Consider the following 54695-nt stretch of genomic DNA (forward strand, 5'->3'; position numbering starts at 1 on the left):
ACGAAGAAGCCGCGCGCCGGGCGTCATGGCGGCCGGCCTTTCCAAGCCGGGCGTTTTCCTGTATCAGGCCTCGATCCCAAGGACAGCACGGCATGAGTGACCCAGCCAGCAAGCCCGCCCCGGCGGTGAAGAAGCTTTTCATCAAGACCTATGGCTGCCAGATGAACGTCTATGACAGCCAGCGCATGGCCGAGGCCATGGGTGCCGAGGGCTATGTCCTGACCGAGAACCAGTCGGACGCCGACATGGTGCTGCTGAACACCTGCCATATCCGGGAAAAGGCGGCCGAGAAGCTTTATTCCGACCTCGGCCGGCTGAAGCCCTTGAAGGCGGAGAAGCCCGACCTGAAGATCGGCGTCGCCGGCTGCGTCGCCCAGGCCGAGGGCGGCGAGATCCAGCGTCGCATGCCCATCGTCGACCTGGTGGTGGGGCCGCAAGCCTATCACCGGCTGCCGGCCATGGTGCGCGCGGGCGGCGGGGTCGATACCGAGTTCCCGGCCGAGGACAAGTTCGAGCATTTGCCGAAGCCCGCCGCCACCAGGCGCGCGCCGGCCGCCTTCCTGACCGTGCAGGAGGGTTGCGACAAGTTCTGCGCCTTTTGCGTGGTGCCCTATACCCGCGGGGCCGAGGTGTCGCGCCCGGTCTCGCGCATCCTGGCCGAGGCGCGCGACCTGGTCGGGCGCGGCGTGCGCGAGATCACGCTGCTGGGCCAGAACGTCAATGGCTGGCATGGCGAGGGGCCCGGCGGGGCGGAATGGGGATTCGGCCGGCTGATCCGGGCGATCGCGGAAATCGACGGGCTGGACCGCATCCGCTATACCACCAGCCATCCCAATGACATGGCCGACGACCTGATCGCCGCGCATCGCGACGAGCCGAAGCTGATGCCCTATCTGCACCTGCCGGTGCAGTCGGGTTCGGACCGCATCCTGAAAGCGATGAACCGTAAGCATACGGTGGACCAGTATCTGAGGCTGATCGAGCGCATCCGCGCGGCGCGGCCCGACATCATGCTGACCAGCGATTTCATCGTCGGCTTTCCCGGCGAGACCGACCGGGACCACCAGGACACGCTGGAGCTGGTGCGGGCGGTGAATTTCGGCACCGCCTTCAGCTTCAAGTATTCGCCGCGCCCCGGCACCCCGGCCTATGAGCGGCCGGAGGTCGAGGGCGCCGTGGCCGATGCGCGCCTGCAGGAATTGCAGGCTTTGCTGACCAGCCAGCAGAAGGCCGCGCAGGAGGGCATGGTCGGGCGCGAGCTGGGCGTGCTGTTCGAAAAGCCCGGCCGCAATCCCGGCCAGATGGTCGGCAAGTCGGACTATCTGCACGCGGTCTTTGTCGAGGCGCCCCAGGCCAAGGTCGGCGACCTGGTGCGGGTGCGCATCACCCATAGCGCGCCGAACTCGCTGGCCGGGGTGCTGGCGGCCTGAGCCGCCCGCGCCGGGTCAGACCGTGTCGAGGTAAAGCTCGACGGTTTCCTCGTCGGAAAGCTCGGCCATGTAATGCAGTTCCTGCCGCTTGGTCATGACGAAATTCTCGATCAGATGCGCGGGGAAGATGCGCCGGATCTCGGGCGAGGTTTCGAAGGCGTCGATGGCCGCGCCCCAGCTGCCGGGAAGTTGCTCCAACCCTTGCTCATAGGCATTGCCCTGGATCGGCGGCGGCGGCTCGGCCTTGTCCTCGATGCCGTTCAGCGCCGCGCCCAGCACCGCGGCGACGGTCAGGTAGGGGTTCACGTCGCCGCCCGCCACCCGATGCTCGATCCGCCGCGCCTTGGGCCCGGAGGAGGGAATGCGGATGGCCGAGGTGCGGTTTTCATAGGCCCAGCCGATGCCGGTGGGGGCATGGGCGTTCGGCACCAGCCGGTCGTAGCTGTTCTCATGCGGGGCAAAGAGCAGGGTCGAGCCGGGCATGGCGGCAAGGCAGCCGGCGACGGCATGGCGCAGCACGTCCGAACCCTCGTCGCCGCCATTGTCGAAGACGTTGCGGCCCTGCCGGTCCAGCACCGAGAAATGCATGTGCATGCCAGAGCCGTTCCATGCCTCGTAGGGCTTGGCCATGAACGAGCCGGCAAAGCCGTAGCGCCGCGCCAGCCCCTTGACCAGCAGCTTGAACAGCCAGGCGTCGTCCGCGGCCTTCAGCGGATCGGGTTGGTGCATCAGGTTGATTTCGAACTGGCCGGGCGCGGCTTCCGAGATCGCCGTGTCGGCGGGGATGTCCATCGCCTCGCAGGCGTCGTAGAGCGCGGTGAAGAAACGGTCGAAGGCGTCGAGCGCGCGCAGGGACAGGGTTTCCGCCCCGGTGCGGCGCTTGCCCGAACGCGGGCTGGGCGGCACGCGCAGCTGCCCGCCCGAATCGTCGATCAGGAAGAACTCCAGCTCGGTCGCCACCACCGGGGTCAGGCCCACGGCCTGGTAGCGTTCGACCACGCGGGCCAGCGCCTGACGCGGATCGCCCTCATAGGGGCGGCCGTCCAGGTGGAACATCCAGATCGGCAAGAGGCCGGTCGGCGCTTCCAGCCAGGGCATGGGCATGAAGCCGCGTTCGGTCGGCAGCAAGAGCCCGTCGGGGTCGCCGGCCTGGAAAACCAGCGGGCTGTCCTCGATATCCTCGCCCCAGATGTCCATGTTCAGGACCGAGAAGGGGAATTTCGTGCCCTCGGTCAGGATCTTGTCGGCAAAGCGTGCCGGAACCCGCTTGCCGCGCGCCACGCCGTTGAGGTCGGCGGCCGCGATGCGGATGGTCTTGACGTCGGGATGCTCGCGCAGCCAGTCCATGGATCACCTGATGAGATTGGGCCTGTAACGGATCTTCTTCGCCGCGCCGGGAAGGTGGCGGTTCAGCCGGCGGTTCACCATGCCGAACAGCGCGATCAGACCGATGGTCAGCAGCACGAAATAGCCCGCCACGATCGGATAGGCGATGAAGGGGTTGAAGGTCTTGTCGGCGAAATAATTGGCGTAGTAGAGCGCGTCGCCCCGCTGCTGGAAGGCCGGGAAGCCGGAAAAGAACACCAGCGTCGTGGCGTGGAACAGGAAGATCGCCTCGTTGGTATAGGCGGGCCAGGCAAGCCGCATCGCGGTGGGCCAGACCACCCGGCGCCAGCGGGTCCAGCCGGCCATGCCATAGGCATCGGCGGCCTCGAGCTCGCCCTTGGGCAGGTTGCGCAGCGCGCCGTAGAAGATCTCGGCCGAATAGGCGGCGGTGTTCAGCATCAGGACCAGCAGCGCCCCGGCCCAGGCGCGGGTCATCCAGCTGGTCTGCACGGTGATGCCCAGCACGTCGATGCCGGCGCGCGGCAGCTGCACCAGCATCTCGTAGGCCAGGAAGAACTGGATGAACAGCGGGCTGCCGCGGAACAGGAAGATGAACCACTCGGCGGGCTTCCTGGCCCAGGGGTTGCGGCTGGCCTTCGCCACGGCCAGCGCATTGGCCAGGAAAAAGCCGAAGAACAGCGCCAGCGCGGCGAAATAGATGTTCCAGATCAGGCCCGAGCCGATCAGCGTGACCTGCTCGCACAGCGTAAAGCCGCTGCGCGGCAGCAGCCTTTCGCCCAGGCCGAGCGCGCGCAGACCGTAATCCTGGATGGTTTGCAGGCATTGGTTCATGTCGCGGCCTTTCGCATCGCCTCGCCGGCGGCGGTGGCCTGGCCGCGCGACAGCCTGGTCCGGATGCGGTCGAAGATCCGTTCCGAGCCCCAGGTCATCAGCAGGTAGAAGGCCAGGATGGCCAGGAAATAGTAAAGCCGCCAGTCGGGATGCGGATAGGCATAGGCGCGGGTCTTGGCCCCGCCCAGCTCGCGCGCCCAATAGACGATGTCCTCGACCCCCAGCACGAACAGCAGCGGCGTGGCCTTGATGAGGATCATCCACAGGTTCGCCAGGCCGGGCAGGGCATAGGTCCACATCTGCGGGATCAGGATGCGCCGGTTCACCTGGCGCGGGCTCATGCCATAGGCCTCGGCGGTTTCCAGCTGCGCCTTCGGCACGGCGTTCATCGCGCCATGCAGCACATTGGCGGCGAAGGCGCCGAAGACCACGGCAAAGGCGATCACCGCCAGGAAGATGCCATAGGCCTGGTGTACCCATTCCGGCGAGGTCGAAAGCGGCAGCTTGGCGGCGGCGCAGACGATGAACTCATTGCCCTGCCGCACCGGCACCGAGGGGTCGCAATAGACGCGCGAGCGCAGCCATTCGAAACCCTGGTCCAGCGCGATGGGCACGAACAGGAAGAAGATGATGTCGGGCACGCCGCGCACCATCGAGGTATAGATGCGGCCGAACCAGCGCACCCCCGCGATGCGCGAGCGCGAGGCCATGGCCCCGCCGAAGCCGAAGATCAGCGCCGCCGGCGCGGTGATGGCCAGCAGCAGCAGCACCGTGCCGAAGCTGGCATAGAACAGCATGTGGTTGCCGGTCGTCAGATAGCATGACAACCAGGCAAGCCCGTCCAGGGCAGAGGGGTCGGTGCAATGGGAAAACATCATGCCGCCGGTTTGGCCGCCGCGGCCGGTGCCGCGGCGGCATCAGGTCATTCGTAGGTCTGCGCGTCCTCGCCGAAATGCGTCTTGATCAGCGCGTTCAGGCTGCCGTCCTGTTTCATCGCGGCGATCGCCCCGTTCAGCTTTTCGCGCAACTCGTTGTCGGACTGGCGCACGCCGATGCCGATGCCCTCGTCCAGGTGGACCTGCTCGCCGACGAAGATCAGGTCGTCGCTGTCCTCGACAAAGGGGCGCATGACTTCGTGATCGCCGAAGGCCGCATCGGCTTCGCCATTGCGGACGGCGGCGAAGACCTGGTCGATATTCGGGTATTCCAGCATCGTGGCCTGGGTGTCGGCGATATGGGAGGCCTGGACCGTGCCGGTCTGGACCGCGACGATGCCGGTCTCCAGGTTCGCACCCTCGTCCAGCGCGACATAGGAGGACGGCGCCGGCGGCAGGTAATCCTCGGTGAAGGCGATGACCTGCTTGCGTTCCTCGTTGATGCTCATCGCCGCCATGATCGCGTCATAGTTCGACGAGACCAGGTTCGGGATGATCGAATCCCAGTCGTTCTTGACCCAGGTGCATTGCAACTCGGCCCGCTGGCACAGTTCGTTGCCTAGATCGACCTCGAAGCCGGCGACCTGGCCCTGGTCGTTGATGAAATTGTAGGGAGGATAGGCGCCCTCGGTGGCGATGCGCACCGTTTGCGCCATGCCCATGCCCGCGGTCAGCGCCAAGGCTGCGGCTGCAAGCGTCAGTTTCTTCATGTCCTTGCTCTCCTGTCGGTTCTTTCATTCGGCCATGGTGGCGCTCAGGAACTGGCGCAGCCGCTCGGACCGCGGCGCGCCGAAAAGCTGCGCCGGCGGTCCCTCTTCCTCGATCCGGCCCTGATGCAGGAAGACGACGTGATCGCTGACATCGGCCGCCAGCCGCATGTCATGGGTGACCAGCAGCATGGTGCGATGCTCGGCCGCCAGATCCTTGATGACGCGCACCACCTCCTGCTGCAATTCGGGGTCGAGCGCGCTGGTCGGTTCGTCCAGCAGCAGCGCCCTGGGCTCCATGCACAGCGCGCGGGCGATGGCGGCGCGCTGCTGCTGGCCGCCCGACAGCTGCGCCGGCCAGGCATCGGCCTTGTCGCCGATGCCGACCTTGGCCAGCAATTCGCGGGCCCGCGCCTCGACCTGGGCCGGGTTGCGCTTCAGCACATGGACCGGCGCCTCCATGACGTTTTGCAGGATGGTCATGTGCGACCACAGGTTGAACTGCTGGAACACCATGGACAGGTTGGTGCGCAGCCGCGTCACCTGCGCCCGGTCGGCAGGCACGCGGGCCAGTCCGGTGCCGCGCCATTTCACCGCCTCGCCTTCGAACAGGATCTCGCCCTGCTGGCTGTCCTCGAGCAGGTTGCAGCAGCGCAAGAGCGTCGATTTGCCCGAACCGGACGAGCCGATCAGGCTGATGACATGGCCGCGCGGCGCCGTCAGGCTGACGCCCCGGATGACCTGGAGCGGGCCATAGGCCTTGTGCAGATCGCGGATTTCTATCACCGGCACGCGGGTCGGATCTGCGGTCGGATCTGCGGCAGGATCGGGGGCCGTGACGGGCGCGGCCATGGTCGGTTCTGTCTGGCTCATGGGAATATGAGGCGATATTTGCTGCGCGATTGCAATGTTTTCGTCACTGGCCTTCCAGGCAGGGCGCAGGCATGGATCGCCGGCGCGGGGGGCGGCACAGGCGGGCCGGGGCGGGGCTGCGCGTTCACTTGCCCGACAGCCCCAGATCGTCCAGCGCCCTTTGCCGCGCCAAGGCCGAATCGCGGTCGTTCACGCCCAGAAGCCCGGCCACCAGCCGCACCAGCGATTCCTCGTCGGCGCTGCGGGCCCCGTCGGCATAGGCGATCTCCCACAGGGCGGCGACGATCTCCTGGCGCTCCTGCAGTTCCACGCGCTCCTTGATGATGCGGGTGAAGCGGACGGTGTCGGGCGCCTCGGCCTCGATCATCTCGGCTGCGGCGCGCCGCTCGGCCGCCTCGGCGGCGCCCAGCCCCCGGCGCCGGGCCAGAACCTGGTCGATGCGCTGCCGTTCAGCCGTGCCGTAATGGTCGTCGGTGCGCGCCAGCCGCACCAGCAGCGAGGCGATGGCGACCTCGGCATCCTGGCCGCTCAGATGCGGGGAATCAGGGCGGACGGCGAAAAGACGGCTCAGAAGATTGCGAAACATGGCCGGATATTAGGGTATTTTCGCGGCGCAACAATATCCCGCGCCAAATTTGTCAGGCAGATTCCCAGCCCTCGACGATGGCCAGATCGGCGATCGAGCAGGGCCGCCGCAGCGCCAGGGCCGCCTGATATTCCGGGCTGTGGTAACAGGCACGGGCGGTTGCCAGATCGGGAAACTCGATCACCACCGCGCGGGGGCGCATCTGGCCCTCGACCACCTCGAGCGCCCCGCCGCGCACCAGGAAACGTGCGCCATACCTGGCGAAGGCGGCGGCATTGGCCTGGCGATAGGCTTCGTATGCGGCGGGGTCGTCGACCGTGACATGGCCGATCCAATAGGCTTTGGGCATGGCGTGTTCCTTGCGGCTGTTCCGTGCCGATCATGCCGCGCAAGGGCGCCGCCGCAAGCCCGATCCCGCCCTAGTAACGTTGCGGCACGTAAAGCTCGGGCGGCAGCACCTCGCGTTCGTAATCGGGGTTGAAGACCCGGTCGGGCAGGGTGATCTCGTCATGCGGCACCGGGCCATAGGGGATCATGGTCAGAAGATGGGCCATGCAGTTCAGCCGCGCCCGCTTCTTGTCGTTGCCGGGCACGATATACCAGGGGGCCTCGGGGATGTTGGTGCGCTCGAACATCTCTTCCTTGGCTTTGGTGTAATCCTCCCAGCGGATGCGCGATTGCAGGTCCATGGGCGACAGCTTCCACTGTTTCAGCGGGTCGTGGATGCGCATCAGGAAGCGCATCTGCTGTTCCTCGTCGGTGATCGAGAACCAGTATTTCACCAGCCGGATGCCGGAACGCACCAGCATGCGCTCGAACTCGGGCACGTCGTCGAAGAATTGCCGGACTTCGTCCTCGGTGGCGAAACCCATGACCCGCTCGACCCCGGCACGGTTGTACCAGCTGCGGTCGAACAGCACGATCTCGCCCCCGGCCGGCAGGTGCGGCACGTAGCGCTGGAAATACCATTGCGTCTTTTCGCGGTCCGAGGGCGCGGGCAGCGCCACGACGCGGGCGACGCGCGGGTTCAGCCGCTGGGTGATGCGCTTGATCGCGCCCCCCTTGCCGGCGCTGTCGCGGCCCTCGAAGATGACCACGACCTTTTCCTTGTGATGGGCCACCCAGTCCTGCAGCTTGATCAGTTCGGCCTGAAGCCGCAGCAGCTCGCGGAAATAATCGGCGCGCGGCATCTGGTCGGGATGGGTCTGGCGATAGATGCGGGCGATCTCCTGGGACAGGACCGCATCCTCCATCTCGATCTCGACATCCTCGTCGAGCGTGTCCTGAAGTTCGGCTTCAAGCCAGTCCTTGGGCGTCTGGTCCTGCATGGGGATCTCCTGCTGCGCTTGCCTGCGATCTAGCCTTGCAATGTGACAATCCGGTGTCGCTCCTCAGAACAGCGCCGCGCAGTCGCGGATGATGCCAAAGGCGAAGCCGCCGCCGCTGGCATCCGCCACCGTGCCGCACCAGCGCCCGTCGCTGGAAAACAGGCTCTTGCTGCCCCTGGGACGATAGGCGACGCGCTTGCCGGTCACGGTGAACAGGTTCAGCGTGCCCGAGCCGTTCGGGGCGTAATAGCCGACGACCGTGCCGTCCGCGGTGAAGATCACCCGCTTCTCATTGGCCGGATTGCGCGGCGAATTGGCATAGCGCGAGGCGCTGTTGGCCGGGCTTGCCGCCGAATTGGCGGCGGCATGCGGCGAGTTCGCCTGCCGCGAGGGCTGGTTCTGCGGCGCGCCCGGCCCAAGGTCGAAGGGCAGGCGCGTCTGGTCCAGCAGGAATAGCGGCGCATCCGCCAGCGCAGGCAGGGCGCAAAGCATCAGGGCGGCGAGCGGGGCAAGGCGCATGTCGGAACCGTTTCGTCTGGTTCCGACACTATGGCGCGGCGCGGCGGTTCAGACCAGCCGCTCGTTTTCCATCGCGGCGCGGACGAAGCCGGCGAACAGCGGCGCGGGCTGGAACGGCTTCGACTTCAGCTCGGGATGCGACTGCACGCCGATGAACCAGGGATGGTCGCGATATTCCACCACTTCCGGCAGCCGCCCGTCCGGCGACATGCCGGAAAAGCACAGCCCGGCCGCCTCCAGCTGGTCGCGGTATTTCGCATCCACCTCGTAGCGGTGGCGGTGGCGGTCCTCGATCTCCAGCGCGCCGTCATAGACTTCCGAGATCTTCGAGCCCGGCGTCAGCACCGCCGTATAGGCGCCCAGCCGCATGGTGCCGCCCTTGTCGTCGGTCAGCTTGCGCTGCACGGTGTAATTGCCCTGCACCCATTCCTTGAGGTGATAGACGACCGGGGTGAAGCGGGTCTTGCCGGCTTCGTGGTCGAACTCCTCGGAGCCGGCGTCGGGCATGCCGGCCAGGTTCCTGGCCGCCTCGATCACCGCCATCTGCATGCCCAGGCAGATGCCCAGATAGGGCACCTTCTTCTCGCGCGCGTATTTCGCCGCGGCCACCATGCCCTCGGTACCGCGCTCGCCGAAGCCGCCGGGCACGATGATGCCGTTATAGCCGTCCAAGAGATGCGCGCCTTCGCCCTCCAGCTTCTCGCTGTCCACCCAATCGGCACGCACGCGGACGCGATTGGCCATGCCGCCATGGGTCAGCGCCTCGGCGATGGATTTGTAGGCGTCTTCCAGCTGGGTATATTTGCCGACCACGGCGATGCGGACCTGGCCCTCGGCATTCTCCAGCCGGTCCATGACATCCTCCCAGCGCGTCAGGTCGGGACGCGGCGCGGGGCTGATCTGGAAGGCGTCCAGCACCGCCTGGTCCAGGCCGGCGCGGTGATAGGCCAGGGGCGCCTCGTAGATCGACTTCAGGTCATAGGCCGGGATCACCGCATCGGGGCGGACGTTGCAGAACAGCGCGATCTTGGCGCGTTCCTTTTCCGGGATCGGCTGCTCGCTGCGGCAGACCAGCACGTCCGGGGCGATGCCGATCGAGCGCAGTTCCTTGACCGAATGCTGGGTCGGCTTGGTCTTCAGTTCGCCGCTTGCGGCCAACCAGGGCAGCAGCGTCAGATGCACGAAGATGCATTGCCCGCGCGGGCGTTCCTGGGCGAATTGCCGGATCGCCTCGAAGAAGGGCAGCCCCTCGATATCGCCCACCGTGCCGCCGATCTCGCAAAGCATGAAATCGACCTCGGCCTCGCCCACGGCCAGGAAGTCCTTGATCTCGTTGGTGACGTGGGGAATGACCTGGATGGTCTTGCCCAGATAGGCGCCGCGGCGCTCCTTTTCCAGCACGTTGGAATAGATCCGCCCCGACGAAACCGAGTCGGTCTTGCGCGCCGAGACGCCGGTGAAACGCTCGTAATGGCCCAGGTCCAGGTCGGTCTCGGCACCGTCGTCGGTCACGAAGACCTCGCCATGCTCGAAGGGGCTCATGGTGCCCGGATCGACGTTCAGATAGGGGTCGAGCTTGCGCAGCCGGACGGTGAAGCCGCGCGCCTGCAACAGCGCCCCCAGCGCCGCCGAGGCCAGCCCCTTGCCGAGCGAAGAAACCACGCCGCCGGTGATGAAGATGTAACGCGCCATCGAGGGGCCCCCGTGAGTAATCCAATAAGAGATCGCGGCCCGAATCTGGGCGGTTTCACGGGACTCGAGTCATATCCGATTTGTCCCGTGGCCGCAACGGACCGCAAGTTGTTGTAAGGGGCGCCGGATGCGCCCCCAAGTTCTGGTGTCAGTTGTTGGCCGGTGCCGGGCTTTCCTGCGCGGGTTCCCCGGCAGCAGGCGGCGTCACCGGCGCGGTCGCGGGCGCGCTGCTGTCTTCGGCGGGTGCAGCGGGCGCCTGGGCCGGGGTTTCGGCCGCGGGAGCCGTTGCGGGGGCCGGCGGCGCCACCGGCTGGCCGGCGCCCGGAACCACGGGCTGGCCCGCGCCGGGCGGCGGGGTATAGTCGCCGATGCCGGGCAGGCTGGTCGCCGGGGCCTGCTGGGTGCCGCCCAGGTTCAGCTGGTCCACGATCGAGCCGCTGGAGGCGTTCTGCGCGGCGATCAGGGTCAGCGTCATCGAGGTGATGATGAAGCCGATGGCGAAGATCCAGGTCAGGCGCGACAGCGCATTGGCCGCCTGGCGGCCGGTCATGACGCCGCCTCCGCCGCCGCCCATGCCAAGGCCGCCGCCTTCGGACCGCTGCAACAGCACCACCCCGATCAGCAGCACGGCGAGGATCAGATGCACGGTAAGAACGACGTTTTCCACCACGGGGCCTTTCATTCAGCGACGCGCCTATCTAGTCACCAAGGCGCGGATTGGCAAGCGGGGGCGGGCATGGGCGCGTTGATGATCCAGGGGACCGGGTCGAATGTGGGAAAATCCCTGCTGGTGGCGGGGCTGTGCCGGGCGGCGCTGCGGCGCGGGATCAATGTCGCGCCCTTCAAGCCGCAGAACATGTCGAACAATGCCGCCGTGACCCCGGACGGGGGCGAGATCGGCCGGGCGCAGGCGCTGCAGGCGCGGGCGGCGGGGCTGGCGCCCTCGGTCCACATGAACCCGGTGCTGCTGAAACCCGAGACCGACCGCGCCGCGCAGGTGGTGGTGCAGGGCCGCGCCGCGGCGCGGGCCGCCGCGGCGGATTACGGGGCGCTCAAGGCGCGGCTGATGGGGGCGGTGCTGGACAGTTTCGCCCGGCTGCGCGCCGCGCATGAGCTGGTGCTGGTCGAGGGCGCGGGCAGCCCGGCCGAGGTCAACCTGCGCGCCCGCGACATCGCCAATATGGGATTCGCCCGCGCCGCCGATGTTCCGGTGGTGCTGGCCGGCGACATCGACCGCGGCGGGGTGATCGCGCAGATCGTCGGCACCCAGGCGGTGATCGACCCGGCGGATGCGGCGATGATCCGCGGCTTCGTCATCAACCGCTTTCGCGGCGATCCCTCGCTGTTCGATGCCGGCCGCGCCTTCATCGCCGAGTGCACCGGCTGGCCGGACCTGGGGCTGGTGCCGTGGTTCCCGGATGCCGCGCTTTTGCCGGCCGAGGATGCGGTGGACCTGCGCCGCGCCCTGGGCTCGGGCGGGCTGCATGTTGCCTGCCCCATGCTGTCGCGGATCGCGAATTTCGACGATCTCGACCCGCTGGCGGCCGAGCCGGGGGTGCGGCTCAGCATGGTGCCGCCCGGACGGGCGCTGCCGGGCGATGCCGACCTGGTGGTCCTGCCGGGCACGAAATCGACGCGGGGCGACCTGGCCTTCCTGCGCCAGCAGGGCTGGGACATCGACCTTTTCGCGCATCTGCGGCGCGGCGGGCGGGTGCTGGGCATCTGCGGCGGCTATCAGATGCTGGGCCGCTGGATCCACGACCCCGAGGGCCATGACGGCGACCCCGGCAGCACCCCCGGCCTGGGCCTGCTGGAGGTCGAGACCCGCATGGCGCCCGACAAGCGCCTGACGCGGGCCCAAGGCACCGCGCTCGGCCAGCCGGTCGAGGGCTACGAGATCCACATGGGCCGCACCGAGGGGCCCGACTGCGCCCGCCCCTTTGCCCATATCCCCGAGCCGGACGGCGCCACCAGCCCCGACGGGCGCGTCGCCGGCACCTATCTGCACGGGCTGTTCTCGGGCGATGCGTTCCGCGCCGCCTGGCTCGAGCAGTTCGGCGCGGCCTCGGCGCTGGATTACGGCGCGGGGGTCGAGGCGGTGCTGGACCGGCTGGCCGCGCATCTCGAGACGCATCTGGACATCGACCGGCTTTTCGCGCTGGCGCGCTAGGGACCGGATTTTCGCACTGGCGCACGAGGGGCCGGCCCCTTGCGCCGGCGCGGCTAGAGGGTTTGCGCCAGGATGCGCTCGGCCTCGGCCAGGCAGGGGGTCAGGCGGGCGCGGTCCTCGCCGGGAAAGAAGCGGGCGCGTACGGCGGTGGGCATCGGCGCCGGCTCGGCGATGACCACCTGGGGGCCCAGCGATACGTTCTCGGCCTGCCAGCTTTGCGCCAGGGCGATCTGCCCGGCCTTGGTGGCGCCATAGCTGCCGAAGAACTTCTGCCCGGCGCGCTTGTCGTCAAAGAACAGCGCCGTGCCCTTGCGGGCGCGCAGCAGCGGTTCGATCAGGTTGATCAGCCCGCGCGTGGCGACGATGTTCAGGTCGACCGATTTCTGGAAATCCTTGGCGTCGATATGGCCGGCCGGCGACAGCGGCGCGGCATGGATCGCCGTATGCGCCCAAAGATCCAGCCCGCCCCAGCGTTCCATCACCGCCCGGACCATCTGCACCATGGCCTGCGGTTCGCCCACATCCATCGGCGCCAGCGTGGCCGAACCGCCGGCCTTGCGGATGCGGTCGTCCAGTTCCTCAAGCGCGCCGGTGGTGCGGGCGACGGCCAGGATATGCCAGCCGCGCGCGGCAAGGGTTTCGGCCAAAGCGGCGCCAAGGCCGCGCGATGCGCCGGTGATCAGCGCGATTTTGTCATGCTCGGTCATGGTGCCGATTTCGCACCGGCCGCGGCGCCGCGCAAGCCCCTTGCGGCGGGGCTGCCGGCAACTGCGTCACATTGACCTTGTCGACCGTGCGGCCGCCTGCGGAGGCCTTCAGTCGGGCTGCTGCAGCTTGGCCAGGGCCGACTGGCATATGCCCAGGCCCAGCCAGCGGCAACCGTTGCAGATCCGCTCCAGATCCCTGGGCTGCAGCCGTGCCGCGGCGCGGGCCTGGGCCTCGGCCCAGGTCATGCGCTGGCCGGGGCGGATGTCCAGCGCCGCGGCATGGCGCCGGTCCAGCCGGCCGATCCGGTCGTCCGCGGCGCAGCCCATGCCGCGCCGCGACGGGCAGGGGGCGCAGATCGAATCGGCCATGACGGTAAAGACCACCGGCACCTGCGGATCGGCGCGCAGCCGGCCCAGGACGACGGCGTTCATGTTCCGGGTGAACTCGGGCGAATAGCCGCGTCCCTGCCAGCCGATCGAGCAAAGCACGTGATGGGGGCGCAGCAGAACGGCCCCGGCACTGGTCCGGGGCCGATCCTGATCCTGGTGGGGCGCGCTCAGCGGGCGTCCAGCGGCTTGTAGTCGCGCCGCGGAGAGCCGACATAAAGCTGGCGCGGGCGGCCGATCTTGTTCTGCGGATCGGCGATCATCTCCTTCCACTGCGAGATCCAGCCGACGGTGCGCGACAGCGCGAAGATCGGCGTGAACATCGAGGTCGGGAAGCCCATGGCTTCCAGAATGATGCCCGAGTAAAAATCGACGTTGGGATAGAGCTTCTTCGAGACGAAATACTCGTCCTCCAGCGCGATCTTCTCCAGCTCCTTGGCGACCTGCAGCGTCGGGTTGTTGTGGACGCCCAGCAGGTCCAGCACCTCGTCGGCCGATTCCTTCATCACCTTGGCGCGCGGGTCGAAGTTCTTGTAGACGCGGTGGCCAAAGCCCATCAGGCGGAACGGGTCGTTCTTGTCCTTGGCGCGGGCGATGAATTCCGGGATGCGCTCGACCGAGCCGATCTCGCGCAGCATCTCCAGGCAGGCCTGGTTGGCGCCGCCATGCGCCGGGCCCCAGAGGCAGGCGATGCCGGCGGCGATGCAGGCGAAGGGGTTCGCCCCCGAGGAGCCGGCCAGCCGCACGGTCGAGGTCGAGGCGTTCTGCTCGTGATCGGCGTGCAGCGTGAAGATGCGGTCCATGGCGCGGGCCAGGGCCGGATCGACGTGATAGGGCTCGGCCGGGACCGAGAAGCACATGTGCAGGAAGTTGCTGGCGTAATCCAGTTCGTTACGCGGATAGACGAAGGGCTGGCCCAGCGAATACTTGTAGGCCATGGCGGCGATGGTCGGCACCTTGGCGATCAGCCGGATCGAGGCGATCTCGCGCTGCACCGGGTCGTTGATGTCGATCGAATCGTGATAGAAGGCCGACATCGCCCCCACGACGCCCACCATGGTCGCCATCGGATGGCTGTCGCGGCGGAAGCCGCGGAAGAAATAGTGCATCTGTTCATGCACCATGGTGTGGCGGGTGATCCGGGTCTCGAAATCGACCAGCTGGTCCTTGTTGGGCAGTTCGCCGTAGAGCAGCAGGTAGCAGACCTCGAGGTAATGCGATTCCGAGGCCAGTTGCTCGATGGGATAGCCGCGATACCACAGCTCGCCCTTGTCCCCGTCGATATAGGTGATGGTCGAATCGCAGGACGCGGTCGAGGTAAAGCCGGGGTCATAGGTGAAAACGCCCGCCTCGCCGTAGAGCTTGCGGATGTCGACGACATCCGGGCCCGCGGTCGGGGACAGGACCGCGAGGTCGTAATCCTTGCCCGCCAGATGCAGTCTTGCGGCTTTCTGTTCTGCCATTCCCAGTTCCTTTCACCTGTCTCCGGCCCGCGGGCCGGGTGATGGGTGCGGGTCTCAGCCCGCTTGATCCTGCAGCCGGGCCACCGTTTCGCCGCGGCCAAGCGCCAACATCATGTCGAACACGCTGGGGGTGGAACTGCGCCCGGCCAGCGCCGCGCGAAGCGGCGCCGCGACCTTGCCCAGCCCCAGCCCGTGCGACTCGCCAATCCGCTTGACGGCCGCCTCGAGTTCGTTGCGATCCCAGCTAGCATTCTGCACCGCGGCAGTCAATTCAGTCAGTATACCACGGGATACAGTATCCAGCGCCGCCGCCGCCTTTTCCTCGACCGCGACCGGCCGGTCGATCAGCGCGAAATGCGCCTGGTCGAGCAGCGCGGGCAGGGTCTTGGCCTTGGCCTTCAGCGCCTCCAGTGCCGGAAGCAGCCGGGCGGTCTGGGTCTGGGACAGGGGCGGCGCACCGGTCGCGGTGCGGAAAGCCGCAATTTCCTCCAGCAATTCGGCATCGCCCATCCGGGCGATATGCCAACCGCTGACATGTTCCAGCTTCTTGAAATCCAGCCGGGCCGGGGCCTTGCCGATGCCGTCCAGGTCGAACCAGGCCATTGCCTGGGCGTCGTCGAACAACTCGTCGTCGCCATGGCTCCAGCCCAGCCGCGCTAGGTAGTTGCGCATCGCCGCCGCCGGATAGCCCATGGCGGCATATTCGTGCAGGCCGACCGCGCCATGGCGCTTGGACAGCTTTTTCCCGTCCGGCCCGTGGATCAGCGGGATATGGGCAAAGACCGGGATGTCCCAGCCCATCGCCTGATAGATCTGGATCTGCCGCGCGGCATTGGTCAGGTGGTCGTCGCCCCGGATCACATGTGTCACGCCCATGTCGTGATCGTCCACCACCACCGCCAGCATATAGGTCGGCGTCCCGTCCGAGCGCAGCAGAACCATGTCGTCCAGCTGCGCATTGCCGAAGGTCACCTCGCCCTGCACGGCATCGCGCACCACCGTCTCGCCGTCGCGCGGCGCTTTCAGCCGGATCGCATAGGGCCCTTCGGGCAGGCTGGCCGGATCGGCGTCGCGCCAAGGCGACAGGAACAGGGTCGAACGCCCCTCGGCCCTGGCCTGTTCGCGGAAGGCCTCGATCTCCTCGGCGGTCGAGAAGCATTTATAGGCGGTGCCGTTTTCCAGCATGGCGCGGGCGATTTCGGCATGGCGGGCGATTCCGGCGAACTGGCTGACCGGCTCGCCGTCCCAGTCCAGGCCCAGCCAGCGCAGGCCCTGCAGGATCGCCTCGGTCGCCTCGGGGGTCGAGCGGGCGCGGTCGGTGTCCTCGATCCGCAGCAGGAATTTTCCGTCCCGCCCGCGGGCATAGAGCCAGTTGAAGAGCGCGGTCCGCGCGCCCCCGATATGCAGGTAGCCGGTGGGCGAGGGCGCGAAGCGGGTCACGACGGGGCGGGAATCAGTCATCAGCGGTCCGGTCAGTTTCAGAAAACGGGGCCATCGGCCATGCCCGTTAATCCTTTCGAAAGGTCGGCATGCCAATCTTGGCGCCACAGATAAGCAAGTGGCACGGCAAGGACAAGTTTTGGTGACGGAATCGGTGAATGCTTTGCAAAGGCGGCTGCCGGCCCTTGCGCCGGCCGGCATGCGGCATGCGGCGGCCGGGCCGCGACCCCCGGTCGGCATTCGCGCGGGGCTGCTGCCCTGGATGCCTTTCTGGCTCTCGCTGGGCATCGGCGGCTGGTTCCTGTTGCCGCGCGAACCGGGACCGGGCTTCTATGCCGGGCTGGCCCTGGCGGGCCTGGCATGCCTGCTGCTGCCGGGCGGGGCGATGCGGCTGGCCGCGACCGGCGGGCTGGGCTGGGCCTGGGCGGACCGGCTGCGGCTGGCCGCTTTCGCATTGCTCCTGGTTCTTCTCGGGGCGGGACTGGCGGGCGGCAGGGCGCATCTGGTCGCCGCCCCGGTCCTGGATTTCCGCTATTACGGGCCGGTCGAGGGGCGGGTCGTGGGCATCGACCGCTCGTCGCGCGACCGGATGCGGCTGCTGCTCGATCAGGTCACCCTGCACGAGGTCGCGCCCGCCCGCACCCCGGCGCGGGTGCGGATCTCGCTGATGAGCCCGCAGGACCTGCCGGTGCCCGGCCAGCGCGTGATGCTGACGGCGCATCTGGGGCCGCCCGCCGGCCCTGCCGAGCCGGGCGGCTTCGACTTCCGCCGCCTCGCCTGGTTCGAGCGCCTGGGCGCGGTGGGCTATGCCCGCGCGCCGGTCATGACGGTCGAGCCGCCGGCCGATGGCGGGATGCTGGCGCTGCACCGCATCCGCATGTCCCTGTCCCAGGCCATGCAGGAGCGGATCGGCGGCCAGGCGGGCGCGGTCTCGGCCGCGCTGATGACCGGCGACCGTTCCGGCATCGCCGAGGCGACCAACCAGATCATGCGCGATTCGAATCTTTACCACATCGTGTCGATCTCGGGCCTGCACATGAGCATGCTGGCCGGCTTCGTCTATGCCGCGTTGCGGCTGGGCGGCGTGGCGGCGCAGGGGCTGGGCGGCATCCGGGCGGTGCCGGTCCACAAGCTGGCGGCGGTGGGGGCGCTTTGCGCCTCGGCGCTGTATCTGTGGCTTTCGGGCGGCGGCGTCGCGACCGAGCGCGCCTTCATCATGGTGGCGGTGATGCTGCTTGCGATCATCGCCGACCGGCGCGCCGTTTCGCTGCGCACCGTCGCTGTCGCCGCCGGCATCGTGCTGGTGCTGAACCCCGAGGCGCTGACCGAGGCCGGCTTCCAGATGAGCTTTGCCGCCACGGTCGCGCTGATCCTGATGCAGGATCCCTGGACGAGGCTGTCGCCGCGGCTGCCCTGGTGGGCCCGGCCGGCCTTGATGCTGTTTCTGTCCTCCTTCGTGGCCGGCATGGTGACGGCGCCCATCGCCGCGGCGCATTTCGGGCGGATGACGCAATATGGCCTGCTGGCCAACATGCTGGTCGTGCCCGTCGTCGGTACGCTGGTGATGCCGGGCGGCGTCTTCGCGGCGCTGCTGGCGCCGTTGGGCTTTGCGCAGCCGGCCCTTTGGCTGATGGGGCTGGGGACCGGCTGGATGCTGGCGGTCGCGCAATGGATCTCGGATCTGGAGGGCGCGGTCACGCTGCTACCCGTCGCGCCGCGCACCGTCCTGCCGCTGATGGCCGTGGGCGCCATGCTGCTTCTGCCCGGCGCGGGGGCCGCGGGGGCAGGAGGTCCGGCGCTGCTGGTTCTGCGCCGGGGCATGGGCATCGCCCTGCTGGCGGCGGCCGGCCTGCTCTGGCTGGGCGCGAAACGTCCCGATGTCCTGGTTTCGGGGCAAGGCGACGCGGTGGCGGTGCTGACCCCGGCGGGCAGGGTGCCCTCCAAGCCGGCCGGCGGCAGCTTCGCGGTGGAGAGCTGGCTCAAGGCCGATGGCGACGCCGCCGATCAGGCAGGCGCCGCCACGCGCCCGCTGTGGCAGGGGGCGCCTTCCAACCGCATGGTGGAGCTCGATCGGGCCGGCGCCCGGCTTCGCATCCGCCACCTGACCGGCAAGGCGGCGCGCCAGGATGCCCGAGGCTTTTGCCGCGAGGGCGGCATCCTGGTCGCGAATGTCGCCCTTGTCCCAGGCCGGGGTGCCCTGGGCCCATGCCTGGTCCTTGACCCGCCATATCTCGAGAAACACGGTGCAATAGCGGTATATCTGCAAGCCTCCGGCCCGAAATACGTTTCCGTCGACCGGCCCGGCTTCCGCCGGCTCTGGCACTGACGCAATCCGCACGGAGTCCAAGAAATGCATGCTTTGGTCAATCGCTGCATCGAGGCGTTCCTGCGCAACAGCTATGGCAGCACGACCTGGCAGCAGGTCGCGGCCGAGGTCGATGTCCACCCCGACGGTTTCCTGACCTGGGGCAGCAGTCCGGACAGCGTCACCCGCTCCATCGTGATCGCCTCGGCCCGACGGCTCGACAAATCGGTCGGCGAACTGCTCGAAGATGTCGGTTCCTGGCTGAGCCGGCAGGAGCAGATCCGCAGGCTGCTGCGCTTCGGCGGCTCGAACTTCCAGGAATTCGTCGAATCCCTGCGGGAATTACCGGGCCGCATCCAGCTGGTGATCCCGGACCTGGCGTTTCCCGGATTCGCGGTCCTGTCCGACGCGCCTGGACATTACCGAATCATCGCCCGGCCGCACCAGCCGGGCCTGATGCGTGTGCTGGCCGGCATGCTGCGGGTCATGGCGGATGATTATGGCGCGCTCGCCGTCATTTCGGTCGTCCGGAATCGCATCGACATAGATGTCGTCCTGCCCGACTATTCCAGCAAGCGGGGCTTCGAACTTTCTCCGAAACGCGTGCAGCCTTGAAGGACGCCGTGGTGGATATGCGCAACCTGTCGGAGCTGATGCCCATGCATCTCATGGTGGATCGCGCCGGCGTCATGGTGTCGCGGGGCAAGACGCTTGCCAAGGTATTGGGCCGGGCGTCACGCCTGGAGGACGCCCTCATCCCCGCCGACAATCTTGGCCACCGCATCCGCTTCGAGGAGCTGTTTTCCCAGCTCGGCGGCGGCAAGAGGGTATTCCTGCAACTGCGGCACCATCGCGATGTGTCCCTGCGCGGCCATGGCCTGCATGTGTCGCCGGACATCGCCATGCTCAATCTGGGCTTCGGGATTTATCTGTCTGCGGCGGTACAAAAATTCGGCCTGACCGATTCCGATTTCCCGCCCTCCGACCTGGCCATGGAATTCCTGTTCCTGCACGAGGCGAACCGTGCCGCGCTGCTGGAACTGTCGCGCATCAACACGAGCCTGGAAGGTGCCCGGCAAAGTGCGCAGATCCTGTCCATCACCGATCCCCTGACCGGGCTGCTGAACCGGCGCGGCTTCGATGTCGTGTTTTCAAGGGCATTCGACGCGCGGGCGCGAAATCCCTTTGCGCTGGTCCATCTGGACCTGGATCATTTCAAGCAGGTCAATGACCGGTTCGGCCATGCCGCCGGCGACCGTGTTCTGGTCGAGGTGGCGTCGGTACTGGCCTCTGGCGTGCGCTCTGGCGACAGGGTTTGCCGCATCGGCGGGGACGAGTTCCTGATCCTGATCTTTTCCGAAAGACCGAAGGAGGATTCGATGACGGTTTGCACCAGGATGATCCATCAGATCATGTCGGCGAAAACCTGTCCGTGCAGGATTACGGCCAGCATGGGCGTCGCGGTTTCCGACAGCAGGCGCGTTTCCCGGCAGCAGCATCTTTACGAAATGGCGGATGCGGCGCTTTACCAGGCCAAGCTGGCCGGCAAGGGCAGGGTGGTCCTGTGGGCCGATCCCGGTTCATGAGCTGCGCCGCGAAAGCGCATGCCGAAGAACCGGGAAAGAGGCGGTGCAGATGACCCCGTTGCAGCCATGCCGCATATTCAGGTCCGCGCGCGGCCCCGTCCCGTGATCCGGTCGGCCAGCGCGCCGTCGCCGCTGCTGCGCGATGCGGCGAAAATGTCCCCGGCATTCTGGCGGCGGCGCGGCGTGAACGCGGGGGCGCAGGGCGAGATCGCACGGCGATGCGCAACCATGAGGTTTTCCGCGCGCGCTTTGCTGGCTACTGTGCGCCGAAACGAGTCGGGGGTTGCGGGTATGCAGGTCGTCTTTCATTGCGGGGTCCACAGAACGGACCTCTATCGCATGGTCAAGACCTTGTTGCAGAATCGCGACTGGCTGCTGCGCAACGGAATCGAGCCCGTGACCCCGAACCGGCATGGCGAGATCTTCAACGAGGCGCTGAGCGCCTTGCGGGGCGGCCCCGCCACGCCGGCGATGGAACAGGTGATGCTGGATGCGATCCTGGATTCGGACGATCCGCGCCGCATCATCTGCAGCACCCCCAGCTTTCTCGGCCGGGCGGTGCGCGCCATCTCGCCCGAGGGGCTTTACGTCACCGCCGGCCAGAAGATGGCGGCGCTGGCCAACCTGTTTCCCAGCGCCGAGGTCGAGTTCTTCATGGCGCTGAAGAATCCGGCTACGCTGATTTCGTTCATCCTGTCGCAGGAGGGCGGCGGCAGCTATGCCGAGCTGATGGAAGGGGTCGATCCCGAGGCGCTGCGCTGGGCCCCGGCCTTGCGGCGCATCCAGGCCGCGCTGCCCGGCCGGCGCCTGGTGGTCTGGTGCCACGAGGACACCTCGCTGATCTGGCCCGAGGTGGTGCGCCGTATCGCGACCATGCCCGCCGACGTGCCGCTCAAGGCCGGGTTGCAGATCCTGGGCGACATCCTGCACCCTGACGGCATTCGCATGGTCCGCGACGCGCTGGCGCAGGAAGAGCGGCTGACCGTCGCAAGCCGCCGCCGCATCTTTGCCGCCGCCCTGGAGGCCCATGGCCAGTCCGAGCAGATCGAGGTGGAACTGAACCTGCCCGGCTGGACGCAACAACTGGTCGATCGCATCACCGCAGCCTATGACGCCGACATGGCCGAGATCGCCGCCTTGCCTGGAATCGAATTCCTTACGCCCTGAACCGCGCGTCGGGCGGCGGTCCGGAAGGGAGCGGCGGCGGGGCGGCACCCTCGGGCCCGCAGGATGTCGCGGCACGGCCTGCCGGAATCGGCTCGGCCGGCCGCAATGAAAAGCAAGGCTCTTCCTTCGCCCCTGCCGGGTACGGCGGGGGCGGTGCCATTGGCGCTTCCTGTGCAAACGGCCTGGAAACGGCGGGTTGCCCGCATGGCGCGGCGGGCCTTTGCCGGTGCGAAAGGGCGGCGCGTCTTGCCCGGCGGTGCAGGGCGTGCCTCCCCATGGGTTTTGCCGGCGCGATTTCTCATATAAAAGTGGAAAATCAATCATTCATTACAATCCCTGCGTGTTTCACCAATGCAAAGCCCGCATTGAAAACCGCGTCGGCGGAGCGGCGTTTCAACCGCTGAAGAAAGCTTTTCCATTGCTGGCAACGCGCTTCATGGCCAAAGTTAATCACCTTGACCTCACGTAAAGCGCGCGGTTTGCGCGTGATGCATTGATCCTTTGTGGTTCCTGGCAATAATGTTTCAAAGTCACCGGTTATGGTGCAATTTAATCTAAGATGTTTTTGGAAAGAGTTTGGTGTAAAATGGAAATGCTGAATGATATCGAGGTCATCCTGGCGGCACGTTCCGCGCAGGAGGTCTGGCAGCATTATGCTGCGCGCCTTGCCGACCTGGGTTTCCCCAACATTTCCTATCACGCGGTGCGGATTCTGGAGGCCTCTTGCGACCGGATGCTGGATGACGGGGTCTTGCTGTCCAGCTATCCGCCGCGCCTGATGCAGGAGCTTGCCGGGCTGGATCTGCTTGAAAGCATGCCGATGCGTCGCTGGCTGGCGCAGAACAGGGGCAGCGAAAGCTGGGACTGGATGCGGCGGCTTCGCCTGGCCGGGCGGCTGACGCCGCAGGAAGAGCATGCGATGGAGGTTTTCGCCCGCTACGGCCATGTCGCGGGCTATGCGGTCGGCATGGGCGACGATGTGGAACGGGTCCGCGCCGGGGTGATCCTCGGCGGCGTGATCGGCATGTGCCAGGACCGGCTGGACGCGCTTTGGGCGCAGCACGGCCGGCAGGTCGAGGCGCTGAGCCGGCTGACGCATCTGCGCATCTCGACCCTGCCCTGTGCCGAGCAGCAATGCGTGCTGACCCAGCGCCAGCGTGAGGTGCTGGAATGCATCTCGGTCGGCCGCACCACCCAGGAAATCGCCGATATCCTGGATGTGACGCCAGCCACGGTGGAAAAGCATCTGCGGCTGGCGCGCAAGGCGCTGGGGGCCAAGACCACGGCGCAGGCGATCCTGCTGGCCGCCAGGCGCAGGCAGATCTTCAACTCTGCTGCCGCACCGCATGGCCCCGGTCTGGGCGGGCATCCCCCGCCTTCCGAAGCCGGCGTGCCGAGGCAGTCGGCGGGCGCACAGATCTGCGCCGGCTGAGGCTTTGCGGCCGGATACCGGCGCGGAATGCGAAACGCCGGCCCAGGGGGCCGGCGCTCGCAATCCGGATCAGGCGAGGGTCAGGCGCCGGCGCGGGTCTTGGCGACCTCGGCGGCGAAATCCTCTTCCTTCTTCTCGATGCCTTCGCCGACCACGACGCGGGCATAGCCGGTCACTTCGACTCCGGCCTCTTGTGCGGCCTGGGCCACGGTCACGTCGGGGTTGATGACGAATTTCTGACCGAGCAAGGTCACCTCCTCGAAGAATTTCTTCATCCGGCCCTCGATCATCTTCTCGATCACCGCCTCGGGCTTGCCCGATTCGCGGGCCTGCTCGGTCAGCACCGACTTCTCGCGCTCGACCAGCGAGGGGTCCAGGTCGGCTTCCGACAGCGAGGCCGGGTTGGTCGCCGCGATATGCATGGCGATCTGCTTGCCGATCTCCTGCGCCTTGGCGGCATCGCCCTTCAGCGCGACCAGCACGCCGATCTTGCCCATGCCCTCGGCGGCGGCGTTATGCACGTAGGAGACGATGGTGTCGCCCTCCAGCGCGTGCATGCGGCGCAGGGTCATGTTCTCGCCGATGCGGGCGATGGCGTCGGTCAGCACCTCCTCGACCGGGCGGCCGTTCAGGTGGGTGGCCTTCAGCACCTCGACATCGGTGGCGGCGTCCAGCGCGACATTGGTGATCTCGCGGACGAGCTGCTGGAAATCGGCGTTCTTGGCGACGAAATCGGTTTCCGAGTTCAGTTCGACGGCGACCCCGCGGCCGGCGCGGACGGCGACGCCCACCAGGCCCTCGGCGGCGACGCGGCCCGATTTCTTGGCGGCCTTGGCCAGGCCCTTGGTGCGCAGCCAGTCGATAGCGGCTTCCATGTCGCCATTGGTTTCGGTCAGCGCCTTCTTGGCGTCCATCATGCCCGCGCCGGTGGTTTCGCGCAGGTCTTTCACCATAGCAGCGGTGATAGCCATCGAGAGTCTCCTTGCTTTTCAATGCGTCAGGCGGGGTTTATCCCCGCCTGATGAATGTTCCGTAAACCTGTCGCGGCCCGCACCGGACCCTGTCCGATCAGGCTTCGGCGGCTTCTTCAGCGGTCTCGCCGGCCAGCTCTTCCTCGACGCTGGCTTCCAGCGCGCCAAGGTCCACGCCGGCGGCGCCCATCTGGGCGGTCATGCCGTCCAGCGCGGCGCGGCTGACCAGGTCGCAGTAAAGCGCGATGGCACGGGCGGCGTCGTCGTTGCCGGGGATGACATAGTCCACGCCCTTGGGTGAGCAGTTGGTATCGACCACGGCCACGACCGGGATGCCCAGCTTCTTCGCCTCGGCGATGGCCAGGTCTTCCTTGTTCACGTCGATGACGAACAGCAGGTCGGGCAGGCCGCCCATCTCGCGGATACCGCCCAGCGAGGCTTGCAGCTTGGCCTGCTCGCGTTCCATCTGCAGCCGTTCCTTCTTGGTCAGGCCCTCGGCGCCCGAGCCCAGGGTCTCGTCCAGGGCCTTCAGGCGCTGGATCGACTGCGAGACGGTCTTCCAGTTGGTCAGCGTGCCGCCCAGCCAGCGGTGGTTCATGTAATACTGCGCCGATTTCTCGGCGGCTTCGGCGACGGCCTTCTGCGCCTGGCGCTTGGTGCCGACGAACAGCACGCGGCCGCCCTTGGCGACGGTGTCGCGCACGACCTGCAGCGCCGCGTCCAGCATCGGCACGGTCTGGGTCAGGTCGACGATGTGAATGCCGTTGCGTTCACCATAGATGAACTCGGCCATGCGGGGGTTCCAGCGCTGGGTCTGGTGGCCGTAATGAACGCCAGCTTCAAGCAGCTGACGCATGGAGAATTCGGGAAGCGCCATGTCCATGTCCTTTCCGGTTTGCGCCTTGGCGGGGTTTTCAGGGGCTTGCCCCAACCGGTGGACCGTCGAAGGATGTCTCCCTCCGGGGCCCGACCCCGCCTGTGAAGTGCGCGCGAAATAGTCCTTTTCCACCTGGAATGCAAGCCCCGGCGGCAGGAAATGGGCCGGTTTTGCCGCAATCGGGCCGGCCGGCTTTCCACCCCGCGTCAACCGCGGATTAATCTTTCTGCGCGATGCTGCGCAAAACCGGTTGAATCGGAGGGGCGGATGATCGTTGCGGACGCAAGGGGGCGGCAAGGCCCGGTGGCTTGGGGGCGGGAATGGCGCTGACGGTGCTGGTCCAGCATTCCCGCAGCGAATTGCGCGAAGCCGCGGCCGCCGCGCTGGAGGCGGCGGGAATGGCGGTTCGGCGATCCTGCGACGGGGCCGAGGGCCTGGCGCTGCTCCGGTCCGCTTCCGTCGATGTGATCCTGACCGGTATCAACATGCGGCGGGTCTGCGGTTTCGGCTTCATCGAGGCGGTGCGGCGCCAGGCCCGCCTGCGCGATATCCCGATCCTCGTCATGGCGGTCTCGGCCACGCCGCAGCTCAAGGCCCGCGCCCGCCATGCCGGGGCGGCGGGATGGCTGCCCCATCCGCCCGATCCGGCGCGGCTGGTCGAGACGGTGCGCACCGTCGCCGCCATCGGCGGCCGTCCCGTCGCATGATTGCGCCACAGGGGGGGCGGGAACACCGGGCCGGAAGGCGTGCCCCACCCGTTGTCCATGGGACGCATCCCCTGCCGGGCTCCATCTGGTTCGGGACGGGGCGATCCTGGGCCGGGGGGACGCCGCGGCCTCGGCAATCCTGCCCGACGCCAAGCGGCTGGCTGAATTGCCGGCCGGCTTCCGGCCATTCATGTCGCCATGGCGAAAGCCCCGCAAGATCAGGGGGCAAGGCATCGTGGCCGCCATCCTGCCGGGCGAATAGCGGGCGGCAAAGCCGATGCGCCCTGCCGGTCCGGGTTCGCCCCGCAGGCCGCGGGGGCATCGGCGTCTGGGCGGCTGTCGATCCGCGCCGCAACGGGCCCCGACCTCCGTGGCAAGCCCGCCCTGCCGCCGGGGCCGATCGCCTTCCCGCCATGGCGGACTCACTTGCCCGCGAGGCCCTCGTCGTTTAAACAGGCCAGGCGTCGCCCTCTTAGCTCAGCTGGCCAGAGCAACCGCCTTGTAAGCGGTAGGTCGTCCGTTCGAATCGGACAGGGGGCACGCGCGGCGGCTCCTGGCTCCTGGCTCCTGGCTCCTGGCTCCTGGCTCCTGGCTCCTGGCTCCTGGCTCCTGGCTTCAAGCCCGAAGCCTGGTTTCCACGCGCTCGGAACGGTTCGGCAGGGGCATTTCGACAGCCATCCCGAACGCTCCTGCGGTGGCCCTGTCCAGGGGGCAGGAATCGGGGGACAGAAACCCTGCTGCCGCCGGATGGATCGGCTTTACCCTTAAGGCAAGAAGGCCCGCCGGCCCGGCGCGCCCCCTTATTCTTTCTTGCCCAAATATCCTCGGGGGTCCGGGGGCAGACAGCCCCCCGGCCTCGGCGAAGATCATTCCATGAAGAAGGCAAAGCGGATCACAAACAGCGCCGCCACGATCCAGGTCGCTGCATGCACCTCACGCGCGCGGCCGGTCGCCAGCTTGATCGCGGCATAGCTCACGAAGCCGAAGGCCAGGCCATTGGCGATGGAATAGGTAAAGGGCATCATCAGCGCCGTCAGCACGGCAGGTGCGCTTTCGGTGACGTCGCTCCACTGGATCTCCTCGAACTCGCGCACCATCAGGCAGGCGACGTAAAGCAGCGCCGGCCCGGTGGCATAGGCAGGCACCGAGCCCGCCAGCGGCGCAAAGAACACCGCCAGCAGGAACAGCCCGGCCACGACCAGCGCGGTCAGCCCGGTGCGCCCGCCCGCCTGCACGCCCGAGGCGCTTTCGACATAGGCGGTGGTCGAGCTGGTGCCCAGCATCGAGCCGGCCAGGATCGCCGTCGAATCCGCCATCAGCGCCCGGCCCAGGTTTTTGTTGGTATGGGTCGGCCCCTCGGTCAGCAGCCCGGCGCGCTTGGCTACGCCGATCAGCGTGCCGGTGGCGTCGAAGACCTCGACCAGCACCATGACCAGAATCACGTGGAAGATGCCGACGGTCAGCGCACCTGCGACGTCGAGCTGCATGAAGGTCGGCATGATCGAGGGCGGCATCGAGATCACCCCGGCAAAGGGGCTGGCGCCGATGGCGATGGAGACGACGGTGATGACCAGGATGCCGATCAGGATCGAGCCGCGCACCTTCAGCGCGTCCAGCGCCGCGATGATGAAGAAGCCGGCGATGGCCAGCAGCGTGCCGGTCTGGGTCAGGTCGCCCAGGCCCACCAGCGTCGCCGGGTTGTCCACCACGATGCCCGAGTTCTTCAGCGCGATCAGTCCCAGGAACATGCCGATGCCGGCCGCGATGGCGCTGCGCATGGATGTCGGGATGCCGGCGATCAGCCAGCGCCGGATGCCCGTCACCGACAGGAACAGGAATATCAGGCCCGAGATGAACACCGCCCCCAGCGCCTGCTGCCAGGTGAACCCCAGCGCGCCGACCACGGTGAAGGCGAAGAAGGCGTTCAGCCCCATGCCCGGCGCCATGCCGATGGGCCAGTTCGCCCAAAGCGCCATGATCGCCGATCCCAGCGCCGCGGCCAGGCAGGTCGCGACGAAGACCGCGTTGCGGTCCATGCCGGTCGAGGACAGGATCTCGGGGTTCACGAAGATGATATAGGCCATGGTCAGGAAGGTGGTGATCCCCGCGATCACCTCCGTCCTGGCGCTGGTGCCATGGGCCGTCAGGCCGAACTGCTTGTCGAGCACGGTTCCTTTCCCTGGACTGATGCTGGCGCCGTTGGCCGTCAGGCCGGATTGCTTGTCTGGCATGATTCCTCCCATTGGCGGTTTGCCCGCCGTGCTGGCCAGATTATGCCCAGGCATCTTCAACGAGAATGCAAGGTATAGCGACAGAGTTTCAACGAGACGTTAACAAACCGCCATTTTCAAGGAAATCTTGGTTCTGTTTATAGAAATTCTCGGGTTGCCTGAAAGCCCGGCAGGGTGATGAGTGCTAGACAGCCAGAAAACAGGAAAGGAAGCAAGCGATGCGATACAGCCGCGACATGATCGGTTATGGCGAGCATGCGCCCGACCCCAAATGGCCGGGCAATGCCCGGATCGCGGTGCAGATCGTCATCAACTACGAGGAAGGCGGCGAGAACAGCATCGAGCATGGCGACGCCGCCTCGGAAGCCTTCCTGTCCGAGATCATCGGCTGCCAGCCCTGGCCCGGCCAGCGCCACTGGAACATGGAATCGATCTATGACTACGGCGCGCGGGCGGGTTTCTGGCGGCTGCATCGCCTGCTCAAGGACGTGCCCGTGACCGTCTATGGCGTCGCGACCGCGCTGGAGCGCGCGCCCGAACAGGTCGCCGCCATGCAGGACGCAGGCTGGGAAATCGCTACCCACGGCCTGAAATGGATCGACTACAAGGACATCCCGCGCGAGGTCGAGGCCGAGCATATCGCCCGCGCCGTCGAACTGCACACCCGCGTCACCGGCGAACGGCCGCGCGGCTTCTACCAGGGCCGCACCTCGATGAACACGGTGGCGCTGGGATGCGAGGAGGGCGGCTTCGAATATCTGGCCGACACCATCGCCGACGACCTGCCCTATTGGCATGTCCATAACGGCAAGCCGCAGCTGATGGTGCCCTATACCATGGACGCCAATGACATGCGGTTTTCCTCGGGCCAGGGCTTCGGCACCGGTGTCGAGTTCTTCGACTACCTGCGCGACAGCTTCGACGTGCTCTATGCCGAGGGCGAGGCCGGTGCGCCGAAGATGATGTCGATCGGGCTGCATTGCCGGCTTGCCGGCCGGCCGGGCCGGGCCATGGCGATCAGGCGCTTCCTGGACCATGCCCGCAGCCACGAGGGGGTCTGGTTCGCCACCCGGCTCGACATCGCCCGCCACTGGGCGCGGACGCATCCCTTCCAGCCCCGAGAGCGCCCCTCGCAGATGGAGCGCGCGGCGTTCGTCGAGAAGTTCGGCGGTATCTACGAGCATTCGCCCTGGATCGCCGAGCGGGTCTGGGAAGGCGAGATGGGCGCCATCCACGACACCCCGGCCGGGCTGGCGGCGCGCATGGCGCAGGTGTTCCGCAGCGCCTCGGACGAGGAGCGGCTGCGCGTGCTGCTGGCGCACCCGGACCTGGCCGGCAAGCTGGCCGCGGCCAAGCGTCTGACCGCCGACAGCACCGCCGAACAGGCCAGCGCCGGGCTCGACAGCCTGACCGATGCCGAGCGTGCCGAATTCGACCGGCTGAACACGGCCTATATGGAAAAGCACGGCTTTCCCTTCATCATCGCCGTGCGCGACCACGACAAGCCGGGGATCATGGCCGCCATGCGCCGGCGCATCGACAACGACACCCCGACCGAGCGGGCCGAGGCCGAACGCCAGGTCAGCCGCATCGGCGCGCTGCGCCTGCAGCAGATCCTGGGCAGCAACTGAGCCCCGCCCCGCCCGCCGCCATGGCGGGCCGGAATCGCCACAGACGGACCGGGGCAAAGCGATCCCGGCGCAACGGAGACCTGACATGACCGCCAAGACCCCGACCTATGCCGGGCCCTTCGCCGGCCTGCCGCCGCAGACCGACCTGTCCACCGATACCGCCGTCTTCACCGATGCCTATGCGGTCATCCCCGCCAGCACGATGCGCGACATCGTCACCAGCTTCCTGCCGGGCTGGACGGGCATGCGGATGTGGATGATCGCCCGCCCGCTCTCGGGCTTTGCCGAGACCTTCAGCCAGTATATCGTCGAATTGCAGCCGCAGGGTGGCTCGGACCGGCCCGAGGACGATGCGGGCGTGCAGGCGGCGATCTTCGTCACCGAGGGCGCGCTGACCCTGACCATCGACGGCCGGACGCATGAGCTGGAGCCCGGCGGCTTCGCCTATATCCCGGCCGGCATGGCCTGGTCGGTCCGGAACGGTGATGCGACCGCGCGCTTTCACTGGTGGCGCAAGCGCTGGCAGGCGGTGGAGGGGCTGGAAAAGCCCGAGGTGATCGTCGCCAACGAGCGCGACATTGCCCCGGTCCCGATGCCCGACACCAATGACAGCTGGGCCACCACCCGTTTCATGGATCCGGCGGACCTGCGCCACGACATGCATATCACCATCGTGACCTTCAAGCCGGGCGGCTCGATCCCCTTCGCCGAGACGCATGTCATGGAGCACGGGCTGTTCGTGATCGAGGGCAAGGCGGTCTATCGGCTGAACCGCGACTGGGTCGAGGTGGGACCGGGCGATTTCATGTGGCTGCGCGCCTTTTGCCCGCAATGCTGCTATGCCGGCGGGCCGGGGAATTTCCGCTACCTGCTCTACAAGGACGTGAACCGGCACGCGCCGATCTGGAAGTAGGGGGCTCTGCCCCCAGCCGCTGCGCGGCTTCCCCCGGGGTATTGGGAGAACAGAGAAAGCCGGTCAGCGGGCGCGGCGGAAGGTCAGGTTGATGCGGGTGGCGCCGGTCAGCGGATGCTCGCCCCGTTTCAGCGTCAGGATGCCGTGCCAGGCCAGCCGCGCCGGGCCGCCCCAGACGACCACGTCGCCATGTTCCAGCGCGTGTTTCTTTACCGGGTCGCCGCGCTGGGGGCCGCCGAACTGGAAGGTCGCGGGCAGGCCCAGCGAGACCGAGACGATGGGCGCGTCGAGATCCGCCTCGTCCCGGTCCTGGTGCAGGCCCATCTTGACGCCCGGCACGTAGCGGTTGACCAGGCAGGCATCGGGCCGGAAGCCGGGAAAGCCGGCATGTGCGGCCGCCTCCTGCGCCAGCCGCAGGAAACCTGCGGGCATTTCGGGCCAGGGCCGGCCGGTCAGCGGGTCGTCCGGCTCGTAGCGGTAGCCGTGCCGGTCGCTGACCCAGCCGAGCGCGCCGCAATTCGTCATCTCGACGCCGATCTGCCGGCCGCCCGGCGTCTGCATGTGCCGGAAGGGCGAGATGCCGGCGATATGCGCGACATCCGCGAGGATGGCGGGATCGAGCGCGAAGCCGCGCAGGATCATGGCGCCGGGGCCGATAGGGTCGTCGCGGCGGGTTCCGAACAGGTCTGTCTTCATGCGGCCCTCCCACGGGATTGTCATGTGCTGCGGCTTGACCTGGGGCCTGGACGATGGCTTTCAGGTGGGGTCACAGCAAAGGATTCCTGCCATGCGCCGTCCCCTTGCCGCAATCGCTCTGACGCTGCTTTGCGCCCTGCCCCTGGGGCCGGTTCAGGCGCAGGATCACGGCGGGCCTGAGGTCGCGGCGATCAAGGAAGCGGTGTTCAACGGCCCCGGCCTGCCGGTGATGGGCAACCCGCAAGGCGATACGGTGCTGGTCGAGTTCTCGGATTACAATTGCGGCTTTTGCCGCAAGAGCGCGCCGGAGGTGGCGGCGCTGCTGCAATCGGATTCCGGCGTGCGGCTGGTGGTGCATGAGATCCCGATCTTCGGCGCGGGCTCGCGCTATGCCGCCGAGGCGGCGCTGGCCGCGCAGGCGCAGGGCAAGTATCCCGAGTTTCACCGGGCACTGATGGCGATGCGCGGCAAGGCCGAGGAGGCCTCGGTGCTGCGCGTCGCCCGCGAGGTCGGGCTGGACGTGGCGCGGCTGCAGCGCGACATGCAGGCGCCCGAGATCACGCAGAGGATCGAGCGCTCGCTGGAACTGGCCGACGAGATCGGGCTGGTCGGCACGCCCAGCTTCATCGCCGGCGAGCGGGCGATCTTCGGCTATCTGGCCAAGGACGACCTGGCCGAACTGGTGGCCGAGGCGCGCGGCGCGCGATAGCGCGCGCCTTTCGCCCTCAGGTGCGGATGTCGACGCCCAGATGCTTGGCGACGGTGAAGATGTCCTTGTCGCCGCGGCCCGACAGGTTCACCACCATGATATGGTCGCGCGGCAGCTCGGGCGCGATCTTGACGACATGGGCGAGCGCATGGCTGGGCTCCAGCGCCGGGATGATGCCTTCGAGCCGGCACAGGGCCTGGAAGGCCGCCAGCGCCTCGTCATCGGTCACGCTGACATATTCGGCCCGGCCCTGTTCCTTGAGCCAGGCATGTTCCGGGCCGATGCCGGGATAGTCGAGCCCGGCGCTGATCGAGTGGCCTTCAAGGATCTGGCCCTCGTCGTCCTGCAAGAGATAGGTGCGGTTGCCGTGCAGCACGCCGGGGCGGCCGCCGGTCAGGCTGGCGCAATGCTGCATGCGCGCGTCGACGCCCTTGCCGCCGGCCTCGACGCCGATGATGCGCACCGAGGGATCGTCGAGGAAGGGGTGGAACAGGCCCATGGCGTTCGAGCCGCCGCCGATCGCCGCGACCACGCTGTCGGGCAGGCGGCCCTCGCCCTCCTGCTCGGCCAGCTGCCAGCGGGTCTCGCGGCCGATGATGCATTGGAAGTCGCGCACCATGGCCGGGTAGGGATGCGGGCCGGCCACCGTGCCGATGCAATAGAAGGTGTCGCGCACATTGGTCACCCAGTCGCGCAGCGCGTCGTTCATCGCGTCCTTGAGCGTGCCGCGGCCAGAAGTGACCGGCACCACCTCGGCGCCCAGGAGCCGCATGCGGAACACGTTCGGCGCCTGGCGTTCGACGTCATGGGCGCCCATGTAGACGATGCATTTCAGCCCGAACCGGGCGCAGACCGTCGCCGTCGCCACGCCGTGCTGCCCGGCGCCGGTCTCGGCGATGATCCGGGTCTTGCCCATGCGGCGCGCCAGCAGGATCTGGCCCAGCACGTTGTTGATCTTGTGGCTGCCGGTGTGGTTCAGCTCTTCGCGTTTCAGGTAGATCTTCGCGCCGCCCAGTTCCTCGGTCAGGCGGGGCGCGAAATAGAGCGGGCTGGGGCGGCCGACGTAATGCTTCCACAGATCGTCCATCTCGGCCCAGAAGCTCGGGTCGTCCTTGGCGCGGTCGTATTCCGCCTGGAGGTCGAGGATCAGTGGCATCAAGGTCTCGCTGACGAAGCGGCCGCCGAAGATGCCGAAGCGGCCCTGTTCGTCCGGGCCGGTCATGAAGCTGTTGATGAGGTCTTCGGCCATGGCTCTCCTCGCGGCGCGGTCGGAATGGGTATTTGGGAAACGGTGAAAGCCCGTCAGAGGGTTTTCTTATATCCGATATGGGAGGGGGTAAAGCCGAGCCTGTCGTAGAAGCGATGCGCGTCGCTGCGGCTGCGGTTGGTGGTGAATTGCAAGAGCCGGCAGCCGGCGGCGCGGGCGCGGGTCTCGGCATCGCCGATCAGCGCCGCGCCGACGCCCCGGCCGCGCAGGTCGGGGCGGACGCGCACGCCCTCGATCTGGGCGCGGCGGGCGGCCTGGAGCGACAGGCCGGAGATGAAGGTGATCTGGTAGCAGGCGACCACCTGCCCGTCGAGCACGCCGACGATCAGCCGGTTCGCGGCCTCGGCCTGCATGGCATCCCAGGCGGCGAGATAGGGGGCGAGGTCGTCGCCCTCGCGCGTCTGGCCCAGCATGTCGTCGCGCAGGAGCGCAAGGATGGCGGGAACCTCGTCGCGCCGCGCCTCGCGGAAGGCGACGGCGGCGGTCACAGGATCGGCGCCGTGGCGCGGGCGATGAAGCGGCGGATGCGCTCGGGATCCTTGAGGCCCGGCGCGCTTTCGACGCCGGAGGAGACATCGACGCCCGGCGCGCGGGTCAGGCGGATCGCCTCGGCCACGTTTTCGGGCGTCAGGCCGCCGGCCAGCAGCCAGGGCTTGAGGATCTGCCGCCCGGCCAGCAGCCGCCAGTCGAAGGCCAGGCCGTTGCCGCCAGGCAGGGGCGCGTCCTTGGGCGGCTTGGCGTCGATCAGCAGCATGTCGGCCACCAGGCCGTAGTCCCAGAGCTGATCGAGATCCTGCGGATCGGCCACGCCCACCGCCTTCATCACCGGCAGGCCGCTGCGTGCCTTGATCTCGGTCACGCGGGCCGGCGTCTCGGTGCCGTGCAACTGGATCAGGTCCAGGGGCACGCGGGCGAGCACCGCGTCCAGCGCCGCGTCGTCAGGGTCCACGAACAGCCCGACCTTGGCCACGCCCAGCGGCACTTGCGCGGCAAGCTCAGCCGCCGTTTCGGGGGCCAGATGGCGCGGGGACTTGGGGAAGAAGACGAAGCCGACATAGCGCGCCCCGGCCTCGACGGCCGCGGCAAGGCCGGCGGCCTCGGTCAGGCCGCAGATCTTGACGGAGACGGCCATGGTTCAGCGCGGTGCCGGCAGGGTCGAGCCGGAACCTGCCGGCGCGGCCGGCTTGCGGGCGGGATCGTCCAGGATCGCCAGCACCTCGTCGCGCGGCGCGGCATGGGTGCGGCGCAGGTCGCCGACCTCGCGCTGCAACTGCGCCAGGTCATGCGCGCGGCGGCTGGATTCGGCGCGCAGATGCGATTCGCGCAGCCATTCCCAGACCAGCCCGACCAGCACGCCGAAGACCATGGCCAGGAAGAGCGCCACGAAGGCCGGCATGGTCAGCGACCAGCGCCCGCCGGCGAATTGCGCCAAGGCCTCGGGCACCAGGCTGACGGTGACGGGCTGGCGATTCGCTGCCGCCAGCAGCATCAGCACGATGGCCAGAATGACAAGGAAGAAGACCCGGATCGTGCGCATCGCTGAACCCCGCAAAGATTGACGCCGGCAATCTGGCCTATTCGGCGAGGCCGTTCAACCGTTCGCGCAGCAGCTTGCCGGTCTTGAAGAAGGGCACATGCTTTTCGTCCACGCTGACGGTTTCGCCGGTGCGCGGGTTGCGGCCCTGGCGCGCGTCGCGTTTCTTCACCGAGAAGGCGCCGAAGCCGCGCAACTCGACCCGGTCGCCCCGTGCCATGGCGTCGATGATCTCCTCGAACACGGTGTTCACGATCCGCTCGACATCGCGCTGGAACAGATGCGGGTTTTCCTCGGAGATTTTCTGGATCAGTTCGGATCGGATCATTGCGGTTCCTGAATCTGGTGTTCCAACAATTCCTGTCGCCCGATCATAGGGCTGGCGGCGCGGCATTCAACGACAGAACGCATGGTGCGCGGTTTGGTTGCCGTGCTTTTCAAGACTTTATGGTTCAATCGGCGGCGATCCGCAATGAAAAGCGCCCCCGGACGGGCCGGGGGCGCAAAGTTCAGCCTATGGTTGGCTCAGCTGCGGCCCTTGAGCGCGGCGCCCAGGATGTCGCCCAGCGAGGCGCCCGAATCCGAGCTGCCATACTGTTCGACCGCTTCCTTCTCTTCGGCGATCTCGCGCGCCTTGATCGACAGGCCCAGGCGGCGGGTCTTGGTGTCGATGTTGGTGACGCGGACATCGACATGATCGCCGACCTGGAAGCGCTCGGGGCGCTGGTCCTGACGGTCGCGGGCCAGGTCCGAACGACGGATGAAGGACTTCATGCCGTTGTATTCGACCTCGATGCCGCCATCCTCGATCGCCGTCACGGTGACGGTGATGACCGAGCCGCGCTTGACGCCCTCGACGGCCTCGGCCATCGCGTCGTTTTCAAGCGCCTTGATCGAGAGCGAGATGCGCTCCTTCTCGATGTCGACTTCCTGGACCACGGCTTTCACCACGTCGCCCTTGCGGAAGTCCTGGATGGCTTCCTCGCCGCGGGTATCCCAGCTGATGTCCGACAGGTGGACCATGCCGTCGATATCGCCTTCCAGGCCGACGAACAGACCGAATTCGGTGATGTTCTTGACCTCGCCCTCGATGACGGTGCCGACGGGATGGGTCTCGGCAAAGACTTCCCACGGGTTGCGCATGGTCTGCTTGAGACCCAGCGAAACGCGGCGCTTGGCTTCGTCGATCTCCAGCACCATGACGTCGACTTCCTGCGAGGTCGAGACGATCTTGCCGGGATGGACGTTCTTCTTGGTCCAGCTCATTTCCGAGACGTGGACCAGGCCCTCGACGCCGGCTTCCAGCTCCACGAAGGCGCCGTAATCGGTGATGTTGGTCACGCGGCCGGTATGGACCGAGCCGATCGGGAACTTGTCGGCCACGGTATCCCACGGGTCGGCCTGAAGCTGCTTCATGCCCAGGCTGATGCGGTGGGTGTCCTTGTTGATCTTGACGACCTGGACCTTGACGGTCTCGCCGATCGACAGGATCTCGGACGGGTGGTTGACGCGGCGCCAGGCCATGTCGGTGACGTGCAGCAACCCGTCAACACCGCCCAGATCGACGAAGGCGCCGTATTCGGTGATGTTCTTGACCACGCCCTCGACGGTCTGGCCTTCCGACAGGTTGGCGATGACCTCGGCGCGCTGCTCGGCGCGGCTCTCTTCCAGGATGGCGCGGCGCGACACGACGATATTGCCGCGGCGGCGATCCATCTTCAGGATCTGGAAGGGCTGTTTCAGGCCCATCAGCGGGCCGGCGTCGCGCACCGGGCGCACATCGACCTGCGAACCGGGCAGGAAGGCCACGGCGCCGCCCAGGTCGACGGTGAAGCCGCCCTTGACGCGGCCGAAGATGGCGCCTTCGACGCGCTCTTCCGCGGCATAGGCTTTCTCCAGGCGGTCCCATGCCTCTTCGCGGCGGGCCTTCTCGCGCGAGATCGAGGCTTCGCCGCGGGCGTTCTCGACGCGGTCCAGATAGACCTCGACCTCATCGCCGACCGCGATGGCGGGGGCTTCGCCGGGATTGGCAAATTCTTTCAGATCGACGCGGCCTTCCATCTTGTAGCCGACGTCGATGATGGCCTGGCCCGCCTCGATGGCGATGACCTTGCCCTTGACGACCGAGCCCTCTTCGGGCGTGTCGATGGCGAGGCTTTCGTTCAGGAGGGCCTCGAATTCCTCCATGGTCGCTTTAGCGCACATATAGATCCAGTTTCCTTTTCGATCATTGCTGGCCATGCGGTTGGCTCCGCCGGTCTTTTTGTAGATGCCGGGATAAGCGCAAAGGGTCGCGGCATGCGCCCGACCCTGTTGAAGCGGCCTGTTCTGGCCCCATCGCTTACCTTGACGGGCGGGATATAACGCTCATCGGCCGTCCTGGCAAGCGCCGAGGCCCGGCAGATGCGCGCAAATCTCGCGCCCGAGCAGTTCCAGCAGATCCGCGGCGGGCATGGCGCGCGCGCGCGGCGCCTGGGTTCCCGCCCATTGCGCCGCGTAGTCCGAGCCGCCCGCCGCCGCATGCAGCCGCTTGGCCGCGTCATAGGTGATGGGGTAATCCGGCAGCGGCGGGGCCTCGGGTGCCGCGCCAAGCGCGGTCAGCCGGTTGGCAAGCCCGCGCGCCGGACGGCCCGAGATGGCGCGGGTCATCACCGTGTCGCCGGGCTGCGCGCCGGCCAGCCGGCTGCGATAGGCCTCGCTGGCGGCCGATTCCGGGCAGGCGACGAAGGCGGTGCCCATCTGCACCGCCGCCGCCCCGGCGACAAGGTGGCGCGCCGCATCGGCGCCGTCCATGATGCCCCCGGCCGCGATCACCGGCAGGCCCAGGTCCAGCAGTTCGGCCAGCAGCGCCGCGGTCGGCAGGCATTCGTCGGGGCCGTCGGGGTCGAAGATGCCGCGGTGGCCGCCGGCCTCGTGGCCCTGGGCCACGATCAGGTCGAGCCCCGCGTCGCGGATCGCCAGCGCCTCGGCCCGCGAGGTCGCGGTGGCGGCCAGGGTCGCGCCCATGTCGCGCAGGGCGGCGATGCGCTCGGCCGAAGGCAGGCCGAAATGAAAGCTGACCAGCGCCGGGCGCGCCGCAAGCACCGCGCGCAGCATCTCGTCATCGGCGACAAAGCTGCGATAGACCTCTGCGATGCCGGTCGGAGGCTCGGCCCCGGCGCGGCGGAACTCGGGCGCGAGATAGTCGAGCCAGGCCATTTCCCGCGCGGGATCGGCCTGGGCGGGGCGGTGGCAGAACAGGTTGACGCCATAGCGGTCCGAGCCCAGCCGCGCGCGCGTCTCGGCCATCATCGCGGCGGCCTGCGCGGCATCGGCGGCGCCCAGCCCCAGCGAGCCGAGGCCCCCCGCCAGGCTGACCTCGGCGGCAAGATGCGGCGTCGCGGTGCCGGCCATCGGCGCCTGGATCACCGGCACGCCCAGGTCGGTCAGCTGGAAACGCGGGCTCATGCGCCGGCCTCCCTGGCGCAGGCGATGGCGCGGGCCACGGCCTCGTCGATGGTCATTGCGCTGGTATCCAGCAGCAGCGCGTCATCGGCCGGGCGCATCGGCGCCACGGCGCGGGCGGCGTCGCGGGCGTCGCGCTCGCGCAATTCGGCCAGGATCCGCGCCTCGTCGGCGCCCAGTTCCAGCGCCCGGCGGCGGGCGCGGATCTCGTCGCTGGCGGTGACATAGAGCTTCAGTTCGGCCTCGGGGCAGATCACCGTGCCGATGTCGCGCCCGTCCAGCACCGCGCCTGGCTCGGTGCGGGCGAAGCGGCGCTGGAACTCGACCAGCGCGGCGCGCACCTCGGGGATGGCGGCGACGCGGCTGGCGGCCTGCCCGGCCTCGGCGCTGCGCAGGTCGGGGCGGGCCAGATCCGCGGGGGCAAGCGCGCGCGCCGCGGCGACGGGGTCGCCGCCCTTGGCGCCCACGGCGCGGTAAAGCAGCCCGGTGTCGAGATGGGCAAAGCCGAAATGCCCGGCAAGCGCGCGGGCGATGGTTCCCTTGCCCGATGCGGCGGGTCCGTCGATGGCGATGGTGAAGGGCATGGGGCCTCGGACTTTTTTGGGGGGAGGGCGGTCCCGGCATCGCCCGTGCCCGGCCAAATGCCGGCCGGCCCGGTTTCAGATCCGGGCCGCAACCTTGCAAGGGCCGCCAGGGACATCCGCCGGACGGCTGCCCGTCCGCGACTGGATCATGGTGCCGGTTGCACCCGGCCTTGCCATGCGTTGCCTGCTGCCTGCGCCTTTGTCAATATCCGGGGCCGGAAAGCGCCGGCGGCCGGCGCCGGCGGTCAAGGCCGCGCGGCAGGCAGGACCAGTTCGGCCCGCTCGCCCCCGCCTTCGCGGGCGGCGAGGCGCAGCTCTCCGCCCATCGCCTCGACGGCGGCCGCGACGATGGAAAGGCCCAGCCCGCTGCCGCTGCCCGAGGGGCTGGCCGAACCGCGATAGAACCGCTCGGTGACATGGGGGCGGTCGGCCTCACTGATGCCGGGACCGCGGTCCAGCACGCTGAAGCGGACTGTTTCCTGGTCGCGGGTCAGCCGGGCCTCGACGCCGGCGCCCGAAGGCGAGGCGAGGATCGCGTTTTCCAACAGGTTGCGCAGCGCCGGTGCCAGCAGGGCGGCCTGCGGGCTGCGCCATTCGGCCGCGCCCGTTTCCAGGTGCAGCGCGACGCCGCGCACCTGCGCCAGCCCGGCGAGTTCGTCGGCCACCTCGGCAAGGATGCGCGCACCGTCCTGCGCGGGGGTCTGCGCCGCGTCGATGGCGTTTTCGGCCGCAGTCATGTCCAGAAGCTGGCGCACCATGCGGTCGGTGCGGTCCACGCCCCGCGCGATCTGCGCCAGCGCCCGCTCGCGCGTCGCGGCATCGGGGGCCAGCGTCGCGACCTGCGCCTGGGTCTTCAGTCCGGCCAGCGGCGTCTTCAGCTCATGCGCGGCGAAGGCGGTAAAGCTGCGCTCGCGCTCACGCAAGCCTTCGACGCGGTGGAAGAGGCCGTTCAGCGCCTCGATCATGGGGCGCAGTTCCGAAGGCGCGCCGTTCTCTGGCAGGGGACCGAGATCGGTGGCCGGGCGGTGGGCCAGCGTCCGCGCCAGCCGGTCCAGCGGCGCCAGCCCGCCGCGCACCGAGAGCCAGATCAGCGCCGCCAGCAGCGGCAGGATCAGCATCGCCGGGGTCAGAAGCCCCATCACCACGCCATGCACCAGCCGGTCGCGCATGGAACGCGCATCGCCGACCATGACGCGGATGCCCAGCTCCGCATCGATATGGGTATAGACGCGCCAGACCTCGCCATCGACCTCGCGCTCGCTGAAGCCTTCCTGCTCGGCCAGCTGGACCGAGGGCGCGCCGTCGGATTCGCTTTTCAACTGGCCGTCGAAGCCCCAGACCTGGCAGATCAGCTGGCGGGCGTAGTCGTGCCGGCCCATGTCGGACAGGGCCGGCGCCTTGTCGACCAGCATCGCCGCATCCGGTCCGGGCATGCCGCCGTTGCGGCGGATCAGCGAGGCCACCATCTGCGCCGATTCCTGCAGCCGCCGGTCCAGCACATGGCCGACCTCGGTGCGGGTCGAGTGCTGGATCCAGGCCAAGGCGGACAGCCAGATGACGCCGGTCGCGGCCAGCAGGATGATGAACAGCCGCTTGCGGATCGAGGTCATCCCTTTCTCCCGTTCTCGGCGGGTTTCCCCAGCCGGTAGCCGGCGCCGCGCACCGTCTCGATGAAGGTCGCGCCAAGCTTCGCGCGGAGCTTGTGGATATGGACCTCGACCGTGTTGCTCTCGACCTCTCCCTGCCAGCCATAGAGCCGCTCTTCCAGGACGGGCTTGGCCAGGATGGCGCCGGGATGTTCGATCAAGGCCTGGAGGATGGCGAATTCCCGGCGCGAGAACGGAATATCGTCGCCGTTCCGCCTGCCGCGCATGGTCGCCGGGTCGAGTTCCAGGCCATTCCACGCGATCACGGCCGAGGCCCGGCCTTCCTGGCGGCGCAGCATGGCGCGCAGCCGGGCGGCAAGTTCCGCAAGGTCGAAGGGCTTGCCCAGGTAATCGTCGGCGCCGGCATCGAGACCGCACACCCTGTCGCGCACCTGATCGCGTGCGGTCAGCAGAAGGACCGGGATTCGCGATCCCCTGCTGCGCAGTTCCGCCAGCAGGTCCAGGCCCGAACCGTCGGGCAGCATGATGTCCAGGACCATGCCCACGAAGCCGCCGCCTTCCAGCGCGGCGCGGGCATCGGCCAGGGTGCCGACGCTATCGGCCGTGAACCCCGACAGGCCTAATCCGACGCCGAGGCCGTCGGACAGGACCGGATCGTCCTCGACAATCAGCAGGCGCATGCGCGTTTCCCCGTAGTTCCTGATGATCACGTTATCGTCGACGGACCTTAAGCTGGGCTTAAGGTGGCGTCTTTAGCCAGTCCCCATGATGACGAGATTGTTCCCTGCCCCTATCGCGGCGCTGCTGTCGCTGCTGATCGCGGCCCTTGTGGTGACCTGGGCCTCTGCCCAGACCCATGAGCCGCCCCTGCAACCGCAGGACGCTTTCGCCCTGACCGTCAGCCGGGACGAGGACGGCGCGCTGGTGCTGAACTGGCGCATCGCCGAAGGATATTATCTCTATCGCAGCACCTTCGCGGCGGAAGCCGACGGGCAGAGCCGGCCGTTGTCCCTGCCCGAGGGCGAGAGCTACGAGGATCCCTATTTCGGCGAAGGCCAGATCTATCGCGGCGAGGTCGCGGCACGGCTGGAGAACGCCGGTCGCCCCGTCACCCTGCACTGGCAGGGCTGCCAGCAGGACGGCATCTGCTATGCGCCGCAAAGCGTAAGGCTGGATGGCGATGGCACGTTGCTGGCGGATGCTCCCAAGCAGGAAGGCTCCGCCGGCGGCTCGGGCTGGAGCCCGCAGCCCGCAGATCCCGCGGCGGTTTCCGGTGCCGGACTGACCTTGGCCCAGGACCAGGGGCTGGTGCAGGGTCTGGCCGCGCGCGGGGGCGGGGCGCTGGTGATTGCCGGTTTCCTCGGCTTCGGGCTGCTGCTGGCCTTCACGCCCTGCGTGTTTCCGATGTTCCCCATCGTCGCGGGCATGCTGGCCGGGCAGGGCGAGAGGCTGACCGCGCGGCGCGGGCTTTTGCTGGCCAGCGCCTATGTGCTGGCGATGGCGTCGGCCTTCGGGCTGCTGGGCGTAGCGGCGGCATGGTCGGGGGCGAATCTGCAAATGGTGCTGCAATCGCCCGCCGCCATCGCGGTCGCCGCGGTGCTTTTCGTGGCGCTGGCGCTGTCGATGTTCGGCTTCTACGAACTGCAAATGCCGCAGGCGCTGCAAACCCGGCTTGGGCGTGTCGGCGGCCGGCGCGGTTCGGTCGGCGGCGCGCTGGTGCTCGGCGTCACCTCGGCGCTGATCGTCGGGCCTTGCGTGACCGCGCCGCTGGCCGGGGCGCTGCTCTACACCGCGCAGACCGGCGAGGTGATGCTGGGGGCCGCGGCGCTGTTTGCATTGGGGCTGGGGCAGGGGCTGCCGCTGCTGGCCATCGGGCTTTTCGGCCCGCGCATCCTGCCTCGCAGCGGCGGCTGGACGCAGGGTGCCAAGCGCGCCTTCGGGGTGATCTTCCTGGGCTTCGCGATCTGGCTGGCGGGGCGCGTGCTGCCGGGGCCGGTCACGCTGGCGCTCTGGGCGGCGCTGCTGGTCGGGACGGCGGTGTTCCTGGGCGCGCTGGACCGGCCGGAAGGTGACGCGACGCGAGGCCGCCGGCTTGGGGCGGCGCTTGGCATCCTGCTGCTGTTCGCAGGGCTGATGCAAGGATTCGGGGCGGCGCTGGGGGCGGATGATCCGCTGCGGCCGCTGGCGCCGCTTGCGGGTCGCGCGGTGCCGGCGCCGACCGAGACGCAATTTGCCGAGGTCGCCACGCGGGCCGAACTGGAACAGGCCCTGGCCTCGGCCGACGGCCGGCCGGCACTGGTCTATGTCACCGCCGACTGGTGCGTGACCTGCCGCGCCATCGAACGCGGGCCCCTGGCCGACCCTGCCGTCCACGCCGCGCTCGCGGGCCTGGCGGGGATCAAGGTCGATGTCAGCGCCTTCAACACCGAGGCGCAGGCGCTGATGCAGGATCTGGCCGCCGCCGGGCCGCCGACGATGGTCTTTCTGGATGCGGCCCGCGCCGAGGCGCCAGGCAGCCGGCTGGTCGGCGAGATGGACAGCGCCGCGCTGCTGGCCTCGATCGCGAAGGTGGTGCCGTGACGGCGATCTCGATCGGCCCGCTGGTCTTCGACGGCGCGCGTTTCGCGGCGGTCGTGGCGCTGCTGCTGTTCTTCCTGGTGGTCGAGATCGCGGCGCGGCTGCAAAAAGGCGACGCGGGCCGATGGGCCGGCATTGCCGTGCTGGCCTGGACCCTTGGCGCGCGCACGGGCTTCGTCATCGCCAACTGGTCTGCCTTCACCCCCCATCCGCTGGACGCGCTGAAGCTCTGGCAGGGCGGTTTCCTGCCCGCTGCCGGCTGGGCCGGGGGCATCGCCGTCCTGTTGCTGGCGCTGCTGCGCCGGGCGCGGGGGGCAGCCCTGCCGCTGGTCCTGGGCGGCGCGGTGGCGCTGGCCGGGCATCAGGCCGTCATCGCCGCGCTGCCGCCGCGCCCCTCGGTCATCCTGCCGGACCTGCAACTGATCGCGCTGGACGGACGCGGGGTGCAACTGGGCGGGCGCGGCTGGCCCGTGGTGCTGAACCTCTGGGCGACCTGGTGCCCGCCCTGCCGGCGCGAGATGCCGATGATGACCGACCTGGCCGCGAATACGCCCGGCGTCGAGTTCGTCTTTGCCAACCAGGGCGAGGAAGCGGCCCGGATCATGGCCTTCCTGCGAGACGAAAAGCTGCCCCGCGAAGGCATGATCCGCGATCCGCATGGCCGGCTGATGGGGGCGCTTGGTGCGATCGGCCTGCCCTCGACGCTGGTCTTCGACGCCAAGGGCCGGCTGGTCGCGGCGCAGACGGGCGAGATTTCGCGCGCCGCCCTGGCCCGGATGATCGCGCAAGCGACAGGAGAATGACCATGAGCCCGATACGAACCGCATTGGCGGGCGCAACGCTGCCGGCACCGGCGGCCTGCGCCTCGACCGGACCCGCGGCCCCCGCCGATCCGCCGCCGCCCGCCATCCGCCCCGAAGTGGCGGCCATGTATGGCGCTGTCGAGGATAATGGCCATCAAATCCCCGCCGTCTCGCCGCGACTGCTCACCGAGGACATGGCCCGGAAACTGGTGGATTACTGGAGCGACGAGAAGCCCGGCACGATCATCGTCGATCCCCATGCCCGCACCCTTTATCAGGTCCGGCCCGGCAGCAAGGCGATGCGCTATGCCGTCGCCGTGGATGCGGCCGGCCACGGCTTCACCGGCGAGGCGCTTATCCCCTATCAGCGCGACTGGCCAAGCTGGAAGCCCGCCGACAACATGATCGCGACCCAACCGGAGCTTTATGGTCCGGTGGAAAAGGGCCTGGAGGGCGGCATCGGCAACCCGATGGGCGCCCGCGCGCTTTATCTGCACAATGGCCGGGGCGACTCCTATTGCCGCATCCACGGCACCATGGACCCGGCCTCGATCGGGCAGGCGACCTCGGCGGGCTGCATCCGGCTGTTCGACCAGGACATCATCCGCCTGGCCGAACAGACCGGCAGCATGACGAAGGTGATCGTGCTGACCCGCGCCGAATCCGGCAAGGGCACCATGCCGTCCGGCCAGCCTTTGCCTGCGCCGCAGGATGCGCTGGCTGCCGGCCGCGAGCAGACAGGAGGAACGACATGAGCATCACCCGACGCGACATCCTTGCCGGCACCGCGGGGGCAGGGCTGGCAGGCATCCTGGGCGGAACGGTCCTGCTGGGCAGGGGCGGGAATACGGCAAGCGATACGGCCGGAGCCGGTATCGACGACGTGCTGCACGATCCCGACAATCCCGCCCTGGGCAATCCCGAGGGGGCGCTGACCATCGTCGAATATTTCGACTACCAATGCCCCTATTGCAAGATGGGCCATGCCATGCTGACCGATATGGTCGGAAAGGACGGCGATATCCGGCTGGTGATGAAGGACTGGCCGATCTTCGGCGCGCCCTCGGTCCTGGCCAGCCAGCTGGTTCTCGGGGCGGCGTCGATGGGCCGCTATGCGCAGGCCCATGCGGCGCTGATGGTGACCGAGGCCAGGCTTTCCGAGGACCAGATCCGGCAGGTGCTGGGGGATGGCGGCATCGACACCGGGGCGGCGCTGGCCGCCTATCGCGCCGAACGCGACAAGTGGGACGGGCTACTGTCGCGCAACGCGGCGCAGGCCGCGGAACTGGGCCTGCGCGGCACGCCGGCCTTCATCATCGGCGCCAGGATCTATCCCGGCGCGCTGGACGAGACCCGCCTGCGCAGCGCCATCGCCGCAGCGCGGCAGATGTCCTGAGCGAGATGGTCTAGAAAGGGCGGGAATCCCGCCGACATCGCCTTGCGGCGCCGCCGTCGGGCCTCGATACCTGAAGGAGAGATCATGCACCGTCGAAGCCTTGTCCTTGCGGGGGCCAGCCTGCTGTCGCTGCCGATCCTGGGCCAAACCGCCCAAGCGCAGGAACGCGACAACCCCATGCCCGACGACTTGCGCCAATCGCTGGAACGCGATCCCACGGCCCCGGTCCTGGGCAACCCGCGGGGCGACATCACCCTGACCGAGTTCTTCGACTATAACTGCCCGTTCTGCCGCAAGATGGTCGAGCCGATGCACCGGCTGATCACCTCGGACAAGAACCTGCGGGTGGTGTTCCGGGAATGGCCGGTCTTCGGCGAGGATTCGGATTTCGCGGCGCGGGCCTCGCTGGCCTCGCTGCAACAGGGCAAATACTGGCAGTTCCACACCACGCTGTTCCGCACCAAGGGCCGGGTGACCGAGGCCGCCACGATGCGCGCCGCCCGCGACATCGGCCTGGACATCGCCCGGCTGGAGCGCGACATGGCCGCCGAGCCGGTCGAGCGCCACATTTCCATGAGCCACATGCTGGCCGAGCATATGGGGTTGATGGGCACCCCCAGCTTCATCGCGGGCGACGAGGGCGCGTTCGGCGAATACAGCCTCGAGGATCTGCGCGGCCTGGTCCGGCGTGCGCGAGAGACGATGGGTTGAGCAAGGGGACAACGGCTGCCGGCAGGCCGTCGCCTGCATGGTGCCGGACCCCGAGACGCGGCGCGGCAGGTTCAGCCGCAGGCCCGTTGTCGTGATGGCGGGCTGCCCCCCGACCGGTCCCCGCTCAGCCGCGCACCCTTGTCGACTTGGGATCGTAGAGGGGGACGAGGCTGGGCCCGGCGGGCACGATGCGGCCGGCCACGTCGATGGCATAGTCCGATGCCAGGATCTCGGCCGCGGTCTCGTCGGTCCGGCAGGGGACGTAACCCAGCCCGACCGCGGCGCCGAGGGCGTGGCCGTAATTGCCCGAGGTCAGATGGCCCACGATCCTGCCGTCGCGCAGGATCGGCTCGTTGTGGAACAGCAGCGGCTCGGGATCCTTCAGCCGGAACTGGAGCAGGCGGCGCTCCAGCCCGGTCTCGCGCTTCTTCAGCACCGCCTCGCGGCCGATGAAATCGCCCTTGCCGGTCTTGACCGCAAAGCCCAGGCCCGCCTCCAGCACATGATCCTCGTCGGTGATGTCATGGCCGAAATGGCGATAGGCCTTTTCGATGCGGCAGCTGTCCATGGCGTGCAGCCCGCATAGCTTCAGCCCCACCTGCTCTCCCGCCTCGGCCAGGGTCTCGAAGACATGGGCGGCCTGGTCGGTCGGGACGTAAAGCTCCCAGCCGAGCTCGCCGACATAGGTGACGCGATGGGCGCGGGCCAGGCCCATGCCGATCTCGATCTCGCGCGCGACACCGAAAGGATGCGCCTCGTTCGACAGGTCGTCGGGCGAGACCAGCGACAGCAGTTCCCGCGAGCGCGGACCCATCAGCGGCAGCACGGCTTCGGCGGCGGTGATGTCGGTGATCGTCACCCATTGCTCGCCCAGATGCCGGCGCAGCCAGGCCAGGTCGCGCTGCAAGGTTGCACCGGGCACGACCAACAGGAAGGCGGTTTCCGACAGCCGCGTCACCGTCAGGTCGCATTCAATGCCGCCGCGGGTGTTCAGCATCTGCGTATAGACGATCCGCCCCGCCGCCACGTCCATGTCATTCGCGCAGAGCCGCTGCAGGAAGGAAGCCGCATCGCGCCCCTCGACCCGGATCTTGCCGAAGCTGGTCATGTCCAAGAGGCCCACGCCCTCGCGCAGCGCCAGATGCTCGGCGCGCTGGTTGTCGAACCAGTTCTGGCGCTTCCAGCTGTAACGGTATTCGCGCTCTTGCCCGTCATTGGCGAACCAGTTGGCGCGTTCCCAACCCGCGGCCTCGCCGAAGACCGCGCCGCGCGCCTTCAGATGCTCGTGCAGCGGCGAGCGGCGGATGCCGCGCGAGGTCGCCATCTGGCGATAGGGGAAATGGTCGGCATAGAGCAGGCCCAGCGTTTCGCTGACCCGTTCCCTCAGATAGCAGCGATTGCGCTGGAAGGGCTGGGCGCGGCGGATGTCCACCTCCCACAGGTCGAAGGGCGGCTCGCCGTCTTCCATCCATTGCGCCAGCGCCATGCCGGCCCCGCCGGAGGAGACGATGCCGATGGAATTGTAGCCCGCCGCGACCCAGTAGCCGGCAAGCTCAGGCGCCTCGCCCAGGTAATAGCGGTCGTCGGGGGTGAAGCTTTCCGGTCCGTTGAAGAAGGTGTGGATCCCCGCCTGGCCCAGCAGCGGCATCCGCGCCACCGCCCTTTCAAGGACCGGCTCGAAATGGTCGAAATCCTCGGGCAGCTGGTCGAAGCAGAAATCCTCGGGGATGCCCGCCATGCCCCAGGGCTTGGCCCTGGGCTCGAAGGCGCCAAGCAGGATCTTGCCCGCGTCCTCCTTGTAATAGGCGCATTCGTCGGGGACGCGCAGCACCGGCAGCCGGGCCAGTTCGGGGATATTCTCGGTGACGATGTAGAAATGCTCGCAGGCATGCAGCGGCAGGGTGACGCCGCTCGCGGCCGCGAGATCGCGGCCCCACATGCCGCCGCAATTCACCACGTTTTCGGTGGCGATATGGCCGCGCTCTCCGCCGGCTTCCCAATCGACGCCGGTCACGCGGCCACCCTTGGTGACGACGCGCGTGACCTTGACCTGCTCGATGATCTTTGCGCCGCGCATCCGCGCGCCCTTGGCCAGCGCCAGCGCGATATTGCCCGGATCGGCCTGGCCGTCCAGCGGCAGGTGCACCCCGGCGACCAGGTCGGAGATCTCCAGATGCGGGTAAAGCTCCAGCACCTCGCGCGGGGAAAGCTCGTTCACGTCCACGCCGAAGGCGCGGGCCAGCGCCGCCTGGCGCAGGATCTCCTCGCGCCGTTCCCCGGTCAGGGCGACGGTGATCGAGCCGCATTGCCGCAGGCCGGTTGCCAGCCCGGTTTCCGCCTCCAGCCTGGCGTAGAGATCGGCGGAATATTTCGCCAGCCGCGTCATGTTCTGGCTGGCGCGCAGCTGGCCGATCAGCCCCGCCGCGTGCCATGTGGTGCCGGATGTCAGCTGCTTGCGTTCCAGCAGCACGATGTCGGTCCAGCCGAGCTTCGCCAGGTGATAGGCGACGGAACAGCCGGAAATGCCGCCGCCGATGATGACGGCGCGGGCTTGGCGGGGGAGTGCGACCATGATGGGTTATCCGCTGTTGAACTGGGTGGGCTGCGCGCAGGGCCGATGCCCTGCGATCCTTTGGCGGGCAAGAGGCGACCGGGCGTTTCCATTCTGCCGACATGCCGAAACTATCCATGGCAAGAATGAAATTTCAATCAATAATTTCAATAATAATGATTACTGGTATAAAATTTCATATATGAGCCGCTGGCCTGTTGAAATTTCACAAGGATTGCTGCACCCTGCCAGGCACCATCAGAAGGAGAGCCGATGGGCCATCACGTTGGCGAAGACATCCGGTCGCTGCGCAAGTCGCGGGGCATGACGCTGCATGAGCTTGCGGGCGATGTCGGGCGCTCGGTCGGCTGGCTGAGCCAGGTCGAGCGCGGGCAGACCGCGCCGTCGGTCCACGACCTGGGGCAGATCGCGGACCGGCTGGGGGTGAACATCAGCTTCTTCTTCCGGTCCTCCAGCCGGGCGCCCGAGGAACGCGGTCTGGTCCTGCGCGCGGCGGACCGGACACCCATCGGCTCGCAGGAAAGCGGCCTCGTCGAGGAGTTGCTGTCGCCGACGCTCAGCGGCTCGTTCGAGATGATCAAGTCCACCTTCGCGCCGCGTTCCTCCAGCGGCGGGCGGCGCAAGGCGCGGCCGAAGGAGGACGGCGGCGTCCTGATCTCGGGCCGCCTGACCCTGATCGTCGGCGACCGCGAGATCCGGCTGGAGCCCGGCGACAGCTTCCAGTTCCGCGAGACCGATTATGCCTGGCGCAATGACGGCGACGAACCGGCCATCGCCATCTGGATCGTCTCGCCGCCGATCTACTAGCCGCGGGGGCCGACCCGGCCCTGGCGGATCGCGCGGCGCCCGTGACGGTCGCGCCGGTCCCATCGGGCCAAGCGGATCCCCGGCCCGCGGCCAGCAGCCGGGCGCCGATGCGGCCTGCAGCCGTCCGGCCATTGGAACGCCATGCAAAGGCGGCTATTTCCGCCGGCAGGCCCGGCAGGCCCGGCAGGCCCGGCAGGCCCGGCAGGCCCGGCAGGCCCGGCAGGCCCGGCGGCAGGCGTCAAGCCTTTCGTCCGGGACGAACGCGTTCGCGCGATGCGCGCGGGCGATGCGGCCGGGCCCGCAGGTGGTCGAGGGGCTGCCTGCGGCGCGGCGCAGCCCCGCCTCGGTGCCCTGGCTGACCGGCCCAGCGGCTCCTGCCTGGTCAGCCGCCGTTCCCGCCCATATCACCAAGTCGAACGGTGGCATCATGGGCATCGGCCCGGCGCAGGCGGAGCCCGTGCGAATGATCCTGTCCGGCACCGATCCGGGGGTGATCGGTGCGGGCCTGCTGCCGATCCTGCTTTGCGGCTGGTCCGGGCTGCCCTGTCTTGGATCGCCGGCATCGGGCTGATGGGTGGCATGCTGGCCGCCGTGCCGGGCAGCATCGACTCGATCGCCATCCTTGCGATCGGAACGGGTGCCGATATCGCCTTTGCCATGAGCTTGCAGACCCTACGCCGGTTCGCCGTGGTGATCGTCGGTCCGCTGATCGCCACCGGAGTGGCGCACATGCGGCACCGCCAGCGCCAGGGCCGCGGCAGGATGTGATCCCCGCCGGCAACCCGCTGGTTGTCCGCGCCATGGCCCCGTTTCGGCGCGCGAAACCGGGCTGGCCAGCCACGGCCGCCGGGTCATGGGGATGCGCTCCGTCCCGATCTGGCCGGCGCATGGGGCGGCTGGAATGGCGCTCCGTCAGGGCAGTTCCCTGGCGGTTCGTTCGGCCAGCAGCGCGGCAAGGCCGGGCAGTTGCTCGACCAGCGGCTGCGGATCGTCGAGGCAGCGCAGGTCCAGCCAGACCGCGCCCTCGGCGATCCGCCCGATCACCGGCAGCGGCAGGTGGCGCAGCGCCCGGGCGATCCGCTCGGCGCTGGCCCCCGGCGCCGGAATGCGCAAGGCAAGGCTCGGCAGCGTCTGCAGCGGCAGCGCGCCCGAGCCGATCTGCGCCTGCGAGGCCGCGATTTCCGGCGCATGGTCCGCCGGCAGGGCGGCGGCCAGCGCGGGCAGGATTGCCTGGGCCATGGCCCGCATCCCGTTGGGCCGCCGGGCCAGGTGGCGCAGCGTGGGCAGGGTCTCGGCCAGCCGGTCGGGGTCGCGGTAAAGCGCCAGCGTCGCCTCCAGCGCCGCCAGCCGCACCTTGTCGAGCCGCAGGGCGCGTTTCAGCGGATGTTTCGCGCACCGTTCCACCAGATCGCGGCGCCCGGCGATGAAGCCCGCCTGCGGCCCCCCGAGCAGCTTGTCGCCGGAAAACGTCACCAGGTCCACGCCCTCGGCCAGCGCGTCCTGCGCGCTGCGCTCATGCGGCAGGCCCCAGCGCGACAGGTCGACCAGCGTGCCCGAGCCCAGGTCGTCGACCAGCGGCAACCCATGCCTGCGCGCCAGCGGCAGCAGCTCCGGGCAGCGCGTCTCATGCGTAAAGCCCAGCACCTGGTAGTTCGAGGGATGCACTTTCAGCAGCAGCGCCGTATCCGGGCCGATGGCGCCTTCGTAGTCGCGCAGATGGGTGCGGTTGGTGGTGCCGACCTCGCGCAGGCGGGTGCCGGCGCTTTCCATGATCTGCGGCATGCGGAACGAGCCGCCGATCTCGATCAGCTCGCCGCGCGAAACGATGGTTTCGCGCCCCGCCGCCAGCGCCGCCAACACCAAGAGGATGGCCGAGGCGTTGTTGTTGACGATGCAGGCGGCCTCGGCGCCGGTGATCTCGGCGACCAGCGCCTGCACCGCGTCGTCGCGCTGGCCGCGCCGGCCGGCGTCGAGGTCGTATTCCAGCGCCAGCGGCCCGGTCATGGCGCGCATGGCGGCCTCGACCGCCCGCGGGGCATAGAGCGCACGGCCGAGATTGGTGTGCAGCACCGTGCCGGTCATGTTGAGCACGCGCTTCATCGCCGGCGCGTGGCGCTGGTCGAGCCTTTCCAGCGCGGCCCCGGCAATCTGCCCGGCGGCGCTTTCGCGGCTTTCGATATCCGCGGTGCCGTCCAGCAGCCGCTGGCGGTATTCGTCCAGCAATTCACGGATGCAGGCCAGGCTTGCGGCATGGCCATGTGCGTCGATGCAGGACTGTCCCTGGGCCGATTGCAGAATCTCATGGACGGGGGGCAGGCGGGAAAGCGCGGATGGCATCTGTCGGTCCTTTGGGTGCCGGGGTTGCTGGATTCATGATGTGCGATCCCGATGCGATGCGACAGGGTCTTGGGGATTTTTCTGGCCTGCGCCGCCGCCTGGGCGTTGTGAACCGGGAACGGCAAGCGGCCGAGCCGGAGGACGAGCCGCCCGCATCGCGCGCCATCGGCCTGCCCGGACGCGCGCCCTCGGGCGGGGCCGAGGGGTTCGCCATGGCGCCGGCCCCGGCGCGGCCGGCCATCAGTTTCGCAGGCGGCGCGAAGCCCTTCTCGCGGATCTCGCCGGCACAGGCATTCGAAGCCATGCCACCGGCGCCGAGCGGCCGCTTCTCGGGTGGTGCGGGCGCCGCAAGGCCCGGCCCCGCCTTTCTCAGGGCTCCAGCAGGGCCTTGCGGAAATCGGGGTCCGAGAGCACCACCTCCTTCGCTCCCAGCGCCGCCGCGCGCTCCAGCGCCCGCGAGGTCTGGACCTGCGCATATTCGACCGCCTGCGCCAGGCTGCGCCCGCTTCCCAGGGCGGCGGTGATGAGGCCGGCGAACAGGTCTCCGGTTCCTGCCATGGCCAGCGGCAGATGCGGCGTGGGGTGGCGCGACAGGCCTTCGGGGCCGTGGATCACGCTTTCCAGCATGCCCGGCGCCGTCTCGCGCAGCTTGCAGCCGGTGACGATCAGCTGCGCCTCGGGCGCCATGCGCAGGGCGCGGGCGGCGCGGTGGATGTCGGCCAGTTCCGCGATGGGCTGGCCGGTCAGCCAGGCGACCTCGAACGGGTTGGGCGAGGCGATGTCGGCCAGGGGCAGCAGCCGGTCGCGGAAGGTGTCGGCGATCTCCCTGGGCACATAGAGCCCCGGCTGCTCGTCGCCCAGCACCGGGTCGCAGTAATAGCGCAGGTGCGGGTTCGCCGCCTTGGCGCGGGCGACGAAATCGGCGGTCAGCCGCGCCACCTCGGCCGAGCCGATATAGCCGGTCAGCAGGAAATCCGCGCGCTGGGGCAACCCGCGGTCCCAGGCGCCCTGCAGCAGCTCGGCGAAGAAATCGCCCGGCAGCGCCCGGCCGCGCAGGCTCGGGTAGTCCGGCGTGTTGGAAAAGATCACCGTCGGGATCGGCGCCACCTCCAGCCCGGCGGCCAGCATCGGAAAGACCGCGGCGGAATTGCCGACATGGCCCATGACCACCTGGCTCTGGATCGAGATCGCCAGCGGCCGGCTCATGCGCTGCCCTCCAGCCGCCTGGACCAGTCCTCGACCCGTCCGCTCTCCAGCCGGCGGATGGCGTAGCGCCGCCAGCCCTCGGCCAGCACGTCGAGCGCGGCGATGCCCTGCAGCTCGCCCAGGTTCAGCCGGTCCACGTAAAGCGCATGCCACAGCCGGCGCAGCGTCCAGTCGGGCGCTACCCGGTCGATCAGTTCCAGCCGGTCGCCGGACGCCACGATCCCCGGCTCCAGCACGCGGTAATACCAGCCGGTGCGGCCGCTTTGCTGCACGCGCCGCGCCATGTCCTCGATGCCGAAGCGCCGGTTCAGCTTCCAGCAGGGCTGCCGCCCCTGCGAGACCTGCACCAGTGCCCCGCCCAGCCGGAAGATGTCGCCCACCGCCACCTCCGCCTCGGTCGGCCCCTCGGTCGAGATATTCTCGCCAAAGGCGCCGGGCGTTTCCAGAAGTCCCCTGATTTCTTCGTTCCTCAAATACCCCACGGGGGGCCGGGGGTGTGAAACCCCCGGTGCTTCGGCCAGGCGCGGCCGTCCAAGCTCCTCGCGCCAGGCTGCATAATGATCGAACGGATAGTGATGCACGGCCTTTTCCGGCCCGCCATGCACGCGGCGGTCGGCCTGCTCGTCGCCTTCGAATCCCTCGGGGCCAAGCGCCAGCGGCCGGTCCACCGGGCGCTTGTCGATGCCGCTTTTCTGCTCGCTTCCGGACAAGGGGGCGGCCTTGCCCGTCAACAGGATGATTTCCGGCATGGTTGCCCTCCGTTCGCATCGCCGCCAGATTAGCCAAACCCCCGGCAGGCTCAAGGGAGCCGGCGTCGCATCTTTCCTGCCCGTCCCTTGGGCAGCGTCGCCCGAAACCTGCCCGCCGGCGTGCAGATCCGGTGCGGGACGGTGCGGCGAGGGGGCGATGCGTTGCGGGCGCGCTGTTTCGGTGGCAACTGCAAGGGCGGCACAGGCAGGAAGCAGATGGACAAGCGCCTTTCCATCGTCGTCATCGAACCCGACCCCGAGCGCGCCGCCCCGATCGTGGACGGGCTGCGCGAAATCGGCGACCATGACATCCGCATCATTTCCGAGGAGACCGGGCTGGCGCGCCATATCGCCGAATGCCGGCCCGACATCGTGCTGATCGACCTGGCCAACCCCTCGCGCGACGTGCTGGAGGAACTGGCGGTGGCCTCGGGCCCGACCGAGCGGCCGGTGGCGATGTTCGTGGACCGCTCGGACGAGCACCTGACCCGGGCGGCGGTCGAGGCCGGGATCTCGGCCTATGTCGTGGATGGGCTGCGGCCGGAGCGCATCAAGCCGGTGCTGGACGCGGCCGTCGCGCGCTTTCACATGGTCCAGCGCATGCGCGCCGAACTGGCCGCCACCCGCGCGGCGCTGGAGGAGCGCAAGGTGATCGACCGTGCCAAGGCGGTGCTGATGAAGGCGCGCGGCATCGACGAGGAGGCCGCCTATGCGCTCTTGCGCAAGACGGCGATGGACCAGGGCAAGCGCGTGGCCGAGATCGCGCAGCAGCTGGTCCTGGCCGCGGGGTTGCTCTCATGCCGCTGACGCCCCTGCGCCTGGGCTATGTGCCGCTGATCGACGCCGCACCGCTGATCGTGGCGCGCGAGCTGGGCTTTGCCGCCGAGGAGGGCTTGGAGTTCCGGCTGCTGCGCCTGGGTGCCTGGGCGCAGGCCCGCGACATGCTGGGCGCCGGGCTGATCGAGGCGGCGCATATGCTGGTGCCGATGCCGGTGGCGCAGGCGCTGGGGTTGGGGCCGGCGCTGCCGGACCTGGACCTGGTGATGTTCCTGTCCCAGGGCGGGCAGGCGGTCGCGGTCAGCGCCGCGCTGGCCGCCAGGATGCGCGACCAGGGCCATGATTTCGACTTCCGCGACGCCCGCAAGGCCGCCCATGCCCTGCATGGCGCCGCCCCCGGCCGGCTGCGGGTGGGCGTGCCCTTTCATTTCTCGACCCAGCTGGAACTGATCCGGCACTGGCTCGGTGCCTGCGATTTCCGCCCGGCCTTGGAGGTCGTCACCGTGCCGCCGCCGCTGATGGCCGAATCCATGGCCGCGGGCGAGGTCGATGCCTTCTGCGTCGGCGAGCCCTGGGCGTCGAGTGCCTTGGACCGCGGCCTTGCCGCGCTGCTCTTGCCCGGCACGGCGATCTGGGCCTCGCCGCCGGAAAAGGGGCTGGTGCTGCGCCGCAACTTTTCCGAAG

General features: G+C 68.5%; 54 protein-coding genes and 1 tRNA gene (1 of these 55 running past the window's edge). 22 read left to right on the forward strand and 33 right to left on the reverse strand.

Going from position 1 to position 54695, the window contains the following annotated elements; all coding sequences use genetic code 11:
- The first annotated feature begins 92 nt into the window (after positions 1 to 92).
- Positions 93 to 1430 (forward strand): tRNA (N6-isopentenyl adenosine(37)-C2)-methylthiotransferase MiaB, encoded by a 1338-nt coding sequence (miaB, locus tag ESD82_RS02040; RefSeq protein WP_024842446.1) that lies wholly within the window; start codon positions 93 to 95, stop codon positions 1428 to 1430.
- Between the two features lie 15 nt (positions 1431 to 1445).
- Here the strand turns inward: miaB and ESD82_RS02045 are convergent, their stop codons facing one another.
- From ESD82_RS02045 to secG, 11 genes are all read right to left on the reverse strand, one after another.
- A complete protein-coding gene (locus ESD82_RS02045; protein ID WP_024842447.1) occupies positions 1446 to 2777 on the reverse strand; it encodes a glutamine synthetase family protein in 1332 nt (443 codons plus the stop codon).
- A gap of 3 nt (positions 2778 to 2780) precedes the next feature.
- Positions 2781 to 3608 (reverse strand): ABC transporter permease, encoded by an 828-nt coding sequence (locus tag ESD82_RS02050; protein ID WP_024842448.1) that lies wholly within the window; start codon positions 3606 to 3608, stop codon positions 2781 to 2783.
- A complete protein-coding gene (locus ESD82_RS02055) occupies positions 3605 to 4483 on the reverse strand; it encodes an ABC transporter permease (protein WP_024842449.1) in 879 nt (292 codons plus the stop codon). The genes ESD82_RS02050 and ESD82_RS02055 overlap by 4 nt, the downstream gene beginning before the upstream one ends.
- A 47-nt stretch (positions 4484 to 4530) precedes the next feature.
- Entirely contained in the window at positions 4531 to 5253 is a 723-nt protein-coding gene (locus ESD82_RS02060; protein ID WP_147429123.1) for a transporter substrate-binding domain-containing protein, read from the reverse strand.
- Between the two features lie 24 nt (positions 5254 to 5277).
- The gene (locus tag ESD82_RS02065; protein WP_051419446.1) at positions 5278 to 6102 is read right to left on the reverse strand and encodes an ABC transporter ATP-binding protein; all 825 of its coding nucleotides are present in this window, start codon (positions 6100 to 6102) and stop codon (positions 5278 to 5280) included.
- A 145-nt stretch (positions 6103 to 6247) separates the two neighbouring features.
- Positions 6248 to 6709, reverse strand: a complete 462-nt coding sequence (locus ESD82_RS02070; RefSeq protein ID WP_147429122.1) for a tellurite resistance TerB family protein — start codon at positions 6707 to 6709, stop codon at positions 6248 to 6250.
- A 52-nt stretch (positions 6710 to 6761) separates the two neighbouring features.
- Positions 6762 to 7058: a DUF1330 domain-containing protein gene (locus tag ESD82_RS02075; protein WP_024842453.1), complete on the reverse strand. Its 297-nt coding sequence runs from the start codon at positions 7056 to 7058 to the stop codon at positions 6762 to 6764.
- A 70-nt stretch (positions 7059 to 7128) separates the two neighbouring features.
- Positions 7129 to 8037: a polyphosphate kinase 2 gene (ppk2, locus tag ESD82_RS02080; protein ID WP_024842454.1), complete on the reverse strand. Its 909-nt coding sequence runs from the start codon at positions 8035 to 8037 to the stop codon at positions 7129 to 7131.
- 63 nt (positions 8038 to 8100) lie between these two features.
- Positions 8101 to 8556: a hypothetical protein gene (locus ESD82_RS02085; protein ID WP_024842455.1), complete on the reverse strand. Its 456-nt coding sequence runs from the start codon at positions 8554 to 8556 to the stop codon at positions 8101 to 8103.
- A gap of 48 nt (positions 8557 to 8604) precedes the next feature.
- On the reverse strand, positions 8605 to 10248 hold the full coding sequence (locus ESD82_RS02090; protein WP_024842456.1) for a CTP synthase: 1644 nt from the start codon (positions 10246 to 10248) through the stop codon (positions 8605 to 8607).
- A 148-nt stretch (positions 10249 to 10396) separates the two neighbouring features.
- Positions 10397 to 10930 (reverse strand): preprotein translocase subunit SecG, encoded by a 534-nt coding sequence (gene secG, locus ESD82_RS02095; protein ID WP_028709844.1) that lies wholly within the window; start codon positions 10928 to 10930, stop codon positions 10397 to 10399.
- Between the two features lie 54 nt (positions 10931 to 10984).
- Between secG and ESD82_RS02100 the strand changes: the two genes are divergently transcribed.
- A complete protein-coding gene (locus ESD82_RS02100; protein WP_147429121.1) occupies positions 10985 to 12418 on the forward strand; it encodes a cobyric acid synthase in 1434 nt (477 codons plus the stop codon).
- 53 nt (positions 12419 to 12471) lie between these two features.
- Here the strand turns inward: ESD82_RS02100 and ESD82_RS02105 are convergent, their stop codons facing one another.
- The 4 genes from ESD82_RS02105 to gltX all read right to left on the reverse strand — a co-directional run bounded on the left by ESD82_RS02105 (position 12472) and on the right by gltX (position 16436).
- Entirely contained in the window at positions 12472 to 13125 is a 654-nt protein-coding gene (locus ESD82_RS02105) for an SDR family NAD(P)-dependent oxidoreductase (RefSeq protein ID WP_024842459.1), read from the reverse strand.
- Positions 13126 to 13233: 108 nt separating this feature from the next.
- Complete coding sequence (locus ESD82_RS02110) at positions 13234 to 13614, reverse strand: DUF1284 domain-containing protein (RefSeq protein ID WP_147429120.1); 381 nt, start codon at positions 13612 to 13614, stop codon at positions 13234 to 13236.
- Positions 13615 to 13682: 68 nt separating this feature from the next.
- Positions 13683 to 14975 carry a citrate synthase gene (gltA, locus tag ESD82_RS02115; RefSeq protein WP_024842461.1) on the reverse strand — a complete coding sequence of 431 codons (1293 nt, stop codon included), beginning with the start codon at positions 14973 to 14975 and terminating at the stop codon, positions 13683 to 13685.
- Between the two features lie 54 nt (positions 14976 to 15029).
- The gene (gene gltX / locus ESD82_RS02120) at positions 15030 to 16436 is read right to left on the reverse strand and encodes a glutamate--tRNA ligase (RefSeq protein ID WP_028709842.1); all 1407 of its coding nucleotides are present in this window, start codon (positions 16434 to 16436) and stop codon (positions 15030 to 15032) included.
- Positions 16437 to 16677: 241 nt separating this feature from the next.
- On the opposite strand from gltX, the gene ESD82_RS02125 reads away from it, so the two are divergent.
- The 5 genes from ESD82_RS02125 (at position 16678) to ESD82_RS02145 (ending at position 22905) form a co-directional block, all read left to right on the forward strand.
- A complete protein-coding gene (locus ESD82_RS02125; RefSeq protein ID WP_244314487.1) occupies positions 16678 to 18741 on the forward strand; it encodes a ComEC/Rec2 family competence protein in 2064 nt (687 codons plus the stop codon).
- A 24-nt stretch (positions 18742 to 18765) separates the two neighbouring features.
- On the forward strand, positions 18766 to 19335 hold the full coding sequence (locus tag ESD82_RS02130) for a heme NO-binding domain-containing protein (RefSeq protein WP_147429119.1): 570 nt from the start codon (positions 18766 to 18768) through the stop codon (positions 19333 to 19335).
- A 17-nt stretch (positions 19336 to 19352) separates the two neighbouring features.
- Positions 19353 to 20306, forward strand: coding sequence for a GGDEF domain-containing protein (locus tag ESD82_RS02135; RefSeq protein ID WP_244314498.1), 954 nt, complete (start codon positions 19353 to 19355; stop codon positions 20304 to 20306).
- A 339-nt stretch (positions 20307 to 20645) separates the two neighbouring features.
- Positions 20646 to 21473: a hypothetical protein gene (locus ESD82_RS02140; protein ID WP_231493190.1), complete on the forward strand. Its 828-nt coding sequence runs from the start codon at positions 20646 to 20648 to the stop codon at positions 21471 to 21473.
- A gap of 586 nt (positions 21474 to 22059) precedes the next feature.
- Positions 22060 to 22905, forward strand: a complete 846-nt coding sequence (locus ESD82_RS02145) for a helix-turn-helix transcriptional regulator (protein WP_147429116.1) — start codon at positions 22060 to 22062, stop codon at positions 22903 to 22905.
- Between the two features lie 80 nt (positions 22906 to 22985).
- On the opposite strand, the gene tsf is transcribed toward ESD82_RS02145, so the two are convergent.
- The gene (gene tsf / locus ESD82_RS02150; RefSeq protein WP_024842468.1) at positions 22986 to 23876 is read right to left on the reverse strand and encodes a translation elongation factor Ts; all 891 of its coding nucleotides are present in this window, start codon (positions 23874 to 23876) and stop codon (positions 22986 to 22988) included.
- Between the two features lie 97 nt (positions 23877 to 23973).
- Positions 23974 to 24759 (reverse strand): 30S ribosomal protein S2, encoded by a 786-nt coding sequence (gene rpsB / locus ESD82_RS02155; RefSeq protein ID WP_036746997.1) that lies wholly within the window; start codon positions 24757 to 24759, stop codon positions 23974 to 23976.
- A 314-nt stretch (positions 24760 to 25073) separates the two neighbouring features.
- On the opposite strand from rpsB, the gene ESD82_RS02160 reads away from it, so the two are divergent.
- Complete coding sequence (locus ESD82_RS02160; protein ID WP_147429115.1) at positions 25074 to 25460, forward strand: response regulator; 387 nt, start codon at positions 25074 to 25076, stop codon at positions 25458 to 25460.
- A 466-nt stretch (positions 25461 to 25926) separates the two neighbouring features.
- Positions 25927 to 26000 (forward strand) — tRNA-Thr (locus tag ESD82_RS02165).
- A 326-nt stretch (positions 26001 to 26326) separates the two neighbouring features.
- Here ESD82_RS02165 and ESD82_RS02170 read toward each other — a convergent pair.
- Positions 26327 to 27691: an NCS2 family permease gene (locus ESD82_RS02170; RefSeq protein ID WP_208852047.1), complete on the reverse strand. Its 1365-nt coding sequence runs from the start codon at positions 27689 to 27691 to the stop codon at positions 26327 to 26329.
- 218 nt (positions 27692 to 27909) lie between these two features.
- Here ESD82_RS02170 and puuE point away from each other — a divergent pair, with 218 nt between their 5' ends.
- Together puuE and ESD82_RS02180 are read left to right on the forward strand one after the other, a co-directional pair.
- Entirely contained in the window at positions 27910 to 29322 is a 1413-nt protein-coding gene (puuE, locus tag ESD82_RS02175; protein ID WP_147429114.1) for an allantoinase PuuE, read from the forward strand.
- 85 nt (positions 29323 to 29407) lie between these two features.
- Complete coding sequence (locus ESD82_RS02180; protein ID WP_024842473.1) at positions 29408 to 30235, forward strand: bifunctional allantoicase/(S)-ureidoglycine aminohydrolase; 828 nt, start codon at positions 29408 to 29410, stop codon at positions 30233 to 30235.
- A 63-nt stretch (positions 30236 to 30298) separates the two neighbouring features.
- On the opposite strand, the gene alkB is transcribed toward ESD82_RS02180, so the two are convergent.
- Positions 30299 to 30931, reverse strand: coding sequence for a DNA oxidative demethylase AlkB (gene alkB, locus ESD82_RS02185; RefSeq protein ID WP_147429113.1), 633 nt, complete (start codon positions 30929 to 30931; stop codon positions 30299 to 30301).
- 91 nt (positions 30932 to 31022) lie between these two features.
- On the opposite strand from alkB, the gene ESD82_RS02190 reads away from it, so the two are divergent.
- Positions 31023 to 31640 (forward strand): DsbA family protein, encoded by a 618-nt coding sequence (locus ESD82_RS02190; RefSeq protein WP_024842475.1) that lies wholly within the window; start codon positions 31023 to 31025, stop codon positions 31638 to 31640.
- Positions 31641 to 31656: 16 nt separating this feature from the next.
- Here the strand turns inward: ESD82_RS02190 and trpB are convergent, their stop codons facing one another.
- From trpB to ESD82_RS02240, 10 genes are all read right to left on the reverse strand, one after another.
- Entirely contained in the window at positions 31657 to 32889 is a 1233-nt protein-coding gene (gene trpB, locus ESD82_RS02195) for a tryptophan synthase subunit beta (RefSeq protein WP_147429112.1), read from the reverse strand.
- A 53-nt stretch (positions 32890 to 32942) separates the two neighbouring features.
- Positions 32943 to 33395 carry a GNAT family N-acetyltransferase gene (locus tag ESD82_RS02200; protein ID WP_147429111.1) on the reverse strand — a complete coding sequence of 151 codons (453 nt, stop codon included), beginning with the start codon at positions 33393 to 33395 and terminating at the stop codon, positions 32943 to 32945.
- The gene (locus tag ESD82_RS02205; RefSeq protein ID WP_024842478.1) at positions 33392 to 34039 is read right to left on the reverse strand and encodes a phosphoribosylanthranilate isomerase; all 648 of its coding nucleotides are present in this window, start codon (positions 34037 to 34039) and stop codon (positions 33392 to 33394) included. Before ESD82_RS02205 ends, ESD82_RS02200 begins: the two co-directional genes overlap by 4 nt.
- A 3-nt stretch (positions 34040 to 34042) precedes the next feature.
- Complete coding sequence (locus ESD82_RS02210; protein ID WP_024842479.1) at positions 34043 to 34444, reverse strand: LapA family protein; 402 nt, start codon at positions 34442 to 34444, stop codon at positions 34043 to 34045.
- A 37-nt stretch (positions 34445 to 34481) separates the two neighbouring features.
- The gene (gene ihfB, locus ESD82_RS02215) at positions 34482 to 34769 is read right to left on the reverse strand and encodes an integration host factor subunit beta (RefSeq protein WP_024842480.1); all 288 of its coding nucleotides are present in this window, start codon (positions 34767 to 34769) and stop codon (positions 34482 to 34484) included.
- 197 nt (positions 34770 to 34966) lie between these two features.
- The gene (gene rpsA / locus ESD82_RS02220) at positions 34967 to 36646 is read right to left on the reverse strand and encodes a 30S ribosomal protein S1 (RefSeq protein WP_024842481.1); all 1680 of its coding nucleotides are present in this window, start codon (positions 36644 to 36646) and stop codon (positions 34967 to 34969) included.
- 162 nt (positions 36647 to 36808) lie between these two features.
- Positions 36809 to 37888, reverse strand: a complete 1080-nt coding sequence (locus tag ESD82_RS02225; protein WP_147429110.1) for an NAD(P)H-dependent flavin oxidoreductase — start codon at positions 37886 to 37888, stop codon at positions 36809 to 36811.
- Positions 37885 to 38469 (reverse strand): (d)CMP kinase, encoded by a 585-nt coding sequence (locus ESD82_RS02230; protein ID WP_024842482.1) that lies wholly within the window; start codon positions 38467 to 38469, stop codon positions 37885 to 37887. Before ESD82_RS02230 ends, ESD82_RS02225 begins: the two co-directional genes overlap by 4 nt.
- Positions 38470 to 38714: 245 nt before the next feature.
- Positions 38715 to 40079 carry an ATP-binding protein gene (locus tag ESD82_RS02235; protein ID WP_147429109.1) on the reverse strand — a complete coding sequence of 455 codons (1365 nt, stop codon included), beginning with the start codon at positions 40077 to 40079 and terminating at the stop codon, positions 38715 to 38717.
- Positions 40076 to 40756: a response regulator gene (locus ESD82_RS02240; protein WP_147429108.1), complete on the reverse strand. Its 681-nt coding sequence runs from the start codon at positions 40754 to 40756 to the stop codon at positions 40076 to 40078. The genes ESD82_RS02235 and ESD82_RS02240 overlap by 4 nt, the downstream gene beginning before the upstream one ends.
- 97 nt (positions 40757 to 40853) lie before the next feature.
- Between ESD82_RS02240 and dsbD the strand changes: the two genes are divergently transcribed.
- From dsbD to ESD82_RS02265, 5 genes are all read left to right on the forward strand, one after another.
- On the forward strand, positions 40854 to 42656 hold the full coding sequence (gene dsbD / locus ESD82_RS02245) for a protein-disulfide reductase DsbD (RefSeq protein WP_147429107.1): 1803 nt from the start codon (positions 40854 to 40856) through the stop codon (positions 42654 to 42656).
- Positions 42653 to 43456: a TlpA disulfide reductase family protein gene (locus ESD82_RS02250; RefSeq protein ID WP_147429106.1), complete on the forward strand. Its 804-nt coding sequence runs from the start codon at positions 42653 to 42655 to the stop codon at positions 43454 to 43456. Before dsbD ends, ESD82_RS02250 begins: the two co-directional genes overlap by 4 nt.
- Positions 43457 to 43458: 2 nt before the next feature.
- Positions 43459 to 44211: a L,D-transpeptidase gene (locus ESD82_RS02255; protein ID WP_244314488.1), complete on the forward strand. Its 753-nt coding sequence runs from the start codon at positions 43459 to 43461 to the stop codon at positions 44209 to 44211.
- On the forward strand, positions 44208 to 44852 hold the full coding sequence (locus tag ESD82_RS02260) for a DsbA family protein (protein WP_147429104.1): 645 nt from the start codon (positions 44208 to 44210) through the stop codon (positions 44850 to 44852). Before ESD82_RS02255 ends, ESD82_RS02260 begins: the two co-directional genes overlap by 4 nt.
- An 84-nt stretch (positions 44853 to 44936) precedes the next feature.
- Positions 44937 to 45563, forward strand: a complete 627-nt coding sequence (locus tag ESD82_RS02265) for a DsbA family protein (protein WP_028709834.1) — start codon at positions 44937 to 44939, stop codon at positions 45561 to 45563.
- Positions 45564 to 45687: 124 nt separating this feature from the next.
- Here ESD82_RS02265 and ESD82_RS02270 read toward each other — a convergent pair whose 3' ends face one another.
- Positions 45688 to 48135: a GcvT family protein gene (locus tag ESD82_RS02270; RefSeq protein WP_167521686.1), complete on the reverse strand. Its 2448-nt coding sequence runs from the start codon at positions 48133 to 48135 to the stop codon at positions 45688 to 45690.
- Positions 48136 to 48387: 252 nt separating this feature from the next.
- On the opposite strand from ESD82_RS02270, the gene ESD82_RS02275 reads away from it, so the two are divergent.
- From ESD82_RS02275 to ESD82_RS21695, 3 genes are all read left to right on the forward strand, one after another.
- Complete coding sequence (locus ESD82_RS02275; RefSeq protein WP_147429102.1) at positions 48388 to 48942, forward strand: helix-turn-helix domain-containing protein; 555 nt, start codon at positions 48388 to 48390, stop codon at positions 48940 to 48942.
- Positions 48943 to 49228: 286 nt separating this feature from the next.
- Positions 49229 to 49513, forward strand: coding sequence for a hypothetical protein (locus tag ESD82_RS21690; RefSeq protein ID WP_024842492.1), 285 nt, complete (start codon positions 49229 to 49231; stop codon positions 49511 to 49513).
- Positions 49514 to 49521: 8 nt separating this feature from the next.
- On the forward strand, positions 49522 to 49710 hold the full coding sequence (locus ESD82_RS21695; protein WP_244314489.1) for an AbrB family transcriptional regulator: 189 nt from the start codon (positions 49522 to 49524) through the stop codon (positions 49708 to 49710).
- Between the two features lie 144 nt (positions 49711 to 49854).
- On the opposite strand, the gene selA is transcribed toward ESD82_RS21695, so the two are convergent.
- The 3 genes from selA to ESD82_RS02300 form a co-directional block, all read right to left on the reverse strand.
- A complete protein-coding gene (selA, locus tag ESD82_RS02290; RefSeq protein ID WP_024842494.1) occupies positions 49855 to 51279 on the reverse strand; it encodes an L-seryl-tRNA(Sec) selenium transferase in 1425 nt (474 codons plus the stop codon).
- A 369-nt stretch (positions 51280 to 51648) separates the two neighbouring features.
- Entirely contained in the window at positions 51649 to 52485 is an 837-nt protein-coding gene (gene pdxY, locus ESD82_RS02295) for a pyridoxal kinase (RefSeq protein ID WP_028709832.1), read from the reverse strand.
- The gene (locus ESD82_RS02300; RefSeq protein ID WP_024842496.1) at positions 52482 to 53234 is read right to left on the reverse strand and encodes an MOSC domain-containing protein; all 753 of its coding nucleotides are present in this window, start codon (positions 53232 to 53234) and stop codon (positions 52482 to 52484) included. Before ESD82_RS02300 ends, pdxY begins: the two co-directional genes overlap by 4 nt.
- Positions 53235 to 53450: 216 nt before the next feature.
- Here ESD82_RS02300 and ESD82_RS02305 point away from each other — a divergent pair, with 216 nt between their 5' ends.
- Positions 53451 to 54041 carry an ANTAR domain-containing response regulator gene (locus tag ESD82_RS02305; RefSeq protein ID WP_024842497.1) on the forward strand — a complete coding sequence of 197 codons (591 nt, stop codon included), beginning with the start codon at positions 53451 to 53453 and terminating at the stop codon, positions 54039 to 54041.
- Positions 54032 to 54695: the 5' portion of a CmpA/NrtA family ABC transporter substrate-binding protein gene (locus tag ESD82_RS02310; protein WP_024842498.1), read on the forward strand. Its footprint extends 509 nt past the window's final position; the window shows 664 of its 1173 coding nt (coding positions 1-664); its start codon is at positions 54032 to 54034; its stop codon lies beyond the right edge, outside the window. Before ESD82_RS02305 ends, ESD82_RS02310 begins: the two co-directional genes overlap by 10 nt.

This window comes from Paracoccus pantotrophus (assembly GCF_008824185.1).
Lineage (GTDB): Bacteria > Pseudomonadota > Alphaproteobacteria > Rhodobacterales > Rhodobacteraceae > Paracoccus > Paracoccus pantotrophus.

What these genes read in the sequence shown, in the direction of transcription:
- ESD82_RS21695 (WP_244314489.1), top strand. Translation starts at nt 49,522, where the DNA reads ATGCTGGCCGCCGTGCCGGGCAGCATCGACTCGATCGCCATCCTTGCG.
- ESD82_RS02085 (WP_024842455.1), bottom strand. Translation starts at nt 8,556, where the DNA reads ATGCGCCTTGCCCCGCTCGCCGCCCTGATGCTTTGCGCCCTGCCTGCG.
- miaB (WP_024842446.1), top strand. Translation starts at nt 93, where the DNA reads ATGAGTGACCCAGCCAGCAAGCCCGCCCCGGCGGTGAAGAAGCTTTTC.
- ESD82_RS02135 (WP_244314498.1), top strand. Translation starts at nt 19,353, where the DNA reads ATGCGCAACCTGTCGGAGCTGATGCCCATGCATCTCATGGTGGATCGC.
- ESD82_RS02260 (WP_147429104.1), top strand. Translation starts at nt 44,208, where the DNA reads ATGAGCATCACCCGACGCGACATCCTTGCCGGCACCGCGGGGGCAGGG.
- alkB (WP_147429113.1), bottom strand. Translation starts at nt 30,931, where the DNA reads ATGAAGACAGACCTGTTCGGAACCCGCCGCGACGACCCTATCGGCCCC.
- ESD82_RS02305 (WP_024842497.1), top strand. Translation starts at nt 53,451, where the DNA reads ATGGACAAGCGCCTTTCCATCGTCGTCATCGAACCCGACCCCGAGCGC.
- ihfB (WP_024842480.1), bottom strand. Translation starts at nt 34,769, where the DNA reads ATGATCCGATCCGAACTGATCCAGAAAATCTCCGAGGAAAACCCGCAT.
- ESD82_RS02145 (WP_147429116.1), top strand. Translation starts at nt 22,060, where the DNA reads ATGGAAATGCTGAATGATATCGAGGTCATCCTGGCGGCACGTTCCGCG.
- ESD82_RS02300 (WP_024842496.1), bottom strand. Translation starts at nt 53,234, where the DNA reads ATGCCGGAAATCATCCTGTTGACGGGCAAGGCCGCCCCCTTGTCCGGA.
- ESD82_RS02225 (WP_147429110.1), bottom strand. Translation starts at nt 37,888, where the DNA reads ATGAGCCCGCGTTTCCAGCTGACCGACCTGGGCGTGCCGGTGATCCAG.
- ESD82_RS02205 (WP_024842478.1), bottom strand. Translation starts at nt 34,039, where the DNA reads ATGGCCGTCTCCGTCAAGATCTGCGGCCTGACCGAGGCCGCCGGCCTT.
- ESD82_RS02230 (WP_024842482.1), bottom strand. Translation starts at nt 38,469, where the DNA reads ATGCCCTTCACCATCGCCATCGACGGACCCGCCGCATCGGGCAAGGGA.
- ESD82_RS02270 (WP_167521686.1), bottom strand. Translation starts at nt 48,135, where the DNA reads ATGGTCGCACTCCCCCGCCAAGCCCGCGCCGTCATCATCGGCGGCGGC.
- ESD82_RS02170 (WP_208852047.1), bottom strand. Translation starts at nt 27,691, where the DNA reads ATGCCAGACAAGCAATCCGGCCTGACGGCCAACGGCGCCAGCATCAGT.
- ESD82_RS02160 (WP_147429115.1), top strand. Translation starts at nt 25,074, where the DNA reads ATGGCGCTGACGGTGCTGGTCCAGCATTCCCGCAGCGAATTGCGCGAA.
- ESD82_RS02210 (WP_024842479.1), bottom strand. Translation starts at nt 34,444, where the DNA reads ATGCGCACGATCCGGGTCTTCTTCCTTGTCATTCTGGCCATCGTGCTG.
- ESD82_RS02045 (WP_024842447.1), bottom strand. Translation starts at nt 2,777, where the DNA reads ATGGACTGGCTGCGCGAGCATCCCGACGTCAAGACCATCCGCATCGCG.
- ESD82_RS02255 (WP_244314488.1), top strand. Translation starts at nt 43,459, where the DNA reads ATGAGCCCGATACGAACCGCATTGGCGGGCGCAACGCTGCCGGCACCG.
- gltA (WP_024842461.1), bottom strand. Translation starts at nt 14,975, where the DNA reads ATGGCAGAACAGAAAGCCGCAAGACTGCATCTGGCGGGCAAGGATTAC.
- ESD82_RS02275 (WP_147429102.1), top strand. Translation starts at nt 48,388, where the DNA reads ATGGGCCATCACGTTGGCGAAGACATCCGGTCGCTGCGCAAGTCGCGG.
- ESD82_RS02130 (WP_147429119.1), top strand. Translation starts at nt 18,766, where the DNA reads ATGCATGCTTTGGTCAATCGCTGCATCGAGGCGTTCCTGCGCAACAGC.
- ESD82_RS02090 (WP_024842456.1), bottom strand. Translation starts at nt 10,248, where the DNA reads ATGGCGCGTTACATCTTCATCACCGGCGGCGTGGTTTCTTCGCTCGGC.
- rpsA (WP_024842481.1), bottom strand. Translation starts at nt 36,646, where the DNA reads ATGTGCGCTAAAGCGACCATGGAGGAATTCGAGGCCCTCCTGAACGAA.
- ESD82_RS02105 (WP_024842459.1), bottom strand. Translation starts at nt 13,125, where the DNA reads ATGACCGAGCATGACAAAATCGCGCTGATCACCGGCGCATCGCGCGGC.
- ESD82_RS02100 (WP_147429121.1), top strand. Translation starts at nt 10,985, where the DNA reads ATGGGCGCGTTGATGATCCAGGGGACCGGGTCGAATGTGGGAAAATCC.
- ESD82_RS02075 (WP_024842453.1), bottom strand. Translation starts at nt 7,058, where the DNA reads ATGCCCAAAGCCTATTGGATCGGCCATGTCACGGTCGACGACCCCGCC.
- ESD82_RS21690 (WP_024842492.1), top strand. Translation starts at nt 49,229, where the DNA reads ATGCGGCCGGGCCCGCAGGTGGTCGAGGGGCTGCCTGCGGCGCGGCGC.
- ESD82_RS02125 (WP_244314487.1), top strand. Translation starts at nt 16,678, where the DNA reads ATGCCTTTCTGGCTCTCGCTGGGCATCGGCGGCTGGTTCCTGTTGCCG.
- ESD82_RS02265 (WP_028709834.1), top strand. Translation starts at nt 44,937, where the DNA reads ATGCACCGTCGAAGCCTTGTCCTTGCGGGGGCCAGCCTGCTGTCGCTG.
- ESD82_RS02070 (WP_147429122.1), bottom strand. Translation starts at nt 6,709, where the DNA reads ATGTTTCGCAATCTTCTGAGCCGTCTTTTCGCCGTCCGCCCTGATTCC.
- puuE (WP_147429114.1), top strand. Translation starts at nt 27,910, where the DNA reads ATGCGATACAGCCGCGACATGATCGGTTATGGCGAGCATGCGCCCGAC.
- ESD82_RS02060 (WP_147429123.1), bottom strand. Translation starts at nt 5,253, where the DNA reads ATGAAGAAACTGACGCTTGCAGCCGCAGCCTTGGCGCTGACCGCGGGC.
- ESD82_RS02065 (WP_051419446.1), bottom strand. Translation starts at nt 6,102, where the DNA reads ATGGCCGCGCCCGTCACGGCCCCCGATCCTGCCGCAGATCCGACCGCA.
- ESD82_RS02180 (WP_024842473.1), top strand. Translation starts at nt 29,408, where the DNA reads ATGACCGCCAAGACCCCGACCTATGCCGGGCCCTTCGCCGGCCTGCCG.
- ESD82_RS02190 (WP_024842475.1), top strand. Translation starts at nt 31,023, where the DNA reads ATGCGCCGTCCCCTTGCCGCAATCGCTCTGACGCTGCTTTGCGCCCTG.
- rpsB (WP_036746997.1), bottom strand. Translation starts at nt 24,759, where the DNA reads ATGGACATGGCGCTTCCCGAATTCTCCATGCGTCAGCTGCTTGAAGCT.
- ESD82_RS02140 (WP_231493190.1), top strand. Translation starts at nt 20,646, where the DNA reads ATGGTCAAGACCTTGTTGCAGAATCGCGACTGGCTGCTGCGCAACGGA.
- ESD82_RS02235 (WP_147429109.1), bottom strand. Translation starts at nt 40,079, where the DNA reads ATGACCTCGATCCGCAAGCGGCTGTTCATCATCCTGCTGGCCGCGACC.
- ESD82_RS02050 (WP_024842448.1), bottom strand. Translation starts at nt 3,608, where the DNA reads ATGAACCAATGCCTGCAAACCATCCAGGATTACGGTCTGCGCGCGCTC.
- pdxY (WP_028709832.1), bottom strand. Translation starts at nt 52,485, where the DNA reads ATGAGCCGGCCGCTGGCGATCTCGATCCAGAGCCAGGTGGTCATGGGC.
- secG (WP_028709844.1), bottom strand. Translation starts at nt 10,930, where the DNA reads ATGAAAGGCCCCGTGGTGGAAAACGTCGTTCTTACCGTGCATCTGATC.
- ESD82_RS02240 (WP_147429108.1), bottom strand. Translation starts at nt 40,756, where the DNA reads ATGCGCCTGCTGATTGTCGAGGACGATCCGGTCCTGTCCGACGGCCTC.
- selA (WP_024842494.1), bottom strand. Translation starts at nt 51,279, where the DNA reads ATGCCATCCGCGCTTTCCCGCCTGCCCCCCGTCCATGAGATTCTGCAA.
- trpB (WP_147429112.1), bottom strand. Translation starts at nt 32,889, where the DNA reads ATGGCCGAAGACCTCATCAACAGCTTCATGACCGGCCCGGACGAACAG.
- gltX (WP_028709842.1), bottom strand. Translation starts at nt 16,436, where the DNA reads ATGACTGATTCCCGCCCCGTCGTGACCCGCTTCGCGCCCTCGCCCACC.
- tsf (WP_024842468.1), bottom strand. Translation starts at nt 23,876, where the DNA reads ATGGCTATCACCGCTGCTATGGTGAAAGACCTGCGCGAAACCACCGGC.
- ppk2 (WP_024842454.1), bottom strand. Translation starts at nt 8,037, where the DNA reads ATGCAGGACCAGACGCCCAAGGACTGGCTTGAAGCCGAACTTCAGGAC.
- ESD82_RS02055 (WP_024842449.1), bottom strand. Translation starts at nt 4,483, where the DNA reads ATGTTTTCCCATTGCACCGACCCCTCTGCCCTGGACGGGCTTGCCTGG.